We start from the raw sequence: 40423 nt of genomic DNA, 5'->3' as shown, positions 1-40423 counted from the left end.
TGGGGAACAAGCGCCTCCATCTCGACCATTTGAAATAGTCGAGGTTGGGTGCCTTGGCGTTTGGAAACTAGCATAAGTTTTGGCCTCATTTCTCATCGATCAGTTCCATTTATTTTACCATTTCTATTGTGTCATGACTGTACAATGCCACTTTTTCACCACGCTTCTAATGCTTATACAAATAGAACTCAATCTACCATTGATATTTTCACTGGCGATTACAATAACTTGATGGCCGCTGAGGAAGCTTTTGTATATGCCACCGCCCTTGCAATAATAGGGATTGAAACTATTATAGCTTTTATTGCTGCAGGTGTTGGTGCAGTTGGTGCTGCCGTTTTAGTGCAAACCGATTATAATATCTGTAATTCGGATTTACAAAAAGCTTATGGGTATATTAATCAAATGTAAATTACACCTATTTATGTTATAATAACCAAAAAGGCATTTTCCTTTTAAAGGGAAATGCTTTTTTTGTAAAATAAAGAGGTGAAATTGGTGCAGATAATAAAGCTTTTATCAAAGTATCCATTGTGGTTTAAAATTATATGGCTTATTGTACTGATCATTGAAATATATGTTTTATTTATTAATAGACAATTTGGTATAAGTGTTCTAATATTAGGTATTTTCTTCTTAGCATTCGGTTTTTATAAAATTAAATACAGCCTTACATACACAATTATTGCTTATATTATAGGATTAGCATTACTTTATTTGGCAGCACAATTCATTTGGTTCTCGAAATTTTAGGCTTATAATGTTTGGCAACTTATATTGACCCATAAACACAAAACCCATTTTTGTGTACGTGTCCACAAGAGAACCATGATGAGATCCAAATAAAAGGCCATCAGTCCATTGTCTATCTTGATCGAGGTTTTTTCTTCGAAAATAAATAAAAAATGGATTATGGGGAGATACCCTATTGCATTCCAGTATTCAACCTTTATATCCTTCCTGATCACTCTTATATTCGCGCTCTGCACGCTTCCCTATCGAAATCAGTCTTCTTCGTTTAGATGTCGGTTAGTTTAATCTAGCTATGGTCCCATCCTAGTTACCTCCGTGTTCTGTGGACTTTTATTTCAAGGCTTTATACTCGTCTTCGGGTAAAGTAAACACTGTGCATACTTCAAATGATAAAAAAATCCGGCCGGCGGGCTGCCGTTCCATACCGGAACAAGCGGCTTCACTGGCCGAGATTCATTTACACGCGCTTCCGTTCATCGAATGCCTCGATGAGCCGCGCTGCGCGAAGCTGTCTTTTCTTTTCCGCATTACATTCGCGCCGGTTCGGTGCTTGCTCCGGACTTCACGTGAGCCCGGCAAGCTCCTCGTCGCCCAGCGCCCGGTTGAACACCGCCAGCCCCCCCGAGCGGCCCGGCATAGAAATTGCCCATAGAGCCGGACCGGTAAACCGCTCCCACGGTAAAGTCCGCTCCTTCTGCGCCGCCGTCGTACGTAAAAGCGACCGCGTGCCACTGGCCCTTCGTCACCGGCGTAGAGCCGATAGCCGTCGTCATGCACCACGGATGGCCGGGAGTCGGCCCCCCGCCGGAGGAGATCATCATAGCCGTTTGCCGGATCAATTCGTATCTACATTCTTTTACTTTCGCTGCAACTTATTTTACTTTTTCCGATTATGGCCGTTCCCGACGGTCTCAACAATGCGGGAACGAGAAAGAGGAGCCGTCTGCTGCGAGCCGGCCCCTCCCGTTATTTATACTTAAGGCTTTAAACATGCCTATATAAGAACAAATCCCCCAAAAGCCATCCATGCCGCTACGCGGCACCACAGACAATGGAAATGGGGTACCAAGAGTAATTTCCAGGGTAGTGACGTGATGCTCTGAAGCTTACTCCGTCCGCATCCAGCCTAAGCTGGATCGGCGTCTAACCATTCCTCTGGGATCGTTCTATGGGTAGACTTTACTTTTGGGGGAGCCCCTGGATTTCCACAGGATATGGCTGCGCATCATTTCCTAAACGATAAAATAGCCCCACCAAGTGGAGCTCGGGTATACGTTCTAAAATGTTAACCAAATGCCTTCCAAGGCCTCCTCGGAAGACTATTCATCGATTAACGGATCAGTAAATCCAATTTTGCCACAACCTCTGACAAGGTCTCCTGCGATACTTTGCAAATAAACGCAGCCTGTCGGGACTGCCAATCGAGACTCTTTACCTGATCGGCAAGGATGACCCCTTCAATCGGTAAATTCTGCGGAATAACCACTTCGAACGGATATCCCTTTTGCTTAGAGGTTACCGGACAAAGCAAGGAAAGACCAACCTTGCCGTTATAAGATGCAGAAGAAATGATCAAGGCTGGGCGCTTACCTGCCTGTTCATGACCCGCTTGCGGGTTAAACTGCAACCATACCAAGTCGCCGCGATCCGGCACATACTCATTGTTTACCATGCTTCCCGTCCTTGCGGTTCGCCAGTTGAGATTTCCGTGTGAATGTTATCCGGTGTAATTTGAGACAGAAGCTCGTCCAGCGTTGTTGACTTCGGCTTGATTACAATGTGACCTTCTTCAATATCCAAGTCGACTTCGGTTCCTTCCTCTATTCCCGCCTTCATAGCAAGGGATTTCGGAATGCGAATGCCAAGGGAGTTACCCCATTTTTGAACTTGAAACATCTAATCGCCCCCTAAATGTATATACAAAGTATATACGAATTATCAAAAGAAGTCAAATTTCTGTATGCTTCTAGAAATCTGCAAGCCGGCCCCTCCCGTTATTTATTCACATCGCTTGGCTTCATCCCCCCATATTTTTGAAAGCTTTTGGAGAAATAGTTGACATGCTTATAGCCGGCCTGCCCGGCTGCGTCGTACACCTTTATGCCTTGGGCAAGCAGCTCTTTTGCTTTCTCCATCCGCAGACGCAGCATGTAATCGGAGTACGATTCGCCGGTTACTTCCTTGAACGTCCGGCTCAAGTACGAATAGTTGACGTACATGTTCTCGGCGACGAGATACAAGCTCAGATCCTCCTCGTGAAGCCGCTCCTTGGTGAACCGGATTACTTGCTTGCCCTTGATCATTCATCCCGGCGCCGAAGGAAGCCGCATCTTCAACGCCCCGACCGCCGTCGGCTACGTCTCGAACTACTTGCAGTGGCATACATGCCTCTCCCAAACGTTTATGGTGCATCGGGTCAGCTTCGTCTGCGAAGGCGTGTTCGAGAAATATCCGCAGTTCAAGGTCGTTCTTTGCGAAGGCGGTGTCGCGTGGCTGCCCCCTCTGCTATGGCGGCTCGATAAAAATGACAAGGCCCTGCGTTCCTCCGTGCCGTGGCTCAAGCGGCTGCCCGAGAAGAAGCGGCGCAAAATGCTTAGCGAGAACGCGCGCAAGCTGTTCCGGCTGCCGTGACCGCCGGATGCCCGCAGGCTTCCGCCTTCCCGTAAGGACGATTCCCGCAAGGAACCCGGGTGTCATTCTTACTCATAACAAAGAAACGCTGTCGGCAATGAGAATGCAAGCAGCGTTTCTTTGTCATAGCAATAATCGGGTTTCAGGCGAAGAGCGCATCCAAATAACCGGCGATAAACGCCGCTTGCAGCTTGCGGACTTCATCCGTATAATGCACATGATCGCCGAACGCCTCCGGTCCGAACGTCCGGCTAAAGCCGTACAGATCGACGAGGGGAATACCGCTCGCCTTCATCATCCGATCCGCCGTTTCGTTATAGGCGAGCGCATCCGCATGGAATCGGTAGAACGATTTGCTCTTGGCATTATGAATTTCCTCCAGCGCGTCCGTCGTTCTTACCCAGACGACGTCGTTTGCCATAGCCTTGGCCAGCTCGACGATTTCCCGCAAATTACCATGATAAGCTTCCAGTGGCACTTGCTTGGTGCCGTCCCGGGGACTCGTTTTCATATCATGCAGTCCGCAATTGAGCAGAAGGATGTCGTAGCGGGTTCCTCTGCTGTGCTCTTCCCGCAAATAATCGAGCAGCATAGCACTGTCCCCGCCGTTCGCGCCGACGGGCTTATCCAGATCAACCAGCGCTTGCTCCTCGCCGCGCTTGCGATCGTATCCGAACTTGCCCTCAACCATGGAGCGCAAATAAGGACCGTATTGAATCGAAATGCTGTCGCCAATGACGAATAGTTGTCTCATGAACCGATAGCTCCTTTTTCGCGGCGCCTTCCAGCCTGCCGTTTTCCCTCTGGTCGTCCGCTTACTGTTTCCAACCGAATTATACAAACCTCAGGACGCGATGAAATCGCCGTTCTTTTAATAGTACGGTCATCCGAGGAAAGAATTCGGTCGTTATGGTTATGCTATAAATAAAATGCGCTTAGAAAGGCAGGAAAAGTATATGGCCGATTGGATCAGGTCGATTTCGTTATGGCTGTCGTTTATTGTGCTGATGGTTTTGCACAGCGCGCTGTATTACTCGATGGGCACCACAAGCTGGTTTTGGGTGACCTTGATGGCTTCGGCCGTCGATACGGCGGTCCTCGCCGTCATTCAGTTTTTGCTGGCAGCGCGCGACAAGCAAAGAGAACATTGAGGGCGATCGTGGTCGACCAAGGCTCCGATTTACTGTGTTAACGTTGTATCGGTCTCCGGCCGCTTTGTCGCCACCTCTAGCATTGCGGAAACAAATCCCCCAAAAGTGACGTGATGCTCTGAAGCTTATTCCGTCCGCATCCAGCCTAAGCTGGATCGGCGTCTAACCATTCCTCTGGGATCGTTCTATGGGTAGACTTTACTTTCGGGGGAGCACCCGGATTTCCACAGGATATGGCTGCGCATCATTTCCTAAACAACGAAAAAACCGGGCGCTTGAGTAGCGCCCGGCTTCGTGTTGCTGCATGATGATCGAATCTCGTTCTTACTCGACTTGATCGTCGATCTTGTTCTTCCAAGTCTCGCTTCCGTCCGAATTGCGAACGGCCTCGTGGGATACCGTCGCTTCTTGAACGTCTCCGAAGCCCCAATGGGATTCAGCTACATCCGGGAATTGAGGAGCTAAGCCCTTAAGCGGACCGCGGTACAGCATCCGGTTAATCATGGTGACGGCCTCGACTCTGCTGATGCTCTCTTGAGGCTTGAAGGTGCCGTCGGTGTAACCGTTCAAAAATTTGCCGCGGTACAGCGCTTCGATGGTGTCAGCAGCCCAATGGCCGTTCAGATCGGTGAAATGCGGCTGATCCGCTGCGCTGACGTTCAATTGCAGGAAGCGCGCCATGACCGCTGCCAGCTCGCCTCTGGATACCTTGGCTTCAGGACGGAAGCTTCCATCCTCAAATCCGCTGAAATATCCGTGCCGCGTGGCAATTTTAATATAGTTGGCCGCCCAGTGATCTGACTGAACGTCCGTATAATTCAGAGTGCCCGTATCTTTCCCGTTCTCCGTCAAGCGCGCTACGATAGCCGCCAGCTCGGCGCGGGTCAGCGAGCTTTCCGGGTGGAACTTGCCGTCCGGATAGCCCAGAATATAACGTTGATGCTTCAGATTGCCGAAACGGTCGGAGAAGACCTTGATCTTCACTGCCGAATTCTCGGTTGCCGCATTCGAAGCATCTCCGTTTGCAGTGAACTGCGCTTGAATATCGTACTGCTTATCCGCTGCGTCCAGAAGTCCCCATTCCAGCTCTACCTTGAAGCTTCCTTCCTGTCCTGCAGCAACGTCCGTCACATTCCATGTAATCGTGTCGCCGCTGACCGTGCCGCCGCCTGCATTCACGACTTTGGCGCCAGCAGGAACGGTCATTGTAATGACTCCGCTGTCCAGCGAGACGGAAGAATTATTTTTGTAATCTACGGTTACCGTCGCCGTATCGCCTTCCTTGACCAGACTCTTGTCTACCGACAAGTTCACGGACAAGTTCGGCGCTGCCGGCACATAAGACGAGCCGCCGCCGGACGAAGAGTGATTCGATTTGCGGACCATCAGCATGCTGAAGTCCAGACCCATAATGTCTTTACCGATATGAATAATGCCGTCTTTAATATAACTGTCGGTGCCTTCGGCCGCCGGTACGTTAGGCTTGGCATCCAGCGTGCTGTAATTGTAATAGCCTGGCTTCACCGCAACGATATAATAATCTCCCTCTCCGTACACCATCCAGGCGTAGCTGCCTGTCAGATCGGTCTGCTGCGGGTTATGGTTCTGATTCGGAGCAAACTTCTCAAGCACCGGCAGTGTAACCAATGTGTTCGGCGTACGGCCGGATTGCTTGTTCAGCTCGGTATCCGCCCAGTACAGGTTGACTGTAACATCGCTGAGTACTTTGCCTGTCACGGAATCCGTCACCGTTCCGTAAGGATCGATCAAGGAGTAGCCGATGGACAATTCGCCGTTTTGTTTCACTTCTACCGTTGCGGATGGTCCGGCAAGCACCGTTCCGTCTTCCGCCTTGATCCGGTACGAAATTTTATAACGGCCTTGCGGCACATTGCTTACATTAAAGCTTCCGTCGGCATTCAAAGCCACTTCCGCTTGATAGTTGTTGCCTTCCAAACCTTCTACGATAGCGCTGACGTTACCTGCTCCGAACGCATCGATGATCGCCGTCTGCGAAATCGGATTCGAAGAAGCGCCGTTCAACAGGAACAATTGTCCGCTAATTTGATTCGCAGAAGCAACTTGCTCGCCTACCGCTTGCAGTTGTCCTACCGTAGCGGTCTGCACTTTCGTTAAAGTAACGGTTTGTCCGCCGATTTGAACCGGCGTTGCGATGCTCATGTTATACGTAAAGTTGCCGCGAGGCACGCCGATGGAATAAGAACCGTCTTCTCCCGTCATCACTGTCGATGTGAAGTCAATAATGCCGTCTCCGTTAAAATCGGCTGTCACCGACACGGTAGCTCCTGCAGCCGGTTTGCCTGTAACCTGATCCACAACGACGCCTTGAACGGCGGCAGGCATATAAGTAATGCCAATACTTTGCCGGGTCGAAAGTCCGGATGCCGGATCGGTCGCCACAGCCGTGATCACTTCATTGGCCGGAACGAGACCTTGCAGCGCCGGCGCCGTATAGTCGATAACCGCAATGCCATTTTCATTCGTAGTTACCGTAACGTCATCTGCGGTATTGCTGCCGAAATGGAATGTTACCGGTACACCCGCTGCCGGACGTCCGTCTGTCGTAACGACAGCAGCCTGCAATTGCACCGACGACTTGCCGTCCCCCACTACGGAATCCGGAGTCGAGCTCAGCGTCAGTTTATATTGCGGAAGCTTATCTTGAACCGTAACGGTTTGCACGACCGTCTTGCCGTCGTAAGCTACCGTAATAGTCGCCTTGCCTGGACCTTTGGCGGTCACTACTCCGTTCGCATCCACCGTAACCACATCGGGATTGGAGGAGCTGTATTGCGCTTGCTTCGTCACGTCTTTGACACTTTCATCCAAATACACTGCGTTAGCCTGAATCGCATGCGTCGCTCCCGTCTCCAACGTGTAGTCGGCCGGGTCCGCGAGCAAGTCGCGCAATGTCGTCGTAGCGGCATCGGATGCATTCGAAGGCGCGGATTCAATGTTGTTGCTGACCGCCTTCACGGTGAAGCTGTGCTCGGTTCCCGGCGCAAGACCGGTTACCTGGTAGCTCGTACCCGTAACGCCGGATGCGACTAATTTGCCGTTATCGTAAATATTATATGTTTGCGCTCCGGGAACCGCTGTCCAGTTCACTTTTGCGCCCGTCGATGTGATATCGCTTGCCGTTACGGCCGCAGGAGCGCCGATCGTTACCGTAATGGCCGCCGTCACTTGCTTCCCGCCATATACAGCATGAATTACCGTAGTTCCCGCCCCTACAGCCGTCACAAGGCCGTCCGGGCCGATGACCGCAACTTGGTCATTGTCGGAACGATAGTCGCTGTAGCCGGTCACATCATATTTCGTTCCATCGGTATATACCGAAGTGACGACCGTTTGATGTGCAGCCACGACCGGAAGCGAATATTCCGTGCTGTCCAGCAGCAGGTTTTTCAGAGAAGGCAGCTCTACGCTACCCGCTGCGCTCGAAGGCGCGGATTCGATGTTGTTGCTAACCGCCGTCACTTTAAAGCTGTGGTTGGTTCCCGGTGTTAAACCGGTCACTTGATAACTTGTTCCGGTGACGCCGGATGCGATCAATTTGCCGTTATCGTAAATATTGTACGTTTGCGCACCGGGAACCGGCTGCCAGTCCACTTTCGCGCCTGTCGATGTGACGTCGGTTGCCGTCACGCCGGTAGGCGCATCGATAGGCACCGTCACCGTCGCCGTCAGCGGAGTGCCGTTATATACGGCCTTAATGACCGTTGTCCCTGCCCCTACGGCAGTGACGAGGCCGTCCGGACCGACTGTGGCAACCCGCTCGTCGCTTGTGTTAAAGCTGCTGTACTTCGTGACATCGAACTTCGTTCCGTCGGCGTACACCGAGGACACAACCGTTTGATGCGTCGATTCGACCGGAAGCGTGTACTTCACGCTGTCCAGCGTAGTTCCGGCCGGCATCGGCACCGTAACTTCATTCGACGGAACCGATTCCGCGGTGCTGTCGTCGCTCTTCATCACCGCTGTTACGGTGAACTTGGCGAACTCGCCGGGATGCAGATCAGATGCATTGTAGGTCGCTTGCGTTACGTTAGTCGCATACAATACGCCGTCTTTATAGACATTGTAGTAGCTTGCTCCCTGCACCGCCTTCCAGGTCAGCTTCGTCGCCGTCTGAGCTGTTGTTCCCGCCGACAATTCAGTCGGTGCAGGCTTGATAGTAACCGTCGAATAGCCGCCGCCTACCGTAACCGCCGTAATATCTCCGGAAGGAGGATTCGTGCCGAAATCGACAATCGTCGTTCCTTGCCCATTCCCATCCGATTGCAGACTGCCGCTTGCCGGAGTCCCGTCCGTAGAGGTCAGCGTAATCGGCGCTCCTGCTACCGGGTTGCCGTCCACATCGTACAAAGTCGTCGTCACCGCATATTTGCCCTGCTCTCCGGTCGGCACCGCTTCGACCACAACGTTGGTCGGCGCTTGCTTATATTCGATCGTCGAATCGGAGACGTCGATCGGATCGACTTCGTTGATGAAATGCCAGGACAAAATATCATGCGTCTCCATCGAGCCGCCGGTCGCTGCGGTAAAACCGGCATATACGCCCGGTTTGCCTTGGAAAATCGTCTCCAGGTCGATACCGTTAACATCTAATACCGGAGCAGCCGGACGCGTTTCCGTATCACCGATATATACTTTGACATTTTTCGCGCTTCCGTCATAATCGATCCAGGAATAATGATCGTTGCCGTCGGCAAGCTTGAGCGAACTTGGATTCAGAGTCTTGTACCAGTCGGAGTTGCTATTTTCCACATTTCCGTTGACCGCCAAGCCGATATAGTTGTTCGACGGGTCGTTAATCGGAGAAGGGTTTTGGTACGTATCGTATTTGACGGCGAAGCTGGGCTTAATACCGCCGTATCCGATCCCTTGTCCCACTTGTCCGGCGTTGTTGGACTGGGCCTGCACCGTGAACGTAATGCCGTCCGCCGGACTGGCGTTTTTCCCTTCGTTCATACGGAACTTAAACATCGTGCTGAACGAATAATGATTGCCCGGCGCGATCAGCCTTTTGTTAAAGGCCGTACCGTATTTGTTTCCTTGTGACTCGGTCAACCTCAAAATTTTGCGCGTGCTGTTCTTGGAGTCGGTAATGACCTTCGTCGTTCCGTTTAACGAGAACAGATTCACTTGATTCGGATTGGAAAAATCATCGTTTTTGTACGTCAGCCATTTGACCGTCTTGCCGCTCTCGCCCGCATATGCCGACAGAGCGAAAGGCTGCATCAACATGATCATCATGCATACCATGACGACCCATGACATCCATTTGGCGTTATGCCGTTTCATTTCGTTATTTCCTCCCTCTTATCTCATCCATTGGCCTTTGTCGGCCCTTTGTTGGCCGCTACCGCAGCTTGGCGCTAGCCGCCGCTTTCCTATGCAATAGTTCCCCCAACGATATAGTTCTTTCGTCCGCTAAACATCCCCCCGCAGCTCCAAAGCCATATAAAATAATCCGATTGAACGATCATATCAGTGACTCCTGAACAAAAACTAAACAATTTCGACGAAATCTCGCAAAATTAGATACGTCTCCCTTGGAAGCTTGTCGAACAATCAACATACTGCATCTTTTGTAGGATCATGCCGGCATCGCGAACCGTCGTATACGTTCAAAATGCCTATTCCCGACAAAGCGTTTTGTAAAAAGAAAAAACACCGCCAATAAAGGAATTTCCCTTCATTAACGGTGTTTCAATTTTGTCCTTGGCAATCCGGCTGCAGCGGCCCGCGCGGCCCCGACATGCCGCATCCTATCTGTTATCCGATATACACGACGGCCCCGTCCCGCTGCAGCGCTTTGGGCAGCTCGGCCTGCAGCAGCTCGATCCGGCTTGCCAGCTTCTCCATTCGTTCTCCGCCTCGGCTCAAAGCCCAATGCTTTAACCGCTCCAGTTCGTCTAGCACCTCCGGCAAATCTTCCTTCATGACTTCAATCCCGGTAGAGAAGACGGGGACCCACTTCAAGCCCAATGCTTCTGCGGCAGGCTCCCAGCATTCCGCGAAGAACGCCTCCGCGGCGACAGGCACTTGAAATTGCCGTTCGAATTCATCGGCGGGCTCAGGAATAAAAGCGCTAATGGACATTACGGTTTCCCCCCAAACAAAGCGTTAAATGTGTAATCCGGAAATTCCTGTCTCAACTGATTCAAACTATTTCCCACGGCGCTGCGCAGCTCCGGGGTATCGCCGTCCAACCGGAACACGAAGTTGCGGATCGACTTAATGTCCTGCAGATCGGGAACGTCGGCCGAGCCGTGAACCGTCGCCCGGGTGGAGACAGCTTTCTCCAGCATATTTTGAATGCGTACCCGCGTCTTCGCGAGAATTTGCTTATCGGCGAATTGCTGCGGCGTCTGCGAAGGCTTCCCCGTTCGCGGATTGATGCGGTCGAGCCCTTTGGCCGTTTTATCCTCGTAGAATACGCCTCTCTCGACGTCGATTTCATCGAATTCGCCCAGCGGATTGCCCCGATGATCGACAATTTCGACCTCGTTGTAGCTTTTCCCTGCCGCAGGCGCCGTATCGTCGTTCCGGTTATCGTCCGTGTGATCCCGATTCGGCGCTTCTTCATCCGACTTGTGCGGTTCGTCCGTCCTCTCGGAATGACCGCCGCGTCCCGGGCCGTCATGATGCGGAGGCTTCCCCGGCGCGCCGATATCCGGCTTGCGGCGGCCCAGCTTATCGAGCAGCTTGCGCATGTAGCCGCGACCCTTGCGCCCCATCCATTGAAACGCCCTGCCGAATGGAATCCGGCTTAGTACGATGCCGGCCGCTACGGCGAGCGCGTTCTCCGGCGTCAGCATCTTCCTCGGATCGCGGATATAGTCCGCGATCGTATGCCCGCTTCCGGCAATGCTCCCGGCCGTCATCGCGATGCCGACAGCGGGCCAGAACTCGACGAACAGCAGCGATAACGCAAGCGCTCCGAGCAGAATCGCGCCTTGCTCATACCATGGCAGGCGGTCCCACCAGTTTTGCAGCGAATCGAACATGCAGGCGAAGCAAGCCGGTCCGGCTCCGCCTGCATCGTAGGCATTCCAGCCCGCCGTAAGCCCCGCGAGGAGCAGAATGACCGCCACTCCGGCCAGCGCCCGGTAAACCGTCTGCACCCGTTCGCGGACAGGGCCCCTTCTGCCGGCGGCCTCCTCATTTCCGTAAAGCAGGTTCATTCCAAGCTCGCGCCGATCCCGGTAAAAGCTCAGCCAATAAGCGAATTTCCGCCGATCCCGAAACAAGGCGAAACTCATATTCCACAGCTCGGAGAACGGGTTAAAGAACGGCTCGTTCGGCAAAACCGGAAGACGGTCGCGGACCTTGCCAAGCAAACGATAATCGGCGTACAGCGATGCCGCCAGCATAAGAAGAAACGCCGGACGCGTCTTATAGCCGTCCCCGGTCCAGCCGTGAATCGTATATATCCAATCCGGCAGCTTATGCTGGCCGTTATAGGCGGCGTGATCAAGGATAGACCAAGCTAATAACAGCGCCGGAAACAAAAATGTCCAGCGCGTCCACTTTGCCCTCAGCCGGTAAGCGATACCGCAGCCAAGCGCGATCATCGCGGTATGCACCGGATGACTGACGGTCATCAGCGTCGGAAAGATGCTTTCTTCAAACCGCCCGGGAAACAGCGAGAACAGGTCCCAATGGATCGTCTCTCCGCCCAGCAGCGTCGTGCTGTAACCGAAGGTTCTCCCGATAAGACCGGAATTCAGCCAGCGCCGACTCAACTCCTCCATCAGTTGAAAGCCGACTCCGGTCGCGGCGCCGATCAGCGTATAATCGCTTAAGCTTAAAGCGGAGGCGCGGCGCGAGAACAGCAAAAAGACGCCTAACGGAAGCAGCTTCCACAGCTCTTCGAAAATCGGCGTGAAGACGGACATCGACCAAGTGTCGGACGTTCTCCCTCCGAAGACGACATGCATCGCTTGGATCGTCAACGCCGTGAACGGCACCACCAGAAAAACGCCGGAGAGCACGAACAGCACAGCCGTCTTCCACGGCAGCGTCTTGCTGCGGCACAAAAACCAAAACTGCAGCAGCACATAAAACGACCACGCATATTGAACCAGCATCGTGCGGGAGTCTCTAAAGAAAATCAGACTAACAACAAACACCGCCAGAGAAAACCATGAACATAAGGTATACACCGTCCGGAGAAACGGGTATTTGGCGATCAGCGCCCGAATCGTACGGCAGACGGCTTCGACCCAATCCCGGATGCCGCAGCGAATGGCCCATAGCGTATTCAATAGATCCGCCTCCCTTGTGACCGTATCCGCCCTTTTATTTTTCATATAGTATACCATAGGTTCCATATATAGGGTCCGGGGCGGCGGTCTCATTTCCTGCAGCCGTCATGCCCGGCAAGGCCGTGTTTGACGCTCGGAATCTTGCGGGTTGTATGCGACTTGGGACCTCCCGTTCCCGCATTCCGCATCGCGAACGCGAGCGGCTTTCATCCGACGCAAGTCCCAAGAAAGCGGCGCGATAGCATTTGAAGGATGCGGACCCACCGCGTTATAATGCATAATTAAGTAATATTTTACATTAAAGGGGATGTGTGAATATGAATCATGTCACTGAAAACAAGCCGGGGAGACGGGAGTTTACACTTAAGGGAGCCATCGTTTTTCTGGGCTGCTGCATTCTGCTCGGATCATGTATTATCGCTAATCAGAATAACGCGGCCGTCACGAATCCCAACCATGCGCAATTGACCGATAAGATCGATTCGATGAATCAAAAACTAGACAAAGTGATCGGGTTACTGTCTGAAGATGCTCCTTAAGCGGAGAACGTCCTCTGCAAAAGCCGAATATTGATGCGCTCCGCTCTCTGCCGGCTCTTGTTCCCCTTTTCCACCATGCCAATACAGCTGCCATTCGCCCTAATTCCTCCTTTTTTCCCGACTTTTTCTGAAAAGGTCGAATTTTTATTCGCATCACACTATAATAGAAGGATACGATTTTTTACTTTTTAGCAAGGAGCTAGGCTATGAGCTTATATTCCGCCTTGGACGATGAACAATGGCCGAAGCTGCTGGAACAAGTAGCTTCGTCTTTCAACGAAGTCACCCTCAGCCGGGGGTTCAACTATTTCAAACAACAGCGCGTCGTCAGCCTGATTTCCTCCGACGGCGGCATTATTAAAGCAAGGGTTACGGGTACGGAAGATTATACGGTGACGCTTAAGCTTCATCATTTAAGGACCAGCTCCTGCAGCTGTCCTGTCCAATCCTTCTGCAAGCATATGGCCGCAGTGATCATGGAGCTTGCCGATCGGCTCGGCTACCCGGCTTCCCAAGTGGTCAATGCCAAGCACAGCGTCCGGCGTCTGGCCGCCGCTTCGGCCCCGCAAGCATCGCTTCAAGCATTGCCCGGCATGGACGTATTCGGCTGGCATAAGCTGTTGGAGCAGTATACCGCCCACATTCAACCTTCCTACGATCAGGGCGTGTACGTGGAAATGCTGCGGCATCAGCTGCAAAAAATTCGCTCGGCCTCCGTCCCGTTTACGGAAACGGACCGGGCTTTTTTCGAGCTGCATCAAAGCTTGTTCATTTTGCACAAGCTGAAGGAGCAAAACTCGCGAAGTACCGTAAACTACTATACTTCATTCATGCTGTACCGAATCTACGACGATACCCATATGCAGTTTAAGCAGTTGCCCGCTTCCTTCGATATTACGCTCTCCATAGAGCGGCTCAAGCAAACGCTTGCCTATGTGAGACAATTGCTGACCGCAGAGGAAGGGCATAAATATTTGGATTACGGTCTGTATACCGCCTTATGGACATATTGGATTGCACCTTATTTGGATACGAAGCATTGGGCTTCCCAAGAGATCGGCAGCATGGAGCAGCCAACCGCCGGCGCCGCATCCGCTTCCCTGTCGGCGGCCAAAGCGTTCTTGCTCCTCCAACAACAAAAAAGCCAGGAAGCATGGGCCGCTTTGGAAGGAATCGATATGTTAGCCAAAGCGCCGGCAAGTTTATTTCTATCCTTCCTTAAACCTCTCTCGGACTCTAGCCAATGGGAGACGCTGATCGAGTGGCTGCTCAAAATCGCCCCTTTCTTTTACAGCAAAAACTCGGGGGATTTCCAAAGCTATATGGTTTACTGGAAAGCGGCGGCGGATCACGTTCCTGAAGCCGAACCTCACATGTGGAGCGTTCTCGAAGAAGCGATGCCCCATTCCGTTTCCATCATCGAGGATATGCTGTACGAACGGCAGGATTGGAAGCCTTGGCTGGAATTGCAAATGATGCAAGGACGCAGCCCTTTCGATCACCGGGTGAGCGTCCTGCAGCCGATCGAGAAGGAGGCGCCGGAGCTTTTGCTGCCCTTTTACCATCAAGCTATCGAACATTACGTCTCATTAAAAAACCGGCAGGACTACAAGCTGGCGGTCAAGCTGCTCAAGCGACTGGCCAAAGTATATAAGAAAATGAAACGGACAGAGCGCTGGGATCGCTTCTTCGCAGGCTTCCTGGAGAGGAACAGCCGGCTGCGGGCGCTGCATGAGGAAATCAAGAAAGGAAAGCTGTCGGAATGAGTAAAACATGGTACGATATGACGCTGCACGCGATGCTGACCGATTCGGGAGATGCCCTGCTGTGGGGCGAGAAAAGCGATTATCCCGTTGCCGGAGAATCCTTCCGCAAGCTCTTGTTCGCGTGGCATGAACCGTCCTGCTACGGAACGGCGCTCGAGCTGCAGCAGGCAGGCGAGCTTACGGTGACGGTTCTCCCTGCGGAAATGGTGCTTCCCTTCTTCGCTTCTCCCGGTTTCATGTCGATTGTCCGCTGGCATACCGGCAATGAAACGGCGGCCGCCCTGCTCGCATCCGCCCCGCTGTTGATTAAAGCGGCCCGGGACGGCCATTACGTCCCAAACTACAACTCTTATAGAAACGGCAGGCTGGAGTGGACATGGGACAGGGGTTCCGAAGAGCTAAAAGAGCTAGACTGGGAGCGGCTGCAGCGGCAGGACGCTCTCGGCAGCGAGTTGTCCGGACTGCGATCCGCCTTCTCCGCGGCCGTATTCGCAGAGCATTATGCCGACGAAGCCTCCATGTCCGACCTTCGTAGGGATTATCCTGCGCTGTTTCGGCAGCCGGGCGATCCGTCGGCTGCCGTGTCGGGCGCTTATGCGGAGGAAGAATGGCTTGCGGCCCTTGGATGGAAGCCGGATACGGCTCCTTTCCGTCCTGCGCTTCAACTGCTGGAGCCGGACGATGAAGCATTCGATTGGCGGCTCCGGCTAGTGCTGCAGGATAAGAACGACAGCTCGGCGCTCGTGCCCGTTCGCCTGTCTGAGGACGGACATGCGTCCGGCGCCTGGACCAGTTCATGGACTCCCTATATCCATGAGCGTTCCTCGGGTTGGGCGGCCCGGCTGACCGCAGCGCTTCCGGATCGGATGAGCGGCGACGAATTGTTCGCCGAGCCGCTGGATGACGAAGCAGCTTGGCAGTTTCTGACTGCGGACAGCCGAAGATTATTAAACGACGGCTGGAACGTCATGCTGCCCGGCTGGTGGGAAGCGGCCTCGAAGCGGAAGCCGCGCCTCCATGCGCGGGTGAAGCCTGATGCCGGCGGCAGAGGCCAGTCGCTATTCGGCATGAACGCCCTGGTCGATTTCGACTGGCGGATCGCGATCGGCGAAGCCAATCTGAGCGAAACCGAATTTGCAGAGCTGCTGAGCCGCAAGGAGAAGCTGATCCGTTTCCGCGGGGAATGGGTTTATCTCGATCCGGCGCTGCTTGAGCAAATTCGCAAAATGATGGATAGCATCAGCCCGGATGAAGGCTTATCCTTGCAGGACGTGCTGCAGCTGCATCTGTTAAATGAAGCGGAGCAGGAGAAGCCTGCCGGACGTCAGCGTACCGGCGAGAACGATGCGGAGGATGACGAAGAGAGAGTGAAGCTGGAGGTTGAGCTGAATTCGCATCTCTTATCGCTCTTCAGGCAGCTAAGCCGGCCCTCCGAATTGACCGAGCTGCCCGTACCGGAAGGCTTGCGAGCACAGCTGCGCAGCTACCAGCGCGAGGGCTTCACCTGGCTTAGCTTCCTAAGACAGTTCGGACTCGGCGCCTGCCTGGCCGATGATATGGGGCTCGGCAAAACGGTGCAGTTTATTACCTACTTGCTTCAGCATAAGGAGGAGTCGGCCGCTCCGGCCCTGCTCGTCTGCCCGATTTCCGTGCTTGGCAACTGGCAGAAAGAGATCGACCGCTTCGCTCCCGAGCTGCGCGTGCTGCTTCATTACGGCAAAGGACGAATGACCGCCGAGACGATGCAGGCCGCCTTGCAGGAAACGGATGTCGTCATTACCTCTTACACGACGGCTCTGCTCGATCAGGAGTTATTGCAGGAAATTACATGGAGCGCGCTTTGTCTGGACGAAGCCCAGAACATTAAGAACGCGCAGAACAAACAGTCCGTCGCCATCCGCTCGCTCAAAGCGAGACACCGCATTGCGCTGACCGGAACGCCGATCGAAAACAGGCTGTCCGAGCTGTGGTCCATCTACGATTTCCTCAATCCCGGTTACTTAGGGAGCGCCCGCGGATTCCAGCATCGGTTCGCCGGGCCTATCGAGAAGCATCGCGACGAAGAACGGACCGCCCAGCTTCAGAGGCTTGTGAAGCCTTTCATGCTGCGCCGCAAGAAGAAAGATCCTAACATCCAGCTGGATTTGCCGGATAAGCTGGAGATGAAGGTCTACATTAACCTGACCGCCGAGCAGGTCGCCCTCTATGAGCAAGCGGTCAAGGATCTGATGGAGCGGATGAAGCAGCTCGAAGGAATCGAACGCAAAGGCGCGATTCTGGCTGCTTTGACCCAGCTGAAGCAGCTATGCGATCATCCTGTGCTGCTTACGAAGGAAGCGGCGCTCTCCGAATCCGCGCTCCAATCCGAGGAGCGGCGCGAGGCATTCATCTCGCGGTCCGCGAAGCTCGAACGGCTCGTCGCCATGGTCGACGAGCTGCGCGGCGAAGGAGATTCCTGCCTGATCTTCACCCAGTACGTAGGCATGGGCCGCATGCTGGCCGACATCCTTGGAACGCATCGGGGCGAGCCCGTGCTGTACTTGAACGGAAGCACGCCGAAGGCGGAGCGCGACAAGATGATCGACGCGTTCCAAGCTGCGGACGAAAACGGTCCCGGTATCTTCATCCTCTCGCTGAAAGCGGGCGGAGTCGGCCTCAACCTGACGGCCGCCAACCACGTATTCCATTTCGACCGCTGGTGGAACCCCGCCGTCGAAAATCAGGCGACCGACCGCGCCTACCGGATGGGACAAAAGCGTAATGTACAGGTGCACAAATATATTTCCCTCGGCACCTTGGAGGAGAAGATCGACGAAATGCTGGAAAGCAAGATGAGCCTGAGCGAGAACGTCATCTCCACCTCGGAGAACTGGATTACGGAGCTATCCAACGAGGAACTGCGCGACTTGTTTGCACTGCGGCAGAACTGGTGAGGAAACACAGATACGGAGTGAATCTGTATCTGGAGGCATGCGTTTTTGCAGAAGGATTCGCCGCGGCGGTGTCAGGCAGTTTAATTTAATTGATTTGCAAGTACGAGAGGCGGAAGGGACTACAGGTAGCTGTAATCCACTTTACTTATCCGCATCATCGCAAAACGAGCCCGCTCATTCGAGCGGGCTCTCCGTCTGTCCATTTGTCGCTATCTGCCTATAGATCGTTCAAGGTTCAGGGCCTGCTAACCGCCTTCAACGTATCCCTCTGGGACTGCTGCATTTGCTGGAGCGACTCCCTCATCTGCTCGATAATCTGCACCATTTGCTGCTGCAGCTGCTGCTGCTGCTGTTGAGACACATCTTCTTTCTTTTCCGCCGAGGACGCCGGGTCGCCCTGCGTTTCTTTCTTGGATTGCGAAGACTGCTGCGCGAGCGCCTCGGTCTTCTTATTTATTTCTTCCGCACTCTTGGTGATCTGGTCGATCTTCTCCTGCTGCTTGGAGAGCTGGTCGCCGAAGCCTTCCAGCTTACTCCGATCCGCAGCCGAGAACGCCACCGCATTGCTCGTCGAGTTGCCCATCGCGCCGCTGACCGCTTTGTAGACATCGTCGCTCATCATCAGTAAAATGCCGACCACCACGCCGACCGCCAACGTCCCTGCTGTCTTCAAGATCGATTTTTTATTCAAGGCGGTATCCCTCCCCAATTTATACTTCCAGTAATTTTACTATAGCTGAAGACGGCGAATTATTCTGTAATTCGCATCACCTAAATGCAAAAAAGGGCGCAGCAAACGGCAGCATGCCTTGGCCGGACTTGCTGCACACAGACTGCAAGATGCAGGACTAACAACAGATTCGAACGCCGGTACCATGATTTCAATCCACGCACCCGTGTAGGGTGCGACAATTTCAAAACCAACATTTAGGAGGCAATTACGATATTTCAATCCACGCACCCGTGTAGGGTGCGACAAAACAAGGGAGGGGGAGACCTATGACCCCGCAAATTTCAATCCACGCACCCGTGCAGGGTGCGACTTATGCAGATTACAGGTGATTTGATCGATACAACATTTCAATCCACGCACCCGTGCAGGGTGCGACTGCGGCAAAGCAAACAAATCTGCTGCTGTTAGACTAAAAAGTAGACACGGTGAACCGAGAATAGGATACAATCAACTTATCCGAATTTGAGGTGACCGTGATGAAAAAGAAAAGCTACGACAAAGAGTTCAAACGACAAGTCGTTCAAATGATTCAAGAGGAGGGGAAAGCCGTCCCTCAGGTGGCTAAGGAACTCGGTTTACATGACAATACCGTATACCGATGGGTAACCGAATTCAAGCAGGATGGGACACAAGCCTTCCCAGGTAGTGGCCAACTGAAGCCGGATGACAAGGCCCTGCGGGACCTGCAAAAGCGAATCCGTGAGCTAGAAGAGGAGAACGACATCCTAAAAAAAGCGATGCACTACTTTGCCAAAGACCGGCGCTGATCTTTCCATGGATCTATCTACACCGCTTCCAGAGCTGTGTTGCGAAGTTATGTGCGATCTTCAACGTATCCCGAAGCGGTTATTACCAGTGGACCCGACGTAAAGAAAGCAAGCGGGCTAAACGCCGGAGAAAGCTGGAGCGGCACATCCGCCGTATCTTCCTGGATTCCCGCCGCCTATATGGAAGTCCGAAAATCACACGGGTTCTTCACAAGCAAGGCATACGGGTATCAGAAAAGACTGTAGCCCGCATCATGAAGGAGCTCGGCTTGAAGTCCCGCACCGTCAAGAAGTACAAGGCCACGACCAACTCGAAGCACAGCTTACCGATTGCAGCGAATGTCCTCAATCGGCAGTTTCGGCCGGATGCCCCCAATCGAGCCTGGGTGACCGACATTACGTATGGTACGCCCAGCTAACAAGTTCCTCTAATGGAACAGGTTACTTGAGCATGTTTGGAATGCATGTTGAAATTTTTTTTACAGACATGCCCTTCTTCTGCTGTGAGAAGAAGTGAGCCGAAGCGGCGGTGACTTGCCGACACTGGTAAGGTGACGTAGTCCGCGGGAAATGGGGCTTGCGGCGAAGCGATTACGCCAAGATGAGTCTCTAGGCTGAGCATGGGAAGGTTGAGGAACACGAACCTATTAAACCGCATCTGAGGGTTGAAATGTCACCCCTGCCTACATCGCTTAACAGGCAGGTCGCGGCCTGAACTTCCGTTAGCCGAATTGACGGAATTCACGAATGTCGACCAAACATGTACGTTGGCCGACAGGGATTCACGAAGAGTGCTCAGCTAGATCGTAATGTCCGCGACGACTTGCAGATAGCAAGGATAAAGACTGCGATAGGCAGCCTAACCCATGCGTGGAGTCCAGCATGTGAACTGGGGAAAGTCTGCATAGATGCCAAGGGAGTGTGTGCCCCGACGCTATGCAGAATGACGGAGCCTCCGTAGTAGTCCGAGACCGGGAAAGCCGGTCACATGGCAAAGGGAGGCAGTTTAAGTGGTTTGCTTGGCTCATTAACTGACTTTAGTGAGGTGAAGACCTTTGATAATCAGTGAAATGCAAAGCAAACTGGCGACATGGTCAACAGAAAACGAGGAACGCAAGTTCGACCGACTTATCAGAATAATAGCTGACAGGTCTTGGCTAAGTGAAGCGGCTCGCATCACTCTCACTTCAAGCGGAGCTCGAACACCGGGCGTAGATGGCATAGACAAGCGCAGGATGGAAGCAATGCTTGATCTTGAACTGGAAACGTTACGCTATGAATTGCTGACCGGAAATTACTGTCCGCAACCTGCCAGGCGAGTCTATATCCCAAAAGCGAACGGCAAACTCAGACCGCTAGGTATCCCTTGTCTTCGAGATCGTATCGTACAAAGAGCGATGTTAATGGTTATGGAACCGATATGGGAAAGTGATTTTCACCCGGTATCCTATGGTTTCAGACCGGCGCGAAGCGTCCATCATGCTATTCGAACTGTCAAAATGCAATTGCAGGATGGGAATGAACAAACGAATTCCACTGCTGGTCGCTGGGTCATTGAGGGTGACTTGGCAAGTTACTTCGATACTGTTCACCATCGGTTACTCATGAAGGCTGTCCGTAAACGCATCTCTGATCAGAGATTTTTGTCCTTGTTGTGGAAGATGATCAAGTCAGGATGCGTGGATCATGGTTTATTTCGCGCTTCAAGCGAAGGAGTTCCGCAGGGCGGCGTCATTTCGCCGCTACTATCCAATATTATGTTACACGAATTTGATCAATGGATGGAAGCGAAATTTCTGAGTAAGAAGGTACGAAAAGATCGGTGGGCATGGAACTTTGGCATACAAAATAAGCGTCCTATCGCGATACGTGAAAATCGGCAATGGAAACCAGCGATTTCTTACTGTAGATATGCTGACGATTTCGTAGTTGTCGTCAAAGGGACCAAAGCGCACGCTGAGGTAGTCCGGGAGGCATGCCGGGAATTTCTCGAAGTTAAGCTAAAACTCACGTTAAATATGGATAAGACACATATTACACACGTGAACGACGGTTTCACTTTCCTTGGCCATCGGATTATTCGCAAACGAGGGTCCCGGGGGCGAATGCGCCCTGTCTCATCTATTCCATGGGAGAAATACCGCCGCTTTACTGAGAAATTAGTCAAACAACTGTCAGGGAATTACGGAATGAACAGGATGGACTTCGTTGAAAGTCTTAACCGACAACTTGCAGGATGGGCAAATTTCTACCAATATACTGACCATACAGCGACGATATTCAGCAAAGTAGATCGCACGGTATTTTGGAAACTCGGATACTGGCTTGCACGAAAGTACAAACGTGGCTTCCGATCGTTAATGCGAGAATTTGTCCGGTCACCAGAAAAGGGGAAAGCGAAAATCTGGATCCTGCAGGGGCAAAATAGTCGGGGATTCTATGGGACACTGGCGCTCAGACGACTAATAACCAGTCGAAAACGTTGGTTCACATGGAGAAATCCAGAAGAAAATCCCTACATTCTGCGTTCTGAGAAACGTCGTACAGTAGAATCATATTTTGACGAAGTCGCCTTTGCTTTGAGCAACACTTAAATGGAGAGCCGGATGCGCTGAGAGGTGCAAGTCCGGTTCGGGAAAGAGAGGTGGGGAGATAGTTCGACTACGCCCTATCTCTTATTTCACTCGCCACGGAAGAGGGATGGTTGTATTTGGCCAGCGTCATGGACCTCTATAGCCGCAAAATCATTGGGTTCCAGATGGGAGATCGCATGACAAAGGAACTAGTCATTCAAGCGCTGGATCGAGCTTATCATCAGCAGCGGCCCGGAGACAACGTGCTCTATCACTCGGACCGCGGCAGCCAATATGCCTCTCATGAATACCAGGCTCGTTTGAAGACCTACAAGATGAAAGGCAGCATGAGCCGCAAAGGAAATTGCTACGATAACGCGTGCATCGAATCCTTTCATAGTGTGATCAAGAAGGAATTGATCTACTTGGAAAAGTTCAAGACACGGGAACAGGCGCGCAAGCGGATCTTTGAATATATCACTTGTTTCTATAATGCCCAACGTATCCATTCCACGATCGGGTATCTAACTCCCAATGAATGCGAACGTATGTACCGTAAGACTGCCTAATTCTCTCGATTCTTTGTGTCTACTCTATTGACAGAGGTACACTGCCGCTAGAAAAGATTTCAATCCACGCACCCGTGCAGGGTGCGACGCTTGCCGCGAGGTGTTGTAGTAGTTCTGATCACGTATTTCAATCCACGCACCCGTGCGGGGTGCGACTGATAATGATTATGTGGTTCGACTGGCAAAAACTCATTTCAATCCACACACCCCGTGTGGGGTGCGACGGTTGCCATAAAGTTGCGGAACATCTGCCACATATTTCAATCCACACACCCCGTGTGGGGTGCGACAGCAGCTGCAGGATCTCTTTTCGTTTACTTTTCTTTATTTCAATCCACACACCCCGTGTGGGGTGCGACGTCATATTATTTTTGAGCACAGGCTGCAAAACAATTTCAATCCACACACCCCGTGTGGGGTGCGACTTGTATACCCGAGCAGCTGCTTTTATTCTCCGTTCGGCTCCTATTTCAATCCACACACCCCGTGTGGGGTGCGACTTAGCGAGGTCCTCCGGACTCTTAAACTTACCAAATTTCAATCCACACACCCCGCGTGGGGTGCGACGGAATGATCGATAAATTATTCCGGAAGCAAGGCATTTCAATCCACACACCCCGTGTGGGGTGCGACTTGCTTTTTTAACTTTTACACCCACCATTGCTAATTTCAATCCACACACCCCGTGTGGGGTGCGACCGGGAATGTATAACGGTGTAAAGACGGACTTGCAATTTCAATCCACACACCCCGTGTGGGGTGCGACTGGACTCTTGTTCCGTGTTGCTCAGCTTGACCCTTATTTCAATCCACACACCCCGTGTGGGGTGCGACACCGATTTTCAAAGGAAAATAGCCCAAAAAATTGTCCTTTTGATTTAATAATACGCCTATTCTCCCAAATAAGCCATAAGATTACAAATACTTTTACGATGTCGCTGACAACATTAGACTTCTATTTAGGTGCGAACCCCCCAGGAAATTCATGTGCGCTTCACATTCGCACTAAGATCAGATTTGTCCAGATCGCTTATCATATTACTCCATGGTGGAATCGTAAACCCGGGTGCTACAATACAACCAATCGATTTCTTGAAGGAGTGATTCAGGTGAGAATATTGACGGCGGAAGAAAAAAAGCATTATGATGAGCTGGGTTATGTGGTGGTTTCGGATTTTTTCTCAGTGAATGAGTTAAGCGAGATCAACAAGGAGCTGGACGGATGTGAAGCGCCAGTTCAATCAACGGGAGAGCATGAAGGATTTACGTACCAGCTCGCCATGCTGACCGATAAGACCAAGGCATTCGCTTATGACGAGCGGATTTTGACCCTGATCGAGGATATTGTGAAGCCCGGTATCTCCATCTTTTCCTCAAAGCTGTTGACCAAGCTGCCTCACAGTCCTTCCGTTTGCCACTGGCATCAGGATGACGCATATTACACGGAAGTGGTGAACAGCGATACCCGGATGTCGATATGGGTGCCGCTGCAGGATACCGACGAGAAGAACGGCTGTTTATGGATCGTTCCCGGAAGCCATAAGCAAGGCTTGCTGCCATACACCGTGAAAAATAACGGCACTTGCCGGAAAGCTTTGGTCGAGGAGCAGGTTGACTTGTCGAAAGCGGAACCGGTGCCGATGAAGGCAGGCTCTATCCTACTGTTTAACGCCCTCACGTGGCACTCTTCCAAAGGCAACGAAACGGATCAGATTAGACGGGCCTTTATCGTTTCGTATCAGGAGGCGACGGTGCCTGTCGGCCGGGGAAAACAGCACATTATTTTGCGGCCGGCGATCTAGGAAGCCTGAACTGATAAAAAGAGAAGCGCAAGCAAGCGGCCCCATTCCATTGAAGCATTAGCGCTAACTCGTTCGCCCTAACTCCCTGCTTCTCCAATCCGCTTGCGGGTTTCCATTTAGGAAAATCGGGGACAACAGCGAGCGGAAGGCGTCTCCGCTTGCTTGGCCTACTTTTCTCGCCGCGCTCCAAACAGACATGTTCCTTTTGGCAAGGAGAGACGATGCATTGATCAACGCGACCCAACTGGCCGATCATCTCCATAAATCCGTGTTCTCGGTCGCTTTTGCCGGAAATACGATACTTCCTGCGGGCACGCGCCAAGCGCCGTACGTTCATAATATTCATTCCATTCACTATATCGTAAGAGGCGCAGGCTATTACGTAATGAACAACGTCAAGTATGCGCTGGTACCCGGCGCCGTTATGGTATTCGTTCCCGAAACGACGTTCGAATGGACGATCTCGGATTCGGAGGACGTTGAAATCTACCATATCCGGTTCGACTACCAAATGTGCTACAAAGAAAAGCAGGAATGGCTGACTCGTTCATCAGGCACTTGGCTCGCGCCGTTGCGCGGCATGATTACGACCGTGCGGCCGGCCGAAGTGCGCAGGTGCTTCGATAAGGTATTCCGGCTGTGGAAAGCTTACGATCCCATCTCGCAATACCGCTGTAACTTGGCATTTCGGGAGCTGTGGCTCTCCCTGATCGACAACATGTACGATGCGCAGTACAGCAGCGACGCGGATTCGGCGATTCAGTTCACGTTCCGGTACATCGCCGACCATTTCCAGTCTCCGTTAACCGTGGAGCAGCTCGCCAAGTCAGCCGGACTCAGCACGGGCTACTATTCCCGGCAGTTCAAACGGCTTACGGGCTTCGCCCCAAAGGACTATATCATTCGCCTGCGGGTGACCAAAGCGAAGGAGCTGCTGGAGAGCTCCGGGCTCGCTTTGACGGAAATCTCCAAGCTGGTCGGCTATGAGGACGAATTTTATTTCAGCCGTATCTTTAAACGTATCGCCGGTATGACGCCATCGTCCTATGCGAAGCTTTCGCGCAAGCTGTAGATGCGCTTCCACGCTGTTTCACACACGCGGTCAAACCTGCAACAGGCTTCGAAAAGTACTAAAGAATAGGGAGCACGAGGCGGCATCGCCCGATGGGCCATAAATGAGAAATAAAGGATCTTCCATAGTCAGCGCAGCAATTACGCAACAAAGCACAGAGCGGTTTGCCGGTCTGTGCTTTGTGTATTTAAACCATAACTCCCCGCTCAAGATGCTCAGCTAATCTTTATCGAAGATTGGCCCGACGAACCGTACGCCAATCGCGCAGCCGCTCCATAACCGCTTGCAGGTTCCTTGCCGACAGTTGGAGCTGCAGCAAATCTTCTTGCTTGGACCGCCATACCGCTTGCTGCAGATCGATTTCCTTATGGACGACGGAACGGCAAGCTTCCAACTGTCCGTCCAATGCATCCTGCAGTTTATTCAAGAATGAGGCCGTTTGCTGCGGGGAAAGATCGCGGTTCAGCACTTCGGCGATCTGATCCCACAGCTCGCTCATACTATTGCGTTTTCAATCCACACACCCGAGCGGGGTGCGACTTTAAATGCCAAAGCGAATCGACCTTACGAACCAATTTCAATCCACGCACCCGCGCGGGGTGCGACGAGCTCTCCGACGGCGACCAAGTCACGGTGCTCACATTTCAATCCACGCACCCGCGCGGGGTGCGACTCCGATTTCCAAGGTGTATTAGCCCTAACGTTTATATCGTTTAATAATACACCCTATCTACCAAATAAGCCACAAGATATAGCGGCATCGGTATGAGCCGACGGCATCATTCGATTTCGCCTAGGTGCGAATCCCTCTGGAAATTCGTGTTCGCTTCACATTCGCACCACAGTATGGACCAACATCCATGCCAGAGTATAAGCATTCTTTATCGAATTACAATTAATGGAAGCACCCTTCAAAAAACCAGTAAAAGACACGAAGCAAACGCTCCGTGTCTCCATACAATTTTCCTACGATACTCAGCCAATCTCACTTCAAATGAAGCTCGATCACCGTGTCACGCTCATCCGGCAGCTTGGCGCCGGCCAGCGTAATGAACGCGCCGCTGTCGATGTCCGAGTATTCCTCGGCCATCCACGGCGTCTCCACCTTCAGCTCGGTTCCGTCCCGAAGCAGCCTCGCCTTGGCGATCTTGCCCTTCAAGCCTTCGAAATAGATCGGTCCGATCCCCCGATCGTATACATGGGCGTACAGCTTATTGTCGTTCTGCGTGTAGCGCCCCCACTCCGGCTTCGGTCGGTCGGCCGCGCCGCAGCCGTAAATGCTGCCGCCGTTCAAGCGCAGCCATTCGCCGACTTCCTGCAGCACGTCCAGCGTTTCGCGGCCGATTTCTCCTTTCGCGTCCGGGGCGACGTTCAGCAGCAGATTGCCGTTCTTGCTGACGCATTCGACCAGCGTGCGGATGACCTGCTGGGCCGATTTGTAGTTTTTGTCGGCGGAGTGGTAGCCCCAGTGGTCGTTCAAGGTGATGCAGGCCTCCCATGGCACGGGCTTGCCGTTCACGTCGACGATGCCGCCGGGAGGAATGATTTGCTCCGGAGAGAAGAAATCTCCGGCATACTCCTCCGGCTCGGCCGCGCGAATATTGCCTCCGAGCCGGTTATCGATGATGATGTCCGGCTGGATCGAGCGGATCATGCGGATAAGCTCTGTCGCCTTCCACTTTTCGCCGGTCATATTATCGTAGGAGAAATCGAACCACATGATGTCGATCTTGCCGTAGTTCGTCAACAGTTCCTTCACTTGTCCGTGCATGTAGGTCAAGTAGCGGTCGAAATCGATCGGCTTATCCTTCGCCGCCTCGTTGTCCCGATCCGGATGAGCCTTGTCTCCGTAGCCGGGATAATCGTCATGATGCCAGTCGATGATGGAATAATACAACCCGACGGCGAGTCCTTCCGCGCGAAAAGCGTCGATATATTCGCGGACGAGGTCGCGCCCGGCCGGCGTATTCGTCGCTTTGAAGTCCGTCAGCTTGCTGTCGAACAGGCAGAAGCCGTCATGATGCTTCGTCGTCAGCACCGCGTACTTCTGCCCGGCGGCCTTGGCCGCTTTGGCCCATTCTCTGGGGTTATAGCGGGAGGCGTCGAACTCGTCGAAATAAACTTTGTACTGCTCATAGCTCATCCGCTCGTTGCCCCGAATCCATTCTCCTCGGGCAGGAATCGAGTACAAGCCCCAATGAATGAACATCCCGAACCGGTCTTGCAGAAACCAGCGGGTTCTTTGCTCCCTCGTGCTCATAGATCTAATCCAACCTCCTTCTCCATTCAAAGTCGATTACGATTGATGAAACAACGCCGCCGCGCCGATCAAGCCTACGTCATCCTGTAAGCCGGCGGGGACGATCTCGAACGTGCCCCGGTACGGCTTCATGACCAGCTTCTCCGTCTGCTCGCGCAGCGCGGGGAACAGCTGGTCGCCGGCCTTGCTCACGCCGCCGCCGACGACGATCCGGTCGGGATTGAACGTATGGACCGCGTTCGCCAATCCAAGCGCCATATAGTGGACCGCCCGGTCTACCACCTGAACGGCGACTTCATCCGCTTGCTTATACGCTTCGAACACATGCTTCGCGGACACCGGTTCGCCGCAGGCGGCGGCCAATTCCGCAATCGCGGAAGATTTGCTCTGCATGAATGCCAGCGCCGCATCGCGGATAGCCGTTCCGGAAGCGAATACCTCCCAGCAGCCCCGGTTGCCGCAGCTGCAGGCGGGTCCGTCCGGCTGGATGATGTTATGTCCAAGCTCTCCGGCAAAAGAAGTAGAACCGAGCATCAGCTTGCCGTCCAGTACGATACCGGCTCCGATCCCGGTGCTGAACGTCACGTACACCATATTCTCCGAGCCTTTGCCCGCTCCCCGGACATATTCGCCCCAAGCCGCCGCATTCGCGTCGTTCACGACCTGCACGTCCACGCCGAGCGCTTCTCCCATCCACTTCTTCAAAGGAACCTGCTCCCATTCCGGGAGATTCGTGCCGTGCAGCACGATGCCGTCCTTGCTGTTCACCGCTCCCGGCGAGGCCAGCCCGACGCCGGATAACGGAAGTCCGCGCGCGACGGAACGGATCATTTCGATCATCCGCTGCACGACTTCCTTCGCCGTACGCGCGTTGGCGGTTTCCATCCGCTCACGGCCCAAGATCTCTCCCTTCGAATTGAAAAGAGCGGCGGCGATCTTCGTTCCGCCCAGATCGATGCCTACTACGTATTGTTCTGTGTTATGCAACATAATTCACCTTTTTTCAAAATCTATGATCAGCCGAATCTAAGAAGGCTGTCGGATAAGGCCCGCAGCCGCACGGGATCGATCGGCGCCAAGCCCGATCGGCCGATGCGAACCGCGGAGCCGAAATGAACTTCGGGTACTCCGGTTTGTTCAATGAAAGCTTCGACGACCTCGGGAGTGAGCCCGTTGCCCGCCAGGATGCGCAGCGTCGTCCCTTCCGCCGCTTCGACGAGCCTGCGAATCGCAGGCGCCGCCTCGGGAGCCGGGCGAAGCCCGCCCGACGTCAGCACGCGGGTAAAGGAAGGATAGCGAAGCAGCGTCCGCAGCCCTGCGAGCTGATCCTCCAGCTCGTCGAAAGCCCGGTGGAACGTCACCTGCAGCCCTTCCGCCCACGGAAGCATCGCTTCCAGCGCCCGCTCGTCGATCCGCCCTTCCGGCGTCAAAGCGCCGACGACAATGCCGGCCGCTCCCGCGGAAGCGATCGCCTGAATCTCGGCGATCATCGTCTCCAGGTCATACCGGTCATATACAAAGGAGCGGCTGTGCGGCCTGACCATTACATGGACCGGTATGCGAACCGCCTGGACGACTTGACGGACCAATCCGATGCCCGGCGTCAAGCCGCCTTCCGTAATGGCCGTAATTAATTCCAGACGATCCGCGCCGCCGGCCTCCGCCTTCAGCGCATCGTCCATACAAGTGGCGATCACTTCCAATTTCATTGCGAATCCTCCCGCTCTCCCCGCTGATGCTCCCGGGCATACTGAACCGCGTAATCCGCCAGCAGTCTCGCCCCGTATCCTGTAGCTCCCGCTTCGGCGTAGCCCGTATCCTGCTTGTACTGCACCGTTCCCGCCATATCGATATGAACCCAGCCCATCGATTCGGCGACGAAGCGGCGAATGAACAGCGCCGCGACAATCGCGCCCGCAAGCGTCGACGTGCCTACGTTGCGCAGATCGGCGTAATGGCTCTTCAGCTCCGACTCGTATTCGTCCATCAGCGGCATCGGCCAGAGCCGCTCTCCGTTGCGCTCGCCGATCTCGACCAGACGGCGCGTCATCCCCGAGTCGCCCCAGATGCCCGCGATGCCGAGCCCGAGGGCGTCTCCCACATTGCCGGTCAATGTGGCAATGTCGATCGCCTGCGCCGCGCCGAGCTTGGCAGCGTGAATCAAGGCGTCCGCCAGCACGAGCCGCCCTTCGCCGTCCGTATTCGCCACTTGAACGGTCAATCCGTTCGGGTAGCGAATGACGGTCGACGGCAGCGCAGCGCGGGCGTCCGGCACATTGTCCGCAACCGCGATCAATGCGGTGACGCTGGTTTCCGCGCGCTGCCGGACGAGAATGTCCAGCGCGCCGATGACTGCCGCCGCCCCGCCCATATCCATCCGGGCGTCGCTAATGTCACGCCCCGTCTTGGCGTTCATACCGCCCATGTCGAAGGTGACCGCCTTGCCGACCAGCGCCAGCATCGGCGCCTTGGCGTCGGCGCTCCCTTCGTAGCGCAGCTCGATCAGCGCCGGAGCGTGCTCGCTCCCGGCGCCGACCGTCAGCAAGCCGTTCATGCCGCGGTCCGCCAATTCCTGCCCGCGGTACACGCGGATACCGACGGGCTTATCCCGGAACAGCTCCAGCGTCCACTCGACGAATGTGTCCGGATTCAGCGTATCCGGCGTCTCGTTCACCCAGTCTCGCGTCAGATTGGCGCCTTCCGCCCGATGACGGGCGGTTCCGATAACCGCCTCCAGCTCGGAGCGCGAAAGTTCGGCCCAATCTTCCGAACGAAGGTTCAAGCTAACGTCGCCGCTGATCCTCGTCGCGTTCCGGTACTTATCGAACCGGTACAGGCCGAGCAGCCAGCCTTCGATCCAAGCCTGCAGCCACTCGGCCGCCTCCGCCGGGCGCTCCCCGCTCGCGCTTGCGCCGTCGGCCGCGCAGCCGCCTCGGCTGCGAACGAGCGTCCCGCCGCTGCGCCCTTCCAGCAGCAGAGCGCGAGCCGCCGTCCCGCCGGCGCGGCGAATCCGCTCCAGCGTCTCCTGCCCGCGCTCTCCCATCCCGAGAGCGAGCGCATCCGTCTCGCCTTCCGCGCGTCCGTACAGCCAAGTAACCGTCCCCGGCCGCTTGCGGGCTTCGCCGAGCGGGTACAAGAACGCTTCTCCCGCATAGGAAGGATAGAGCAGCACTCCTGCCGATTCAGCCTTATCGATTGTAATATGCATTTCGATCCCTTCTTCGCCGTTAATGGAATTACCTTGCATTTCTCATCATCTCTTCATCGTATAAATGACAAGCGACCTGATGTCCCGGTTCGACCTCGCGGAATACCGGCACGTTTTGCCTGCAAATGTCCATGCAGGAAGGACAGCGGGTATGGAACCGGCAGCCGGACGGCGGATCGACCGGGCTCGGCAAATCGCCCTTCAGAATAATCCGCTCCCTCTTCTGGCTCGGGTCAGGGACCGGCACCGACGAGAGCAGCGCCTGCGTATAAGGGTGAAGCGGCCGCTCGTAGAGCGTATCCTTATCCGCCGTCTCCACCAGCGCGCCCAAGTACATGACGCCGATGCGGTCGCTAATATGCTCCACGACGCTTAAGTCGTGGGAAATGAACAGATACGTCAGGCCGTACTCTTCCTGAAGATCCTGCAGCAGGTTCAACACCTGCGACTGAATCGACACGTCGAGCGCCGATACGGGCTCATCCGCCACGATCAGGCTCGGCCTCACGGACAGAGCGCGGGCAATGCCGATCCGCTGCCGCTGCCCGCCGCTGAACTCATGAGCGTACCGCTCGGCGTGAAAGCTGCTCAAGCCGACCGTCTCGAGCAGCTCATGCGCCAGCTGATCCCGCTCCTTCGTGCTGAGCTTCGTATGAATGATCAGCGGCTCGGCTACGAGCTCCTTCACCTTCATCCGCGGATTTAGCGAAGCGTAAGGGTCCTGGAACACCATCTGCATATCCTTGCGGAGCGGACGCATCTGATGATCGTTAAGGGCGGTAATATTTTGCCCGTTAAACCATACTTCCCCGCCGTTCGGCTTGAGCAGCCGGGTGATCAAGCGCCCTGTCGTCGACTTGCCGCAGCCGGACTCGCCGACGAGGCTGAACGTTTCCCCTTTGCGGATCGCAAAGGTAATGCCGTCGACGGCGCGTAAATATTTGTCGGAGCCAAGCCAGCCTTTTTTGATCGTAAACGATTTCTGCAATCCTTTGACTTCTACCAGCGGCGTCTCCATCATGCGCCTTCTCCTCCTTCCCGCTGATCCGATTCCGTCAGCCAGCAGCGGCTTTTGCGGCCCGTCTCTCCTTGGACAGGCAGAAGCTGCGGCTCCTGCGCGGCACAGCGCTCCATCGCATGCGGACAGCGCGGCGCGAATTTACAGCCCGGCGGCATGGCGCTAAGGTCCGGGACGTTCCCCGGAATGGAATCCAGACGGCGCACCTTCTGGCGCAGCTTCGGAACGGAATGAATCAGGCCCTGCGTGTACGGATGCTGCGGCCGTTCGAACAAATCCCGCACCGAGGCCTCTTCTACGACCCGGCCTGCGTACATAACGACAACGCGGTCGCACATTTCGGCCACGACGCCGAGATCATGCGTAATGAGCAGCATCCCCATCTCCTGCTCTTCCTTCAGCCGCTTCATCAGATCGAGAATTTGCGCCTGAATCGTTACGTCGAGCGCCGTCGTCGGCTCGTCGGCAATAAGCAGCTTCGGGCCGCAAGCCATCGCCATCGCGATCATGACCCGCTGTCTCATCCCGCCGGAGAGCTGATGCGGATAATCGTCCGCCACTTCCTCGGCCCGAGGAATGCCTACCAGCTTCAGCATATGAACCGCATGCTCGCGCGCCTTCTTGCGGCTGTAGCCGAGATGCAGCATAATCGGCTCTTCGAGCTGCCGGCCGATTCGCAGCACCGGATTGAGCGAGGTCATCGGCTCCTGGAAGATCATCGCCAGCTCGTTGCCGCGAAACCGCCGCATCTCCTTCTCGCTCAGGGCAGTAAGGTCCGTGCCTTCAAACCGCACCGCGCCTGCGGCGATCCGTCCCGGCGTATCCTTCAAGAGGCGCATAATCGACAGGGAGGTCACGCTTTTGCCGCAGCCGGATTCGCCGACAAGTCCCAGCACTTCGCCTTTATTTATATGGAAGTCCACGCCGGACACCGCCATTACGCTTCCGCCGTCGCGTCGGAACTCCGTTTTCAATCCTTGCACTTCAAGCAATGTAGGCGTCACGATTCCGGCCCCCTTTAATTTTTCGTCTTGGGATCAAGCGCGTCGCGCAGGCCGTCCCCAACCAGATTAAAAGCAAGTACAGTCAAAAAGATCGCCGCCCCGGGAATGTACACAATATGCGGAGCAATGCTCAAATAATCGCGCCCCATGCTCAGCATGGCGCCCCAGTCCGGCTCGGTCGGCTTCGCGCCCATACCGAGAAAGCTTAATGAGGATGCGGCCAAGATGGCGCCGCCGATTTTCATCGTCACATTGACGATGACGCTCGGAACCGTCTCCGGAAAAATATGCTTCCATATAATACGCCCGTTTTTGGCCCCCATCGAGCGGGCCGCCTCGACGAACAGCGTTTCTTTGGCCGACAGCGTTACGCTGCGAATGATCCGCGCGAACGACGGGATGCCGAACACCGCGACGGCAATGACCACGTTGGACAATCCCGGTCCCAATATCGCGACGATTCCGATAGCCAGCAGCAGATCGGGGAAAGAGAACAGCACGTCGCTACTGCGCATAATGAGCCGGTCCAGCCAACCGCCGTAATAGCCGCTGAGCAGGCCGAGAATCGTACCGAACACCGCGGCGATGAGCACGGCGCTCAAGCTGACCGACAGCGTTAAGCGGGTGCCGGCAATGAGACGGCTCATAATATCCCGGCCGTATTCATCCGTTCCCGCCCAGTGGGCTCCCGAAGGGGTAGACATGAGCGCGTCGTAATCCGGCTCGTTCGGATCAAACGGCGTCAAGTACGGTCCGAACAATGCGACAATCGCCAGCAGTACGATGAAAATCCCTGCCGCCAGCGATAATCTCTGCTTGCAAAACTTGCTGAAAAACGCCGCCGCACGGCCTTTGGCGCGCTTCGGCTTCAGCGCCTCTGAGGGCTCGGAGGAACCGGCCCCGATGATCGTCGAATTGTTGTTCATCATATCTCCTCCTAGTTCGACGCATACCGGATTTTCGGATTCAGCACACCGTACAGCATATCGACGATAAGATTAATTAGTATGAATTGCGTGGCAAAGAGCAGCAGCAAAGCCTGAATTACCGTGTAATCCCTGAACGCAATGGAATCGACGAGCAGCCTGCCGAGCCCCGGAATACTGAATACGGTCTCGACCATCACGGAGCCGCCCAGCAAAAATCCGAACTGCAGACCGGCGACGGTGACGACTTGAATGAGCGAATTGCGCAAAGCGTGACGGCCTACGACGACGAATTCTCTGAGTCCCTTCGCGCGGCCGGTCCGGATATAATCCTCCCGCATCGTTTCGAGCATCGAGGATCTGGAGAACCGGGCCAGCATCGACATGATGCCCGCTCCAAGTGTAATCGAAGGAAGCACGTAGGAGCTCCAGGAATCGACCCCGCCGGTCGGGAACCAGCCCAGCTCGACGGAGAATATTTGAATGAACACCAGACCGAGCCAAAAGCCCGGAACCGAAATCCCCGAAATCGCGGTCAGCATCCCGGCATAATCCGGCCACCGGTTACGGTTGACCGCCGAGATCGTACCGATCAGAAGTCCGATAACCAGCGCCCACCCGAGACTCAGAAAAGTAAGGATCACGGTCGGCATAAATCTGCTCTTCAGCATGTCGGACACCGGCAGCCCGGAGCGGAGCGAATCGCCTAAATCGCCGTGCAGCAGCTTGCCCATGTAATGGATATATTGCTGCCACAGCGGCAGGTTCAACCCGAGCTGCTCGCGAATGCCGTTAATTTCCTCCAGCGTGGCGTCCTTGCCCGCTACGAGCCGCGCCGGATCACCTGGAATTAAATGGATGAACATAAAGACCAGCACCGATACGACAAACAGCAGCGGAATGACACCAAGAAGTCTTTGTAGCGCGTATCTCCCCAAGCGAGAGAGCCTCCCTTCATTAAGACAAGTACATGACAGGGGCCGCTCCTGTAGCAATCTTCAGAGACGGCCCCTGCATCTTTTTTATAGAGCGGATGTTACTGCTTCACTTCGGCGCCTCGTACGCTAATGGAGCCGTCCGGGAATACTTTGACGCCGTCCAGGTAAGAGCGCTTGCCGGAAATGACTTGGTCTACGCCCATGAACGCCCACGGAGCGTCTTCCCAAATTTGCTTCTGAATATTGGCATAGATGGAACCGGCTTGCTTCGGATCGATCGCTTTGTTCGCATCGGCGATCCATTTGTCGACGTTATCGTTTTTGTAATACGCCGTGTTCGAGCCGGCAGGAGGGAACATTTCGCTGCTGAACAGGCCTCTCGTCGCGCCGTCCGCATCGCCGGAAGACGGGGACCAGCTGACGTACCACATTTGAATTTTCGCTTCTTGCGGCGTTTTGGCCGAGTTGATTTGCTGCGACAGCGTGCCGCCTTCCATCGATTTCACTTCCAGCTTGATGCCGACCAGCGCCAGCTGCTGCTGAATGAACTGCATCCCTTTCATTGTCTCGGAATCGTTCTCGCCCCAAATTTCGGCCGAGAAGCCGTCAGGATAGCCTGCTTCGGCTAGCAACTTTTTCGCTTTTTCCACATCGTAATCATAGCCGGTTTGCTTGGAGTAATACTGCGTCTTGGAGGACATCGAAGAGTCCAGCTTCGCGCCCAGACCGGATTTAACGACCTTAATATAGGCGTCCTTGTTAATCGCATAATTGATCGCTTGACGAACTTTCACATCGTCGAACGGCTTCTTCATCGTGTTCAACGTCACGTAACGGACGATCGTCGAATCGATCTTGTCAATGACGATATCCTTCTGGCCCTGTACCTCGGACACTTGCTCCGTCGGCATCGGATAAATAAAGTCGGCTTCTCCCGTCTTCAGCATCGCGATCCGCGATCCGTTCTCCGGTACCGGCTTGAACGTTACGCTGTCAACCTTCGGCAAATCCTTTTGCCAGTAATCCGGATTTTTCACGACGACCAGCCGGTCGCCCTGCACCCATTCCTTAAATTTGAAAGGACCTGTGCCTACCGGACTTTTCCCGATGCTATCGCCCTGCTCCTTCAGCGCCTTCGGGCTGACCATCAAGGCCATCGCCATTTTGTTCAGAAACGCGTTGTACGGTTCGCTGAGCGTTATGACCACCGTCTTGGCGTCCGGAGCCGCAACGTCCTTCACTTTGGCAAAGCTTTTGCGCAGCTTCAAGTTGTTTTTCTCGTCACGGATGCGGTCGAGGTTGATTTTCACCGCTTCGGCGTTGAAATCCGTACCGTCGTGGAATTTAATATTCGGCTTAAGCGTAAACGTATAGGTCAGACCGTCCTCGCTAATTTTGTAAGCATCGGCCAGCACGGGCACGACATTCATATTTTCGTCAAAGCCCATCAAGCCTTCATACATCGTTCTTGCGCCGGAAATCGAGTGAGTGTCGCTCGTGTTGTGGGGGTCCAGCGTAATAAAGTTGGCATTGATGGCGATCACGACGTCCTTATTGTTTTTGGAGACCGCCTTGGTATCTTCGCTTTTGCCGGCGCCTGCATTATTTTTACCGGCATCGCCTCCACAGCCCGCAGCTACAACCGCAACGATCAGCAGCAGCATGAGCGCCGACCATGTTCTTCCTTTAACCTTCATTGATTTCACTCCCCAAAAATTTGTTTGTATTAGAATCGCTCCGTGCCCCGGGCGGTTTAAAAGCCGGTGAACCGCAGCCGCCGGAGGAGGCGAAGGCTCCCGTTAAAGGCAGCGCATCCGAATCCTCAGGCCGCTTGTTCCCCGCTTTTACAAACATACGCAGGATTAGGAGGTTATTCTTCGGTTAAGCTTTCAGATCGAACACGGCGCGGCGGAATCCCACTTCCGTGCCCCCGTCGTTGACGATCGTATTCGGCACCAGCTTATACAGCCGGTCGATCGTCTCCTCGTTGCCGTACCCGAGCCGCTCCAAAATCGATGCGATGATGCACGGCCATACCTGCTCGGAGCCGTCGGAAACCTTCAGCGAAATGCCGATCCTTTCTTGTCTCAGCCCGATGCCGTACACCCCTTTCGCCCCGCCTTTGGCCGCCAGATTCGCATCCTTCAGCAGCTCGGAGCAAACGAATCTCGTATCCGCGATCATATCCGGATATTCATTCATGAGCCGGGCTATCCGGCCCGCAGCATCTCGCGTGTCCGCATCCGCGATCAGATCCGGACATGCCAGCTTCAAGAAGGCGTAAGCGATGCGGCTCAATGGAAGCGCAAAGATCGGCAGTCCGCAGCCGTCAACGCCTTGCGGAATCGAAGCTTCGGGAACCTCGGCGATGTAAGCCAGCGTCTGTACGATCTCCTTCTGAACGGGATGCTCCGGGTCGTAATAGGTGTGCTCATCCCAGCCCATATGCTTGCAGAGCGCGATCATCCCCGTATGCTTGCCCGAGCAGTTGTGGAAAATGCGCCGCTTCGCCTCATGGGCCCAATATCGCTGCGCCTTGGCGTCTTCGTTCAGCGGATATGTCGCGCAGCAGTGAAGCGCCTCCTCGTCTATGCCGATCTTGTGCATCATCGATTCCAGCGCGTCGATATGAAACGCTTCTCCGCGATGCGAGGCGGCAAGCAGCGCCGTCTCGCGGCCGGTCAAACCGTACGCTTCGTCAATGCGGCGTTTCATGGCCGGTATCGCCTGGAACGGCTTGGCCGCCGACCGCAAAAACGTCATATGCTCCGGGTCTCCCGCCGAGTACAGCAGCCTGCCCTTCTCATCGACGATCGTAACCGCCCCGTAATGGACATTCTCCAGCACGCCGCCCCGGTATTCTTCAACTAACGGTATAAATCCCATTCTGCTCCCCCCTGAATTCACCTTTGCAATTCGATGCTCCATCCTGCCTCTTAACCGGCTTCATTCATCCGATACCGAAGCCTCGTGCGGCAAGCCGCCGCTACTCGCTACTCCAGCGCGAAAAAGCAGTTTTGCGACATCAGACCCGAGCCGATTACGACGCCCTGCTCATTGAGCTCCGACCGCATAATCGCGAAGGTCCCTCTGAGCGGCTCCCACACGAATCTTGTAAAGCATAGCTCGACCACTTCCTCGTAAATTTCCGGGAATTTGTCCGCCAGCTCGCCGCTTAAAATAACGCTGTCCGGGTTATACATGCAAACGACGTTATTTATCGTAATCGCCATGTACATCAGCGCGCGTTCGACCAAATAGACCGCCCAGCGCTCCCCAGCGCGCCTTGCCTCGAACAATTCCTCAATGGAGCGGACCGGGCGAATCTTGTTTGCCTCCGACAGCAGCGAGTTAATATTGATAAACGTTTGAAGGCAGCCCGCCTTCCCGCAATCGCACATCATCCCGTTCGGGTCGATCGTCGTATGTCCGATTTCGCCGGCGCTGTTCGTTTTCCCCCGATAAATTTCCCCGTCGACGATAAGCGCGGAGCCCACACCGTTGCCGAAGCCGAGCAGAGCGGTACGGTTCGATCCGATGGCGGCGCCTTTCATATGCTCGGCAAGCGCCTTCACCTTCAGCTCGTTGTCGATCGCGACATCGTAACCGGTAATCTCCTTGAGCCGTTCGGCCAGACGAACGTTCTTCCATCCGAGCTGCACGGAGAAGATCACGACTCCCGTATCGTTGTCCACAATCCCCGGCAGTCCGATGCCGATGCCGATCAAGCGGGCGCAGTCGATCTGATTCGATTTCGTCAGACGATCGATCTCGGCGCCGATGCGCTTAAGCGTAACCTCCGCGCTTTCATCCGCAGACCGGGGATAGGTGTCGCCGGCAACGACATTGCCTTGAATATCGACAATGCCGATCTTGATCTGGTGCCGGTCCAGCTCGACGCCGACCGACAGCACCGCGGCATCCACCATCGCCAGCAGCGTCGACTTCCTGCCGAGCCCGGCGGATACTTGCTCCGTTTCCAGTAAATACCCCTCTTCCGTCAGCTCGCCTACAATGCGGCTTACCGTTGTGGGGCTCATCCCGGTCTGCTTGGCGATAGCAGCGCGGGAGATCGGCTGCTGATGCTTGATGATTTCGAAGACCGTCAACCGGTTTTGCCGTTTCATAAAATCCTGATCATGCTTTTTCACTGGCCATCTCCCTTTTATTTTCTTCAGTGAATTAATTAAAGGCATTTATTATCGTTTACCAAGGGAAAAACCGCATTTTATTAAGAAAATATGTTATTTTTCCGGTTATATTCTCCATTGATATTAATAATAAAGGATAACTTCAAGGGATGTCAATATAAATAACACAATTCATTTCAAGAAAATATCCCAAGTAAATGTAAGCGATTTATATGGATTCATTTGGTTGATGAAAGGGTGTTCATAAATTAATATGACACAAACGTGACATAATCGAGCTTGAGGGATGCAAAATCCGCCGTTCGAGCTTCGAACGCCTTCCGGAATGTTAGATTTATGTACATAAAGGTCATCATGATCCTTTTGTCTTTCTTTCTCTTAAACCCAACGCTCAAAATTTGTAATTTCAGGTTATTAGACCTATAATCTACTATAACAATTTCATAAATTAACCATTTGTGATTTCACTCACTGATTCTCAAGGCCTAATCCTCTATGATGTAAGCAACTTCGATAGAAGCGGAGTGATTAACAAAAAACGGAATTTCCCGCTATCCAATAGTAAACGACCCGAAACAACAAGAGAGGGGAACTTGCAATGAAGCTATCTATCGGTAAAAAAATGTTCGCCGGATTTTTTGTCGTATTATTTATTCTGGCGATAACAGTAACGATCGCTTATTTCCAAATTTCAGCGGTGGACCGTTCTTATACGGTACTAATCGAAGATAAAGCCCAAAAGCTGATTATGATCCAGGAATTGAATTGGGCGATAAAAAAGGAACAGGCCGAGCTTCGCGAATACTTGCTGATCGGCGACGAAGCGGCGCTGAAGAGCTTTAACGACAGTCACAGCCAATATTTAAGCATGAGCAAAGCTTTGGGAGACATTATCGTCATCTCCGACGCCAAGAAGCTGTTTCAAGAGATGGATCAGCTGGAAGGGCAATATTATCAACTGGCGAACAGGGAAATTCAATTGAAGCAGCAAAACAAAACGGAGGAATACACCAACCTTCTGCTCACGGAAGGCCGCGACACGATCCAGAAGTTCGATAAAAAAATCGACGAGCTTACAACCTTCCAGCAAAACATCTTAAAGAACGGCAATGAAGAAACGTCGTCCAAGGTTACCTCTATTAAAAAGTGGATGATGCTGATGGGGTTATTGGCCGTGCTGCTCGGCGTCATTATCGCCTTCTACATAGGGCTTGCTGAACGGGTCGCAATTTACGGCATCACGGGTAAGCGGAATGAGAGGGTCGACCAGAGCCATTGCAAAAAAGGCAAAAAGAGAACCCGGAGTCTCTTTTCGAGGTTCATGACTAGCAG

Annotated in this window: 33 protein-coding genes, 1 pseudogene and 1 CRISPR repeat array; of the genes and pseudogenes, 13 read left to right on the top strand and 21 right to left on the bottom strand. The window is 53.9% G+C overall.

Annotated elements, in window-relative coordinates; all coding sequences use genetic code 11:
- Positions 1-60 precede the first annotated feature (60 nt).
- Positions 61-411 (top strand): hypothetical protein, encoded by a 351-nt coding sequence (locus N0M98_RS29685; protein ID WP_259620035.1) that lies wholly within the window; start codon positions 61-63, stop codon positions 409-411.
- A gap of 869 nt (positions 412-1280) precedes the next feature.
- On the opposite strand, the gene N0M98_RS29680 is transcribed toward N0M98_RS29685, so the two are convergent.
- From N0M98_RS29680 to N0M98_RS29665, 4 genes are all read right to left on the bottom strand, one after another.
- Positions 1281-1592: a hypothetical protein gene (locus N0M98_RS29680; protein WP_259620034.1), complete on the bottom strand. Its 312-nt coding sequence runs from the start codon at positions 1590-1592 to the stop codon at positions 1281-1283.
- A 491-nt stretch (positions 1593-2083) separates the two neighbouring features.
- Positions 2084-2425, bottom strand: coding sequence for an endoribonuclease MazF (mazF, locus tag N0M98_RS29675; RefSeq protein WP_259620033.1), 342 nt, complete (start codon positions 2423-2425; stop codon positions 2084-2086).
- Positions 2419-2649 carry an AbrB/MazE/SpoVT family DNA-binding domain-containing protein gene (locus tag N0M98_RS29670; RefSeq protein ID WP_249861132.1) on the bottom strand — a complete coding sequence of 77 codons (231 nt, stop codon included), beginning with the start codon at positions 2647-2649 and terminating at the stop codon, positions 2419-2421. Before N0M98_RS29670 ends, mazF begins: the two co-directional genes overlap by 7 nt.
- 98 nt (positions 2650-2747) lie before the next feature.
- Positions 2748-3056 (bottom strand): helix-turn-helix domain-containing protein, encoded by a 309-nt coding sequence (locus N0M98_RS29665; protein WP_259620032.1) that lies wholly within the window; start codon positions 3054-3056, stop codon positions 2748-2750.
- On the opposite strand from N0M98_RS29665, the gene N0M98_RS29660 reads away from it, so the two are divergent.
- Complete coding sequence (locus N0M98_RS29660) at positions 3043-3384, top strand: amidohydrolase family protein (protein WP_259620031.1); 342 nt, start codon at positions 3043-3045, stop codon at positions 3382-3384. The two genes, N0M98_RS29665 and N0M98_RS29660, sit on opposite strands and share 14 nt — an antisense overlap.
- A 142-nt stretch (positions 3385-3526) precedes the next feature.
- Here N0M98_RS29660 and N0M98_RS29655 read toward each other — a convergent pair whose 3' ends face one another.
- Positions 3527-4138 carry an SGNH/GDSL hydrolase family protein gene (locus tag N0M98_RS29655; protein WP_259620030.1) on the bottom strand — a complete coding sequence of 204 codons (612 nt, stop codon included), beginning with the start codon at positions 4136-4138 and terminating at the stop codon, positions 3527-3529.
- Between the two features lie 202 nt (positions 4139-4340).
- Here N0M98_RS29655 and N0M98_RS29650 point away from each other — a divergent pair, with 202 nt between their 5' ends.
- The gene (locus N0M98_RS29650; RefSeq protein WP_259620029.1) at positions 4341-4535 is read left to right on the top strand and encodes a hypothetical protein; all 195 of its coding nucleotides are present in this window, start codon (positions 4341-4343) and stop codon (positions 4533-4535) included.
- Between the two features lie 324 nt (positions 4536-4859).
- Here the strand turns inward: N0M98_RS29650 and N0M98_RS29645 are convergent, their stop codons facing one another.
- The 3 genes from N0M98_RS29645 to N0M98_RS29635 all read right to left on the bottom strand — a co-directional run bounded on the left by N0M98_RS29645 (position 4860) and on the right by N0M98_RS29635 (position 12832).
- On the bottom strand, positions 4860-9863 hold the full coding sequence (locus tag N0M98_RS29645; RefSeq protein ID WP_259620028.1) for an S-layer homology domain-containing protein: 5004 nt from the start codon (positions 9861-9863) through the stop codon (positions 4860-4862).
- Positions 9864-10337: 474 nt separating this feature from the next.
- Positions 10338-10664 carry a hypothetical protein gene (locus N0M98_RS29640; RefSeq protein WP_259620027.1) on the bottom strand — a complete coding sequence of 109 codons (327 nt, stop codon included), beginning with the start codon at positions 10662-10664 and terminating at the stop codon, positions 10338-10340.
- On the bottom strand, positions 10664-12832 hold the full coding sequence (locus N0M98_RS29635) for a PrsW family intramembrane metalloprotease (protein WP_259620026.1): 2169 nt from the start codon (positions 12830-12832) through the stop codon (positions 10664-10666). Before N0M98_RS29635 ends, N0M98_RS29640 begins: the two co-directional genes overlap by 1 nt.
- A 317-nt stretch (positions 12833-13149) precedes the next feature.
- On the opposite strand from N0M98_RS29635, the gene N0M98_RS29630 reads away from it, so the two are divergent.
- The 3 genes from N0M98_RS29630 to N0M98_RS29620 all read left to right on the top strand — a co-directional run bounded on the left by N0M98_RS29630 (position 13150) and on the right by N0M98_RS29620 (position 18070).
- The gene (locus N0M98_RS29630) at positions 13150-13371 is read left to right on the top strand and encodes a hypothetical protein (RefSeq protein ID WP_259620025.1); all 222 of its coding nucleotides are present in this window, start codon (positions 13150-13152) and stop codon (positions 13369-13371) included.
- 206 nt (positions 13372-13577) lie between these two features.
- Positions 13578-15137, top strand: a complete 1560-nt coding sequence (locus tag N0M98_RS29625) for an SWIM zinc finger family protein (RefSeq protein ID WP_259620024.1) — start codon at positions 13578-13580, stop codon at positions 15135-15137.
- Positions 15134-18070: a DEAD/DEAH box helicase gene (locus N0M98_RS29620; protein WP_259620023.1), complete on the top strand. Its 2937-nt coding sequence runs from the start codon at positions 15134-15136 to the stop codon at positions 18068-18070. The genes N0M98_RS29625 and N0M98_RS29620 overlap by 4 nt, the downstream gene beginning before the upstream one ends.
- A 235-nt stretch (positions 18071-18305) precedes the next feature.
- Here N0M98_RS29620 and N0M98_RS29615 read toward each other — a convergent pair whose 3' ends face one another.
- The gene (locus tag N0M98_RS29615) at positions 18306-18761 is read right to left on the bottom strand and encodes a hypothetical protein (protein WP_259620022.1); all 456 of its coding nucleotides are present in this window, start codon (positions 18759-18761) and stop codon (positions 18306-18308) included.
- Between the two features lie 518 nt (positions 18762-19279).
- Between N0M98_RS29615 and N0M98_RS29610 the strand changes: the two genes are divergently transcribed.
- The 6 genes and pseudogenes from N0M98_RS29610 to N0M98_RS29590 all read left to right on the top strand — a co-directional run bounded on the left by N0M98_RS29610 (position 19280) and on the right by N0M98_RS29590 (position 25586).
- A complete protein-coding gene (locus N0M98_RS29610; protein WP_249861071.1) occupies positions 19280-19570 on the top strand; it encodes a transposase in 291 nt (96 codons plus the stop codon).
- On the top strand, positions 19567-19989 hold the full coding sequence (locus N0M98_RS33945) for an IS3 family transposase (RefSeq protein ID WP_375295565.1): 423 nt from the start codon (positions 19567-19569) through the stop codon (positions 19987-19989). The genes N0M98_RS29610 and N0M98_RS33945 overlap by 4 nt, the downstream gene beginning before the upstream one ends.
- A gap of 636 nt (positions 19990-20625) precedes the next feature.
- Positions 20626-22164, top strand: coding sequence for a group II intron reverse transcriptase/maturase (gene ltrA / locus N0M98_RS29605; protein WP_259620021.1), 1539 nt, complete (start codon positions 20626-20628; stop codon positions 22162-22164).
- Positions 22165-22259: 95 nt separating this feature from the next.
- A pseudogene (locus N0M98_RS29600) lies at positions 22260-22712 on the top strand (IS3 family transposase); the annotation flags it as partial.
- 191 nt (positions 22713-22903) lie between these two features.
- Positions 22904-23546: direct repeats of the CRISPR family, unit length 33 nt; unit sequence ATTTCAATCCACACACCCCGTGTGGGGTGCGAC.
- Positions 23547-23821: 275 nt separating this feature from the next.
- Complete coding sequence (locus N0M98_RS29595) at positions 23822-24514, top strand: phytanoyl-CoA dioxygenase family protein (RefSeq protein WP_259620020.1); 693 nt, start codon at positions 23822-23824, stop codon at positions 24512-24514.
- A 226-nt stretch (positions 24515-24740) separates the two neighbouring features.
- Positions 24741-25586, top strand: a complete 846-nt coding sequence (locus N0M98_RS29590; protein WP_249861112.1) for an AraC family transcriptional regulator — start codon at positions 24741-24743, stop codon at positions 25584-25586.
- 226 nt (positions 25587-25812) lie between these two features.
- Here the strand turns inward: N0M98_RS29590 and N0M98_RS29585 are convergent, their stop codons facing one another.
- The 12 genes from N0M98_RS29585 to N0M98_RS29530 all read right to left on the bottom strand — a co-directional run bounded on the left by N0M98_RS29585 (position 25813) and on the right by N0M98_RS29530 (position 39091).
- Positions 25813-26085, bottom strand: a complete 273-nt coding sequence (locus tag N0M98_RS29585; RefSeq protein WP_259620019.1) for a hypothetical protein — start codon at positions 26083-26085, stop codon at positions 25813-25815.
- A 486-nt stretch (positions 26086-26571) separates the two neighbouring features.
- Entirely contained in the window at positions 26572-27846 is a 1275-nt protein-coding gene (locus tag N0M98_RS29580; RefSeq protein ID WP_259620018.1) for an alpha-L-fucosidase, read from the bottom strand.
- A gap of 36 nt (positions 27847-27882) precedes the next feature.
- Positions 27883-28836, bottom strand: a complete 954-nt coding sequence (locus N0M98_RS29575) for an ROK family protein (protein ID WP_259620017.1) — start codon at positions 28834-28836, stop codon at positions 27883-27885.
- A gap of 26 nt (positions 28837-28862) precedes the next feature.
- Positions 28863-29555 carry a copper homeostasis protein CutC gene (locus N0M98_RS29570; RefSeq protein WP_259620016.1) on the bottom strand — a complete coding sequence of 231 codons (693 nt, stop codon included), beginning with the start codon at positions 29553-29555 and terminating at the stop codon, positions 28863-28865.
- Positions 29552-31054: a M17 family metallopeptidase gene (locus N0M98_RS29565; RefSeq protein WP_259620036.1), complete on the bottom strand. Its 1503-nt coding sequence runs from the start codon at positions 31052-31054 to the stop codon at positions 29552-29554. Before N0M98_RS29565 ends, N0M98_RS29570 begins: the two co-directional genes overlap by 4 nt.
- 28 nt (positions 31055-31082) lie before the next feature.
- On the bottom strand, positions 31083-32075 hold the full coding sequence (locus N0M98_RS29560; protein ID WP_283942780.1) for an ABC transporter ATP-binding protein: 993 nt from the start codon (positions 32073-32075) through the stop codon (positions 31083-31085).
- Positions 32072-33076 carry an ABC transporter ATP-binding protein gene (locus N0M98_RS29555; RefSeq protein ID WP_259620015.1) on the bottom strand — a complete coding sequence of 335 codons (1005 nt, stop codon included), beginning with the start codon at positions 33074-33076 and terminating at the stop codon, positions 32072-32074. Before N0M98_RS29555 ends, N0M98_RS29560 begins: the two co-directional genes overlap by 4 nt.
- 14 nt (positions 33077-33090) lie before the next feature.
- On the bottom strand, positions 33091-34002 hold the full coding sequence (locus N0M98_RS29550) for an ABC transporter permease (protein WP_249866413.1): 912 nt from the start codon (positions 34000-34002) through the stop codon (positions 33091-33093).
- An 11-nt stretch (positions 34003-34013) separates the two neighbouring features.
- Positions 34014-34940: an ABC transporter permease subunit gene (locus N0M98_RS29545; RefSeq protein WP_249861106.1), complete on the bottom strand. Its 927-nt coding sequence runs from the start codon at positions 34938-34940 to the stop codon at positions 34014-34016.
- 98 nt (positions 34941-35038) lie between these two features.
- A complete protein-coding gene (locus tag N0M98_RS29540; RefSeq protein ID WP_249861105.1) occupies positions 35039-36637 on the bottom strand; it encodes a glutathione ABC transporter substrate-binding protein in 1599 nt (532 codons plus the stop codon).
- A gap of 184 nt (positions 36638-36821) precedes the next feature.
- On the bottom strand, positions 36822-37826 hold the full coding sequence (locus N0M98_RS29535) for an asparaginase (RefSeq protein WP_249861104.1): 1005 nt from the start codon (positions 37824-37826) through the stop codon (positions 36822-36824).
- Between the two features lie 107 nt (positions 37827-37933).
- The gene (locus tag N0M98_RS29530; RefSeq protein WP_249861103.1) at positions 37934-39091 is read right to left on the bottom strand and encodes an ROK family transcriptional regulator; all 1158 of its coding nucleotides are present in this window, start codon (positions 39089-39091) and stop codon (positions 37934-37936) included.
- Between the two features lie 598 nt (positions 39092-39689).
- Between N0M98_RS29530 and N0M98_RS29525 the strand changes: the two genes are divergently transcribed.
- On the top strand, positions 39690-40423 hold a 734-nt coding region (locus N0M98_RS29525; protein WP_259620014.1), incomplete at its 3' end, for a CHASE3 domain-containing protein.

It is taken from the genome of Paenibacillus doosanensis (assembly GCF_025060755.1).
GTDB classification, from domain to species: domain Bacteria; phylum Bacillota; class Bacilli; order Paenibacillales; family NBRC-103111; genus Paenibacillus_S; species Paenibacillus_S doosanensis.
The sequence above is the reverse complement of the archived record's forward strand: the minus strand, read 5'-3'. Positions and strand labels throughout refer to the sequence as shown.

What these genes read in the sequence shown, in the direction of transcription:
- mazF (WP_259620033.1), bottom strand. Translation starts at nt 2,425, where the DNA reads ATGGTAAACAATGAGTATGTGCCGGATCGCGGCGACTTGGTATGGTTG.
- N0M98_RS29670 (WP_249861132.1), bottom strand. Translation starts at nt 2,649, where the DNA reads ATGTTTCAAGTTCAAAAATGGGGTAACTCCCTTGGCATTCGCATTCCG.
- N0M98_RS29665 (WP_259620032.1), bottom strand. Translation starts at nt 3,056, where the DNA reads ATGATCAAGGGCAAGCAAGTAATCCGGTTCACCAAGGAGCGGCTTCAC.
- N0M98_RS29655 (WP_259620030.1), bottom strand. Translation starts at nt 4,138, where the DNA reads ATGAGACAACTATTCGTCATTGGCGACAGCATTTCGATTCAATACGGT.
- N0M98_RS29650 (WP_259620029.1), top strand. Translation starts at nt 4,341, where the DNA reads ATGGCCGATTGGATCAGGTCGATTTCGTTATGGCTGTCGTTTATTGTG.
- N0M98_RS29645 (WP_259620028.1), bottom strand. Translation starts at nt 9,863, where the DNA reads ATGAAACGGCATAACGCCAAATGGATGTCATGGGTCGTCATGGTATGC.
- N0M98_RS29640 (WP_259620027.1), bottom strand. Translation starts at nt 10,664, where the DNA reads ATGTCCATTAGCGCTTTTATTCCTGAGCCCGCCGATGAATTCGAACGG.
- N0M98_RS29630 (WP_259620025.1), top strand. Translation starts at nt 13,150, where the DNA reads ATGAATCATGTCACTGAAAACAAGCCGGGGAGACGGGAGTTTACACTT.
- N0M98_RS29625 (WP_259620024.1), top strand. Translation starts at nt 13,578, where the DNA reads ATGAGCTTATATTCCGCCTTGGACGATGAACAATGGCCGAAGCTGCTG.
- N0M98_RS29620 (WP_259620023.1), top strand. Translation starts at nt 15,134, where the DNA reads ATGAGTAAAACATGGTACGATATGACGCTGCACGCGATGCTGACCGAT.
- N0M98_RS29610 (WP_249861071.1), top strand. Translation starts at nt 19,280, where the DNA reads ATGAAAAAGAAAAGCTACGACAAAGAGTTCAAACGACAAGTCGTTCAA.
- N0M98_RS29585 (WP_259620019.1), bottom strand. Translation starts at nt 26,085, where the DNA reads ATGAGCGAGCTGTGGGATCAGATCGCCGAAGTGCTGAACCGCGATCTT.
- N0M98_RS29580 (WP_259620018.1), bottom strand. Translation starts at nt 27,846, where the DNA reads ATGAGCACGAGGGAGCAAAGAACCCGCTGGTTTCTGCAAGACCGGTTC.
- N0M98_RS29575 (WP_259620017.1), bottom strand. Translation starts at nt 28,836, where the DNA reads ATGTTGCATAACACAGAACAATACGTAGTAGGCATCGATCTGGGCGGA.
- N0M98_RS29570 (WP_259620016.1), bottom strand. Translation starts at nt 29,555, where the DNA reads ATGAAATTGGAAGTGATCGCCACTTGTATGGACGATGCGCTGAAGGCG.
- N0M98_RS29565 (WP_259620036.1), bottom strand. Translation starts at nt 31,054, where the DNA reads ATGCATATTACAATCGATAAGGCTGAATCGGCAGGAGTGCTGCTCTAT.
- N0M98_RS29560 (WP_283942780.1), bottom strand. Translation starts at nt 32,075, where the DNA reads ATGATGGAGACGCCGCTGGTAGAAGTCAAAGGATTGCAGAAATCGTTT.
- N0M98_RS29550 (WP_249866413.1), bottom strand. Translation starts at nt 34,002, where the DNA reads ATGAACAACAATTCGACGATCATCGGGGCCGGTTCCTCCGAGCCCTCA.
- N0M98_RS29540 (WP_249861105.1), bottom strand. Translation starts at nt 36,637, where the DNA reads ATGAAGGTTAAAGGAAGAACATGGTCGGCGCTCATGCTGCTGCTGATC.
- N0M98_RS29535 (WP_249861104.1), bottom strand. Translation starts at nt 37,826, where the DNA reads ATGGGATTTATACCGTTAGTTGAAGAATACCGGGGCGGCGTGCTGGAG.